We start from the raw sequence: 56,691 nt of genomic DNA on the forward strand, positions 1-56,691 counted from the left end.
CTCCGACTCCGCCCGCGAGAGCGACCGCGAGCAGCAGGCCGGGCGTCACGCCGCCGCCCCCGCGCTGACGCGGATCTCCGCGCGACGACCCCCGGTCGAGGGACGCCTGGACCTCCGGAGCATGGGTGAAGATGGGCGGATGACATCCGCGGGGGGCGTTCCGGAGCTCAGGCTGGCCGTCGTCGACGACCAGCCCCTCTACCGGCACATGCTGTCGTCGCTGCTGCGCGCGGCGCCGGGCGTGCGGAGCGTCGTGGAGGCCGGATCCGCCACGGAGGCGCGGTCGGTGCTGCGGCCCGCGGAGCTCGACGTGGCGATCCTCGACATCGAGCTCGGCGACGGGGACGGCATCGAGCTCGGGCGCCGGCTGCGGTCCACCGCGCCCGGGCTGGGCATCGTCCTGCTCTCGGCCGTCGACGCGATGCACCGCTTCCTCCGCCTCGACCGCGCCGAGGCCCGCGGCTGGAGCTACCTCTCGAAGACCTCCTCTCTCTCCGCCCCCGCGCTGCTCGCCTCCGTCCGCGCGACGGCGGACGGCCGCACCGTGCTCGACCCGGCGCTGGTCGCCGCCCGCGCGGCCCGCCGCGACGCCCCGGTCGCCGCACTGAGCCCGCGCCAGTACGAGGTGCTCTCCGGCCTCGCATCGGGGCTGACCAACGCCGCGATCGGCGAGCGCCTCGGCATCGCGGTCCGCTCGGTCGACAACCACGTCAACGCCGTCTACGCGGCCCTCGGCGTCCGCTCGGACGGCGAGCGCAACCCGAGGGTCGACGCGACGCTCCTCTTCCTCGAGCACACCGGATGAGCGCCGGCCCGCGCGACGCGCGCGAGGACAACCGCATCGTCCTCGGAGCGATGGCCCTCCTGGGCGGCGTGCTCTCGCTGCTGGCCGCGCTCCAGGCCGTCTTCGCGCTCGGGATGCTGTCGCGGACGCTGCGGGGCGTCGATCCGGGGCCGCTGCTCGACGTGACGACGCGCGTCCTGGTCAACGTGGCGACGATCGGGCTCGCGATCGCCCTGGTCGCGGTGCTGCGTCCCGAGCGCTCGACCGGCGGCGCCCGCGTGGCTCGAACGGCGGTCATCGCCATGGGGATGGGCCTGGTCCGCTGCTGCCTCCAGGTGCTGACCGGCGTCTACCCGCTCTCGGCACTCCCCGCTCTCGCGGTCGAGCTGGTCGTCGGAGCCACGGTGATCGCGCTGATCACCGCCTACGGCTACCTGCTCGTGCGCGCGGCACGGCGCGTGCGCGAGAAGGAGCGGGAGCATGCCCGCGCTTCCGTGCAGGCGCTCGAGGCGGTGCAGGCCCTGCAGCGGGAGGAGCTGCGGGTGCGGCGCGACGTCGCGCAGAGCCTGCACGGCGGCCTCCAGAACGGACTCGTGGTGCTGACCGCCGAGCTGCACGCGGTCGCGAGCGCATCCGACGAGGCGGCCTCGGAGCGGCTGCTCGCCATCGCCGCCCGGCTCGACCGGCTCCGCGAGAACGAGGTGCGCGCGGTCGGCCACGCCCTCTACCCGGTCGAGATCGACCACGGCCTGGTCCCCGCCGTCCGCGACCTCGTCGCGCGCCTCCCTCCCGAGATCGCCGTCGACCTCGACCTCGGCCGCATCCCGGCGCTCGCCGCCGAGGGTGCCGAGCCGCCGCTCGACCAGCGGATGCTCCTGGTCCGGTTCCTGGAGGAGGCGGTCACCAACGCGCTGAAGCACGGCGGCGCCTCCTCGCTGCGGGTGCGCGGCGACGAGGAGGCGGGCGTCGTGGTGCTCACCCTCGACGACGACGGCCGCGGACTCGTCGAGGGGTCGACGCGCTCGGGGCTGGCGCGGCTGGAGCGGCAGCTCGCGGTCTACGGGGGCTCGTTGGAGCTCTCGGACTCGCCCGTGCTGGCGGGGGCGCGGCTGAGGGCGCGGCTCCCGCTGTCCGACGCGGACGGCGGCGGGGCGGAGTAACGGGACGGGCGCTCCCGCCGTCCCTCGCGTCGAGCACAGGGCGGTCCGAGGGACGGATTCACGCCGGATGGCGAGCCGTCTCCTCGTGCGCGCCCCTCACGCCGGGTAGACCAGCAGGTGCTCCGGAGCGACGGTGAAGCCTGCCTCGCGGCCGGGCGCGAGGTCGAGGCGCGCCGCGTCGGCCGCCGGGACGTCGGCGGTCAGGAGCGCGCTGCGCACCCGCACCGCGTCTCCCCGCTGCTCCACATCGGTGATCACGGCGCGGAGGCCTCCCTCTCCGACGGAGACGGCGGAGGGGCGGACCGCGGCGAGCACCGCGGCGCCGACCGCGACCGGCTCGGCCGCGACTCCGGACAGCTCGTGCCCGCCGGCGGTGCGCAGACCCGTCGCGGTGCGGACGCCCTCGAGCAGCTCGAGCCCGGCGAGCTCGGCGGTGAACGCGGTGCGCGGGCGCGTGAGGACCCGGGCGGTCGGCCCCTCCTCGACCACCCGGCCGCCGTGCAGCACCAGAACCCGGTCGGCGAGGGTCCAGGCGTCGAGCACGTCGTGGGTGACCACGATCGCCGAGCGGTCGGCGAGCACCTCGCGGAGCATCCGGCGGAGGACCGGGGCGGTCCGGGCGTCGACCGCGGCCAGCGGCTCGTCGAGCAGCAGGAGGCGCGGGTCGGTCGCGAGGGCCCGGGCGAGGGCGACCCGCTGCGCCTGTCCGCCGGAGAGGCTCCCCGGGCGCCGGTCGGCCAGTTCGGCCACGCCCGCGGCGGCCAGCTCGCGCTCGGCCCGCTCGCGGGACCGCGCCCGTCCGGTGCCGGCGCTGCGCGGACCGAACGCCGCGTTCTCGCGCACGCTGAGGTGCGGGAACAGCAGCGGGTCCTGCGCCAGCAGGGCGACGGGGCGGCGGTGCGGAGGAGTCCACCGGCGGTCGTCGAAGAGCAGGTCGCCGCCGGCGGTCGCCCGCCCGGAGTCGGCGCGGACGAGGCCGGCGATCAGCTCGAGCACGGTCGACTTGCCCGCGCCGTTGGGCCCGAGCAGCGCGATCGTCTCGCCCTCGGCCACGTCGATCCGCACGTCGATCCCGCGCGCCGCGAGCCGCGCCTCCAGCCGCAGGCTCACCGCGGCACCCCCCGGGCGGAGCGGCCGTGCGCGAGACCGATCACGAGCACCGCGACCACCACGAGCACCAGCGCGAGGGCGACCGCCGCGTCCGGATCGCTCTCCCGCTGCAGGTAGATCTCGAGCGGGAGGGTGCGCGTCGTGCCCTCGAGGCTGCCGGCGAAGGTCAGCGTCGCCCCGAACTCGCCGAGCGCCCGCGCGAACGAGAGGATCGCGCCCGAGGCGAGGCCCGGCAGGATCAGCGGCAGCGTGATCCGCCGGAGCACCGTCCCGGGGGACGCGCCGAGCGTCGCGGCGACCGACTCGTACCGCGCGCCGGCGCTGCGCAGCGCGCCCTCGAGCGTCAGCACCAGGAACGGCAGGGCCACGAAGGTCTGCGCGATCACGACGGCGGTGGTCGAGAACGCGATGCGGACGCCGAGGGCCTGCAGCGCGCCGCCGAGGAGGCCCATCCGCCCGAAGGTGAAGAGCAGCGCCAGCCCGCCGACCACCGGCGGCAGCACCAGCGGCAGCAGCACCAGCGAGCGGAGCAGGCGCTGGCCGGGGAAGGCCGTGCGGGCGAGCACGAGGGCCATCGGGGTGCCGAGCAGCAGGCACAGCAGGGTCGCGACGGCGGAGGTGCGCAGGCTCAGCAGGAGCGCGGCGACGGAGGAGTCGGAGGTGATCAGCGGCAGGAACTGCGGCCAGTCGACGCGGGCGAGGATCGCGGCGAGCGGGAGCAGCACCAGCAGGGCGCCGAGCGCGGCGACGGCCACGACCCAGCGCGGCAGGCCGGACCCGGTGCGCATCAGCCGCGGGCGAGCGGCGTCTCGACGATGACCGTGGTCGCCTTGACCACCGCCACCGCGGGAGACCCGGGCTCGAGCCCGAGCTCGCGGACCGCCTCGCTGCTCATCAGCGAGACCACGCGGTGCGGACCGCACTGCAGCTCGACCTGCGCCATCACGGTGTCCATCACGATGCCGGTGACGATCCCGACGAAGCGGTTGCGGGCCGAGCGCGCGACCGGGGACGGATCCTCCGGCAGCACGGCGTTCGCGCGGGCGAGCCGGGCGACCTCGAGGCCGTCGACGACGCGTCTCCCGGACGCGTCCTTCGCGCTCTCGAGCGTCCCGTTCTCGATCCAGCGCCGCAGCGTGTCGTCGCTCACGCCGAGCGCGGCGGCGGCGTCCCTGATCCGTATCTGCGGCATGGAGTCGATCCTACGTCCGCGGCTGAGCCTGTGCCGTGCCCGTCTCCTCTCCACGAGATACCGCTCCGGTGCGCTTCCTGCGGCGTGCCGCGCATCCGGGTGGCATCTCGCGGAGAGGGAGGAGCGGAACGCGGAGGGACGGACGCTGGGGATCCCGGGCCGCGCGCGCAACCCCCTGGAGGACCGGCGGGAGCACGACGCACGCTGAAGGGACGACGACACAGGATGCGGCATGCGCGCGATGGTCTACCGGGGCCCCTACAAGGTCCGCGTGGAGGAGAAGGACCGGCCGAGGATCGAGCGCCCGAACGACGCGATCGTCCGGGTGACGATGGCGGCGATCTACGGATCCGATCTGCACCTCTACCACGGGCTGCTCCCGGACACCCGGATCGGCCACACCTTCGGCCACGAGTTCATCGGCGTGGTCGACGAGGTCGGCTCGTCGGTGGAGAACCTCAGCGTCGGCGACACGGTGATGGTCCCCTTCACCATCTACTGCGGCTCCTGCTGGTTCTGCTCCCGCGGCCTCTACTCCAACTGCCACAACGTGAATCCGAACGCCACCGCGATCGGCGGCATCTACGGCTACTCGCACTCGGCGGGCGGCTACGACGGCGGGCAGGCGGAGTACGTGCGCGTCCCGTTCGCCGACGTGGGTCCGACGAAGATCCCCGAGTGGCTGCCGCACGAGGACGCCCTGATGCTCACCGACGCCTTCTCGACCGGCTACTTCGGCGCGCAGCTCGGCGACATCGTCGAGGGCGACACGGTCGTGGTGCTCGGAGCCGGACCGGTCGGCCTGGCCGCCGCGCGGTCCGCCTGGCTGATGGGCGCCGGCCGCGTCATCGTCGTCGACCAGATCGACTACCGCCTCGCCAAGGCCCGCGACTTCGCCTTCGCCGAGACCATCGACTACACCGAGGAGGACGACCTCGTCGTCACCCTCAAGAAGACCACCGGCGGGCTCGGCGCCGACGTCGTGATCGACGCGGTCGGCGCGGAGGCCGACGGCAACCTCCTCCAGCACGTCACCGGCGCCAAGCTCAAGCTGCAGGGCGGCTCGCCGATCGCGCTCAACTGGGCGATCGACGGCGTCCGCAAGGGCGGCACCGTCTCGGTGATGGGCGCCTACGGTCCGCTCGCGAGCGCCGTCAAGTTCGGCGACGCCGTCAACAAGGGCCTCACGCTGCGGATGAACCAGGCCCCCGTCACCCGGCAGTGGCCGCGCCTGTTCGAGCACATCCGGGCCGGGCACATCACGCCCAGCGACCTGATCACGCACCGCATCCCGCTCGAGCACATCGCCGAGGGGTACCACCTGTTCTCGTCCAAGCTCGACGGCTGCATCAAGACCGTCGTCGTCCCGTAGGAGGATCCCGTGCCGTACACCGCCGACCGCCCCGTCCGCGTGCCGACCGCCGAGGAGCTGCGCGCCCGCATCCCGGGCTGGGGCGCCGACCTCGATCCCGCCGACCGGCCCGCCTTCCCCCGCGAGCGCAGCGACCTCGTGTCGGGCGCGCACTGGGAGCGCCCGGAGAGGATGCGGACGCACGGCCGTCGCGAGAAGAGCATCGAGCACCTCGAGCTGCCCGCCGTCTTCGGCACGGCGCAGCCCCTCCACGGGATCTCGGGCGCGATCCGCCGCTACGCCTACGACCGGTTCAGCGAGGGGCGCCACGCGCACTGGCTGCTGCTCGTGCTGGGTGACCGGGTGGAGTCGACCGGGGCGCACCTCCGCTCGCTGCTCACGACACGGCCGGACGATCCGATCACCGAGACCGGCGTGCTCGCCGAGGTGCACGCGCACCCGATCGCCTCTCGCCGCGGCCGGACCGACGTGCGCCACCAGATCCTCGACCCGCTGCTCGTCGGCGGCCCCTGGGTCCTCGCCGCCCTCGGCGCCGTGGCCGTCGCCCGCCGCCTCCTGCGCTGACGCCCGTTCCCCTCTCGCGAGAGGCCGCTCCGGTACGCCTCCGTCGGCGTGTCGCGGACCGGAGCGGCGTTGCGCGGAGGAGGACGGGGGTCAGCGGCTGCGGGGCGCGGCGCCCGCGGTCGGCGCGGTGCGGGTGTCGACGCTCGCCGTGAGTGCCGCGGAGTAGCCGGACGCCGGGCTGCCGGACATCGTCGCGAGCTGCAGGGCTCCGCCGTCGTCGCCGAAGACGGAGTCGGTGTCCAGGCCGACCCGGGCGAGGTTCGCGGCCGAGCCCGCGTACGCGTCGAGGGCGTAGACAGCGGTGCACGCCTCCTCCTGCAGGGCGACCTGCGAGGTCGCGATCGCGTTCGACGCGTCGGTGATCGAGTCCACTCCCGGGTACACCTCGAAGTGGATGTGCGGCCAGCGGCCGGAGTAGCAGGCCGGGACGATCGAGGCGAAGGAGACGACGCCCGACGCGTCGGCGACCTGCACGCCGCGGAGGTACGTCTCGTCCTCGACGCCGCTGGAGTACATCGAGTAGTCCCCGTGCGCGTCGCAGTGCCAGACGTACACGGCGGCTCCGGCGAACGGCACGCCCCCGCTCGCCGCGTCGAGGATCGTCAGAGTGAGCGCCAGGGGGACCCCGTCGGCCGTCGCGCCGCCGCCGATGCTGGTGCGCAGGTCGCTGCGGACGATCCCGGAGCGCTCGAGGACGTCGACCCCGTTCGAGCCGTCGCCCGGGTAGGGGCCGGCCGTCTCGTCGGGGATCTCGCCGGCGACCGCGGTGCCGGCCCCGGCCGTGGCGGTCGCGGTGGGAGTCGCGGTGGCGGTCGCGGCGGATCCCGATCCTCCGGTGGCGCACGCCGCGAGCCCGAGGGTCGCCGCCCCCGCGCCGACCAGAGTCAGCACGCCGCGCCGCGAGAAGAGGGTCCCCACGTCGAACGGGAGGCCCTGGTCGACCACCTCCTCCTCGGGGCGGTCGAGCCGGCGGCCCTCGTAGGCTGGTCCGTCGGGCGTGCTGCGGGGCTCCGGGATGCGGGTCATGGTCGTGCTCCTCGTCGATCGTGGTGTCCGTCGCGAGCAACCCTGGCGGCCAGGGCTCTGCGCCTCCGATGACCGTCCTACGACCCTCCTATGACCGACCTGCCGACCGCCCTGCAGGCCTCCTCCGACGCCGCGACGCCTCTCACGGTGCTCCGAACCCGGCCGCCGCGAGCACCGCGCGCCCGGCGTCGGAGGCGACGTACGCGACGAAGGCCGCCGCCGTGGCCGGGTCGCCCGCTCCGGTCAGCGCCGCGATCGGGTACGTGTTCACCGCCTGCGAGGCCTCGGCGAAGGGGATGCCGGTGACCGAGCCCGCGGCCCCGCGGACGTCGGTCGCGTAGACGAGCCCGGCGTCCGCCTCGCCCGAGGACACCTTGCCGAGCACGTCGGTGACCGACGACTCCTCGCTCACGGGGGAGATGTCGACCCCGGCGGCCTGCTCGACCGCGACGGCCGCTGCTCCGCACGGCACCTGCGGCGCGCAGACGACGGTGGCGGTCCCGGGCCGGGCGAGGTCGGCGAGCGAGGCGACCTGCGCCGGGTTGCCGGGAGGCACGGCGATCTCGAGCGTGTTCGTGGCGATGTCGACCGGGTTCCCGTCGACGAGCCCGGCCTCGGCGACGGTGGACATGGTGCGCTCATCGGCGGAGGCGAAGACGTCGGCCGGGGCGCCGTTGACGATCTGCGTCGCGAGGTCGGAGGAGCCGGCGAAGGAGAGCTCGACCTGCGCGCCGGGCTCGGCGGCCTCGAACCCCGTGGCGAGCTCGGTGAACGCGCCCTTCAGCGAGGCGGCGGCGAAGACCGTGAGGGAGCCGCCGGACGAGGACGTCGCGCCGCCGGTGGCCGCGTCGCCGGTGGCCGCGTCGCCGGCGGGGGTCGACGGAGCGGAGCAGCCCGCGAGCAGGAGGAGCGCGGCAGCGGCCGGGACGAGGGAGAGCAGGCGACGATACACGGGGACCTCCGGATCTGAAGTCCGCAGATACGGCGGACAGCTGATCCTAGGACCTCAGGTGCGGAGGCGGGCTGGGAGGAGGGCCTCACGTGCGGCGGAGAGACGATCCGAGGATCGGACCGGCCGGGCGACGCGCCTGCGCGAGGACCGACGGGCCGCGCGACGCACAGCGGCGGGTGGACCGCAGCCCTCCGGCTCCGGCCCGCCCGCCGCTCGTCGCGGCCGCCTCGACGGCGGTCCTCCGCTCAGCCCTGCGGCGGCGAGTAGAACTGGAGGTCGTTGCCCTCCGAGTCCTTGAAGGGGAGGATGCGGCCCCACTCGTGGTCGCTGATCTCGCCCTCGATCGACGCGCCCCGCGCCGTGAGGCGCTCCAGCTCGTCCTCGATCGAGCCCTCGGGCTGGAACGAGATGACCGCCCCGCCCTGCTCCGCGACCGTGGCCGACTCGCGGGCGTTCAGGCCGATCATCAGCCCGCCGGCGTCCAGCTCCGACCAGTCGTCCGAGGTGTCCTTGACCTCGAGGCCGAGCGTGTCGCGGTAGAACGCGACCGCCCGCTCCATGTCCGTGACGGGGACCCAGACCGTTGCGACTCCTGATGCCATGTCGTGCTCCTTCGCTCGATGATGCCGTTCCTCCGACGCTAGGTCGGGGACGCCCGGAGCGGGGGCCCTTGCGCCGACGCGCGGAGGCTGCTCTCGCGCGGGCGCCTCTCCGCCGAGACACCGCCCCTCGCCGGCGTCTCGGCGCGCAGCGGGACGTCTCCGCCCGGCCTCCTCGCGAACGCTCCCCGCCTCAGCGCTCGGCGACGAAGCGGTGCACCACCGCGAGGTCCTCGTCGCCGAGGCCGGCGTCGACCAGGTCGCGGAACACGGTGCGGAGCGTGCCGAGCAGCGGAGCGGAGGTGCCCGTCGCCTCCGCCTCGTCGGCCGCGGCCCGCAGATCCTTGTCCATGAAGGAGGCGACGCCGGTCGGCGTGTAGTCGCGGGCGACCAGGGCGGCGCGCTTGGTCTCGAGCACGCGGCTGTCCGCGTAGCCGCCCTGCAGCAGGGCGAGCAGCGTGTCGAGGTCGAGGCCGGAGCGCTCGGCGATGACGGCGGCCTCCGCGATCGCGGTCATGGTCGCGGCGACGACGAGCTGGTTGCAGGCCTTCGCCACCTCGCCGGCGCCGAGCGGCCCGAGGCGGACGGCGGTCCCGCAGGCGGACAGCACGGGCAGCACGCGGGCGACGTCCTCCTCCGCTCCGCCGGCCATGATCGAGAGGGTCCCCGCCTCGGCGCCCTCGGTGCCGCCGCTGACGGGGGCGTCGACGAGGCGGAGCCGCGGGTGGCGTCCCGCCAGCTCGCGCAGGCCGGTGGCGGACACGCTGGAGCAGACGACGAGCACGAGGTCCGCCCCCGCGGCGAGCACTCCCTCTTCTCCCTCGAGCACCTCCTCGAGCTGCGGCAGGTCCGGCACCATCACGATCAGCACGTCCGAGGCGGCGGCGAGCGAGCGGGCGGAGTCGTGCCACTGCGCCTCGGGGACGGCGCGGCGGGCGCGGTCGGCGGAGCCGGGGCGCGCGGTGATCCCGAGCGGGACGCCGGCGGCGACGAGGCGCCGGGCCATCGGGGCGCCCATGCTCCCGAGCCCGACGAAGCCGGTGCGCGCGGGCGGGAGGGCGGCGGTCGTGGTGTCCGGCATGCGCCCAGCATATCGAACACGGTTCACAGGAGTGAAGTAGGGTGGGCGCGGGCCGATCCGGGGGAGAGCCTCCCGCACCGTCCCGCGAAGGGACACCCGTGACCGATCGCCTCCGCGTCGTCATCGCCTCGCCGCTCAGCCCCGAGCTGATCGCCCGCATCGTCGAGCTCGAGCCGCGCCTCGACGTCGTCGCCGACCAGAGCCTCCTCCCTCCGATGCGCCACCCCGGCGACCACGGCGGAGACCCCTCCTTCCGGCGCACCCCGGAGCAGCAGCGCGCCTTCGACGAGCTCGTCGACTCCGCCGACGTGCTCTACGGCGTGCCGGACGAGACCCCCGCCGCCCTCGCGCGCACGGCGGCCGCGAATCCGCGCCTCCGCTGGGTGCAGACGATGCCCGCGGGCGGAGGCGCGCAGGTGCGGGCCGCGGGGCTCGACGACGCGCAGCTCGAGCGCATCGCGTTCTCCACCTCGGCGGGAGTCCACTCCGAGCCGCTCGCCGAGTTCGGGGTCTTCGGACTCCTGGCCGGCGCCAAGTCCCTCCCGCGCCTCCAGTCCCTCCAGCGCGAGCGCGTCTGGGGCGGCCGGTGGACGATGGGGCTGATCTCGGAGCAGACGGTCCTGATCGTGGGGCTCGGCACGATCGGGCGCGCGACGGCCCGCAAGCTCCAGCAGCTCGGCGCCCGCGTGATCGGCACGAGCCGCCACGAGACCGAGGTGGAGCACGTCGACGAGATCGTCGCCCCCGACGCGATCGCGGAGGTGGCGGGCCGGATCGACGGGGTCGTCGTCACGCTCCCCGGCACCGCCGCCACCGAGAAGCTGGTCGGCTCAGAGTTCTTCGCCGCACTGCGCCCCGGCGCCTCGTTCGTCAGCGTCGGCCGCGGGACGGTCGTCGACGAGGAGGCGCTGCTCGCCGCCCTCGACGACGGCCGCGTCGGCTTCGCCGCGCTCGACGTGGTGGCGGAGGAGCCGCTCGAGCAGAGCAGCCCGCTCTGGAGCCACCCGAGCGTCCTGATCAGCCCCCACACCGCGGCGCTGAACGTCGCGGAGGACCGCCTGATCGCCGAGCTCTTCGCGCGCAACACCACCCGCTTCCTCGACGGGGAGCCCCTGATCAACCGAGTCGATACGGTGGAGTTCTACTGATCCCGCCCCCGGAAGAGGACGCCATGGCCCGCCCCGATGCGCCCCCGACGACGGTCGACTCCGACAGGGGCTCGGGCGCCCCCGCCGTGTCGCGCGCCATGCGGATCCTCGACCTCCTGGCCGACGCGGGCGGCCCGCGCACGCTGACGGACATCGCCCGCGAGCTCGGGATCGCCAAGTCGTCGACCTCGAACCTCTGCGCCGCACTCGAGGAGGGCCGGCTCATCCGCCGCGTCGGCTCCGGCTTCCTCCTCGGTCGGCGCACCGTCGAGCTCGGCAGCCACTACCTCGCCGGCTTCGACCCGGTGCGCGAGTTCTACCGGCTCTGCGAGGAGTCGCCGGTGCTCTCGCGTCAGCTGGTGCAGATCGCGCTGCTCGACGGCACGCGGGTCCTCTACCTGGCGGTGCACGAGGGGCGGGAGCGGTTCGCGCTGTCCGCGAGCGTCGGCGACCGTTACCCCGCCTCCGCCACGGCCGTCGGAACGGCGCTTCTGGCCGAGCTCGACGACAGCGAGATCGCCGAGCGCTTCGCCGACGACCGAGACATCGTCGTCTTCACCGACCGGTCCACGTCCTCGACCCGCGAGCTGCTCCGCAAGGTCGCCGCGGCGCGCGTGCGCGGCTACGCGATCGACGACGGCGAGCTGCACCCCAGCGTCCTGGGCGTCGCCGTCGCGGTCCCGGCCGCCACCCGCTCCGATCTCTCGGTCGCGGTCGGCGTCTCGCTGGTCCGGCCGGTCGGCGACGATCAGGAGGAGGTCGTCGCGGCCCTCCGCGAGGCAGCCGCGGCGCTCGGCCGCCCGCCCCTCGTCGCCGGAGCGCCCGCCTGACGCCTCGCCGTCCATTCTGTTGAATGCCGTTCACTGGGCTGTTACGCTCGGCCCATCCCGCCTCTGCGGGCCGGAGTGAGCGAGGCACCGTGGCGACCAGCAGAACGAGCAGCACGAGCAGCCGCACCGGCGTCGAGCCGAGGGGCGTCCGCTGATGCGCCTCGCGCGGATCCGGGCCGAGGACGGACCGGCCGTCGTCCTCCAGGTCGCGGGGGAGTGGCGCGAGATCGAGGACGCCTTCGCCGCGGAGCCGGTCGAGACGGGCCGCCGCTGGCCCGTCGAGGGCGCGCAGCTGCTGGCACCGGTGGAGCCCCGCGTCATCCTCGGCATGGCGCACAACGGCTCCGCGGCCGACCGGCTGCTGCCCCCGCAGGCCTTCCACAAGACCGCGCACACGCTGGCCGGGCCCGGCGATCCGATCGTCCTCGACGAGGGCATCGGCCCGGTGGTCGTCGAGGGCGAGCTCGCCCTGGTCATCGGCCGCACCGCGCGGCACCTCACGCCCGAGGACGCGCTCGCGCACGTGCTCGGAGCGACGGTCGCGAACGACGTCACCGCTCCGGGGATGATCGCCGCCGACGGCCTCTTCCTCCAGGGCAAGAACGGCGACGGCTGGACGCCGCTCGGACCGTGGATCGAGACCGGAGTCGACGTCGACGCGGTCGGCATCACGGTGAGCGTCGACGGGGAGGTGCGGGCCGTCTCCTCGACCGACCGCCTCGGCTGGCGCGCCGCCGAGATCCTGGTGCACCTCACCTCCCACCTCACGCTCCACCCGGGAGACGTCGTCCTCACCGGCTCGCCCGGCACGGCCGTCGAGGTCGGGCCCGGCCAGGAGGTGCTGATCGCCCTCGACGGGATCGGCGCGCTCGCGAGCCGCACCGTCGCGGGCCCTCCGCGCGCGGCGCCTCCGCAGCCCTGACACCCGCTCCGACCCTCTGGAGGAACCGTGCTCTTCGACCTGACCGACCGCGTGGCGCTCGTCACCGGATCCAGCCGCGGCATCGGCCGCGCCGTCGCCACCGGCCTCGCCGAGGCGGGCGCCACCGTCGTCCTGAACGGCCTCGACCCCGAGCACCTCGAGGCCGCCCGCGCCGAGCTCGCGGAGCGGTTCCCCGGCACCGACGACCGCCCGCGGATCCACGCCCGCGCCTTCGACGTCACCGACGACGCGGCCGCCGAGGCGGGCGTCGCCTGGATCGAGGAGGCGGTGGGCCCGCTGCGCATCCTGGTCAACAACGCCGGCGTCCAGCACCGCGTGCCCCTGCTCGAGCTCGAGGTCGCCGACTGGGAGCGGGTGCTGCGCACGAACCTCACCAGCGCCTTCGTGGTCGGCCGGGCGGCGGCGAAGCGGATGATCCCGCGCGGCGCCGGGAAGATCGTCAACGTCGCCTCGGTGCAGGCCGATCTCGCGCGGCCGACGATCGCGCCCTACACCGCCTCGAAGGGCGGGATCCGCAACCTCACCCGCGCGATGACGGCGGAGTGGGCGCAGCACGGCATCCAGGTCAATGCGATCGCTCCGGGGTACATCCACACCGAGATGACGCAGGGCCTCGTCGACGACGAGGAGTTCAACAGCTGGATCCTCGGGCGCACGCCCGCCGCGCGCTGGGGCCGCGTCGAGGACCTGATCGGCCCCGCCGTCTGGCTCGCCTCCGACGGCTCGGACTACGTCAACGGGCAGGTCGTCTTCATCGACGGCGGCATGACCGTCGTCGTCTGAGCCACCCCTCGACCCACGAACGGAACCCGCATGACCGCGCTCGTCCCCGCCTCCACCACCCGCGTCGTCGTCCACGCCGCCGGCGACCTCCGCGTCGAGGAGGCGCCGCTCGCGCCGCGCGGTCCCCGCGAGGCCCTCGTCGCCGTCGCGTACGGCGGGATCTGCGGCTCCGATCTGCACTACTGGACGCACGGCGCCGCGGGCGAGTCGATCCTCCGCGAGCCGCTGACGCTCGGCCACGAGGTGGTCGGCACGGTCGTCGAGGCAGCGGCGGACGGCTCGGGACCCCCGGTCGGCGCGGCCGTCGCCGTGCACCCCGCGACCGCGCGCGGCGAGTGGCCCGACGGGCGCCCCAACCTCGCGACCGAGGGCACCTATCTGGGCAGCGCCGCGCGGATGCCGCACACCCAGGGCGCGTTCGCCCGCCACGCGGTGCTGCCGACGCGCATGCTCCGCGAGCTGCCCGCCGGTCTCGGGCTCCGGGAGGCGGCGCTCGCGGAGCCGGCGAGCGTCGCCTGGCACGCGGTCTCGCGCGCGGGGGAGGTGGCGGGACGGCGCGCGCTGGTGATCGGCAGCGGCCCGATCGGGGCGCTGATCGTCGCCGTGCTGAAGCGGGCGGGGGCGGCCGAGATCGTCGCCGTCGACCTGGCCGAGGAGCCGCTCGCGATCGCCCGCGCGGTCGGCGCGACCCGGACGATCCGCGCGACCGACTCAGCCGCGATCGCCGAGGTCGCCGCCGACGCCGTCTTCGAGTCCTCGGGCAGCCCGCGTGGCCTCGGCTCGGCCGTCCGGGGCGCCGCCCGCGGCGGCACCGTCGTGATGGTGGGACTCCTCCCCTCGGGCGAGCAGCCGGCCCTGATCTCGCTCGCGATCACCCGGGAGCTGCGCCTGATCGGCTCCTTCCGCTTCGTCGACGAGATCGACGAGGTGCTGGCGGCGCTCGCCGACGGGAGCCTCGCGGTGGCGCCGGTGGTCACGCAGGTGGTGCCGCTGGAGCGCGCGCTCGAGGCCTTCGAGCTCGCCCGCGACGCCTCGCGCTCGAGCAAGGTGCTGCTCGACTTCACCCCGTGACGGGCGCTCGAGGCGCCTCCGGAGGGTCGGGATCGCCCGAGCGTTCGGGGTTCCCTCGGACGGCGGCGCCGCCGGAGCACTACCGTTGCACCATGGCGTCCACCGATACCCCCGATTCCGCCCCCGAAGCCGACACCGCTTCCGAGAGCGCCCCCACGCTCACCTTCTCCGACCTCGGTCTCTCCGACCCGGTCCTCAAGGCCCTCAAGGAGGTCGGCTACGAGACGCCCTCGGCCATCCAGGCCGCGACGATCCCGTCCCTCCTCTCCGGCCGCGACGTCCTCGGCGTCGCCCAGACCGGCACCGGCAAGACCGCGGCGTTCGCGCTGCCGATCCTCTCGCGCCTCGACGTCTCGCAGAAGACGCCGCAGGCCCTCGTGCTGGCCCCGACCCGCGAGCTCGCGCTGCAGGTGTGCGAGGCGTTCGAGCGCTACGCGTCCGGCCTCCGCGGCGTCCACGTCCTCCCCGTCTACGGCGGCCAGGGCTACGGCACCCAGCTCTCCGCGCTCCGCCGCGGCGTCCACGTCGTCGTCGGCACGCCCGGACGCATCATGGACCACCTCGAGAAGGGCACCCTCGACCTCTCGCAGCTGAAGTTCCTGGTTCTCGACGAGGCCGACGAGATGCTCAAGATGGGCTTCGCGGAGGACGTCGAGACGATCCTCGCCGACACCCCCGTCGAGAAGCAGATCGCGCTGTTCTCGGCGACGATGCCCGCGCAGATCCGCCGCATCTCCGGCAAGTACCTGAAGGAGCCGGAGGAGATCACGGTCAAGAACAAGACCACGACCTCCGTCAACACCACCCAGCGCTACCTGATGGTGTCGTACCCGCAGAAGGTCGACGCCCTCACCCGCATCCTCGAGGTCGAGAACTTCGAGGGCATGATCGTGTTCGTCCGCACGAAGAGCGAGACGGAGACGCTGGCCGAGAAGCTGCGCGCCCGCGGCTACACCGCGGCGGCGATCAGCGGAGACGTGGCCCAGGCCCAGCGCGAGCGCACGGTCGAGCAGCTGAAGTCGGGCAAGCTCGACATCCTCGTCGCGACCGACGTCGCCGCCCGCGGCCTCGACGTCGAGCGCATCAGCCACGTCGTCAACTACGACATCCCGATCGACACCGAGTCGTACGTCCACCGCATCGGCCGCACCGGTCGCGCGGGGCGCAGCGGAGCGGCGATCAGCTTCGTCACGCCGCGCGAGCGCCGCCTCCTCGCCGCCATCGAGAAGGCCACCCGCCAGCCGCTGACCGAGATGCGGATGCCGAGCGTCGAGGACGTCAACGTCACCCGCCTCTCGCGCTTCGACGACGCGATCACCGCGGCGCTCGCCGACACCGAGCGCCTGCAGCGCTTCCGCGACATCATCGGCCACTACGTCGAGCACCACGACGTGGTCGAGTCGGACGTCGCCGCCGCGCTGGCCATCGTCGCGCAGGGCGAGGAGCCGCTGCTGCTCTCGCCCGACGACCCCCGCTTCGCCCGTCGCGAGCGCGAGGACCGCGACTCCCGGCCCGACCGCGGCGACCGCCCCGAGCGCGGCGACCGCTTCGACCGCGGCGGCGACCGGGGCGAGCGTCCCGAGCGCCGTCAGCGCCCGGCGAACAGCAACCTCGCCTCGTACCGGATCGAGGTCGGCCGCCGCCAGCGCGTCGAGCCCCGCCAGATCGTGGGCGCGCTCGCGAACGAGGGCGGCCTCAACCGGGGCGACTTCGGGCACATCGACATCCGCCCGGACTTCTCGATCGTGGAGCTGCCGGCCGACCTGCCCCAGGACGTGCTCGACCGCCTCGCCGACACCCGCATCAGCGGGCAGCTGATCGAGCTGAAGCCGGACCGCCGTCCGAGCCGCGCCGGCGCCGACCGCGGCGCACGCCCCAGCGGCCCGAGCCGCTCGAGCGAGCGCCCGGAGCGCAAGCCGCGCTACTGACGGCTCCCGCCTCTGCGGACGGGCTTCCACGAGACGCCACTCCGGTACAGCGACCCTTGCGTGTCGCGAACCGGAGTGGCGTCTCGCGTTGGTGCGGGGGGCGGCCTCAGCGGCGCAGGACGCGCCGGGCCAGCACGTTGCCGAGCAGCTGCACCAGCTGCACGATCACGATGATCACGAGCACCGCGGCCCAGGTGACGACCGGCTCGAACTGCCGGTAGCCGTACTGGATCGCGAAGTTGCCGAGCCCGCCGGCGCCGATGTATCCGGCGACCGCCGACATGTCGATCACGGCGACGAACACGAACGTGTAGCCGAGGATCAGCGGACCGAGCGCCTCCGGCAGCAGCACCGTGCGGACGATCCGGAACCGGCTCGCTCCGACCGACCGCGCCGCCTCGATCACGCCGGGCTGCACGGTCAGCAGGTTCTGCTCCACGATCCGCCCGATGCCGAAGGCGGCGCCGAGCGAGAGGGTGAAGACGATGGCGTCCGTGCCGATGCCGGAGCCGACCACCAGCCGGGCCAGCGGCTGGGCCGCGGCGATGAAGATGATGAACGGGATCGGCCGGAACACGTTCACGATCACGTTGAGCAGTCCGTGGACCACCCGGTTCGCGTAGAGGGCGCCGCCGCGGGTGAGCGCGAGGCCCAGCCCGATCAGCAGTCCGCCGAGCCCGCCGAAGAGGAGGCTCAGCGCGACGATGTAGAGCGTCTCGCCGGTCGCCTGGACGAGCTTGGGCAGGAGCGGGATCAGCTCGTTCATCGGGGCACCTCCGTGAGGGCGACGCGTCCGCCGAGGCGGGCGAGGAGGGGGTCGACGACGCCGTCCGGCGCGTCGAGAGCGACCGTGAGGTGGCCGAAGGCGCGCCCGCGGACGTCGGTGATGCCGCCGTAGACGAGCTCGAGCGGCACGCCGGCGGCCGCGACCTCGGCGAAGACGTCGCCCTGGGAGGCGGAGTCGTCCGAGAACGAGAGCGTGACCAGCCGACCGCGGTGGCGCGCGCGCAGGACGGCCGCCTCCGCGGGCGAGGGCACCGAGCGGACGACCGTGGAGACGAAGCGGCGGGTGACCGGCTCGCGCGGGGCCGAGAACACGTCGAAGACGGGCCCGCGCTCCACGATGCGGCCCGACTCCATCACCGCGACCTTCGTCGCGAGCTGCTGGACCACGTCCATCTCGTGGGTGATCACGACGATGGTGACGCCCAGCTCCTCGTTGATGCGGCGGAGGAGGGCGAGCACCTCGCCTGTGGTGTCCGGGTCGAGCGCGCTGGTGGCCTCGTCGGCCAGCAGGATGCGCGGGGAGGCGGCGAGGGCGCGGGCGATGCCGACGCGCTGCTTCTGCCCGCCCGAGAGCTGCTCCGGGTGGCTGCGCGCCTTGTCGCTCAGGCCGACGAAGCGGAGCATCTCGTCGACGCGGGCGCGCTGCTCCGCGCGCGGGACGCCCGCGACCTGCAGCGGGTAGGCGACGTTCTGCCACACGGTCTTCGAGCCGAACAGGTTGAACTGCTGGAAGATCATCCCGATGCCCAGGCGCAGCCGGCGCAGCTCGCGCTCGGGCAGGCCAACGGTCTCGCGGCCGTCGATCTCGATGCTGCCGCTGGTCGCGGGCTCGAGGGCGTTGACGAGGCGCGCGAGCGTGCTCTTGCCGGCGCCGGAGTAGCCGATCACGCCGTAGACGTCGCCCGCCTCGATCTCGAGGCTCACGCCGTCGACGGCCGCGGTCGGGGCGGCGCCGCGCCCTGCGCCGGGGTACACCTTGCGCACGTCGGTCATGCGGATGAGCGGCACGGGGCGCCCTTTCTGTTGCGGGGGAGGCACGGGACCGCGCCGGAGGGGAGCTCCGCGAGCGGAGGACCCGACCGGCGCGGTGCCGCGGGTGCCGGAGTCAGGAGGCGGCGGAGATGTCGGTCTCGGCGGACTCGAGCGAGGTCTCCAGCTCGGAGGCGGGGGTCTTCAGGAAGACCGCGGTGCCGCCGGACTGCTCCGAGACGCCGTCGAGCACGTCCTGGCTGTCCTGGTAGACCGAGACGAGCTTCGTGTAGGTCTCGTTCTCGGCGTCGTCGGCCCGGGCGGCGAAGATGTTCGTGTAGAGCAGGGAGGCGGGGTCGCTCGGGTCGTCCTGGGCGATCGCGTCCGAGGCCTTCAGGCCCGCGTTCTCGATGAAGTCGTTGTTGATGATCGCGGCGGCCACGTCCGGGAGCGACGTCGGGGTGAGGGAGGCCTCCAGTGCCGTGACCTCCACCTTCGAGGAGGATTCGACGTCGTCGACGTTCGAGAGCACTCCGCCGCCGTCCTTCAGCTCGACGAGCCCGGCCGACTGCAGCACCAGCAGCGCGCGCGCCTGATTCGTCTCGTCGTTGGGGATCGCGACGGTGGAGCCGGCGGGGATGTCCGCGACGTCGTCGTACTGCGAGGAGTAGAGGCCGAGCGGGTAGATCGCGGTCGCGCCGATCGGCACGAGGTCGGCGTCGGCCGAGGTGTTGTACTGCGCCAGGTAGGCGATGTGCTGGAACTGGTTGAGGTCGATCTCGCCCTCGGTGAGGGCGGGGTTGGGCTGGTTGTAGTCGCTGAAGTCGACGATCTCGACGTCGATCCCGGCGTCGGCGGCGGCCTTCTCGTAGGTGGCCCAGTAGGGGTCGCTCGCGCCGACCACGCCGATGCGGACGGTGTCGTCGCCGCCGCCCGCGCCGGAGCAGCCGGCGAGGAGGAGGGCGGCGGAGGCGGCGATCGCGGAGGTCGCGAGGAGTCGGGTGCGCAGGGTCATGGCTGTGGGGATCCTTCCGTGGAGAGGATCCGGGCACTCGGCGCCGACCGAGCGGTGCTGGTCACCGCCGGCGCTGCGACCGGCCTCCGGTCGCTCGGCGCCGCGACTGCGCGGATCCCGGGGATCACCTTACGAAGGCGGTCGGACCCGCGCGGAACCCGCGCGTAACACGGCGACTCGGAGGCAGAGGAGGCGCGCGCTCACCGCGGGATCGCGCTGTGACGGCTGCTCAGCGCCTGACCGCGCCGCGCCGGACGCTCAGCTCGCGAGCGCGCCGTCCTCGCCCGCCGACGCCTCGTGCTTGGCGATCCGCTTCGCGATCGCGTCGCGCTCGGCCCGGAGCGACGCGATGGTCGGCTTGTCCAGGCGGGGGTCGGCCAGGTCGGCGAAGGGGCTCGCGGCGCCGGTGCGCGCGGACACGAGCGCGGCGTACGCCTTCGTCGCGGCGCGGAGCTCGGCTCCCGCCCGTTCGACCTTCCGCGGCTTCGACTCCTTGTCCGAGACGAGTCGGGCGTGCTTGTCGAGGGCGTCTACCAGCGCGCGATGCGCGGCGTCAATCTTCTTGCTCATAGGCGCATTATGGCGCAGGATCGGCGCATGGCGCCGAACGCGTCCCCGCACCAGCCCTCCGTCCCCCTTCGCGAGATGCCGCTCGGGTATGCAACACGCAGGGGAGGTGTACCGGGGCGGCATCTCGCGGGGAGGGGTCGGGTCAGCGGGCGACCGGCGTGGAGACGGACGACGCGCCCGCGCTGGTGGCGACCGCGTCGAGGACGCGCTGCACGTCGAGGGCGTCGGCGAAGGTGGGCGTCACCGCCGTGCCGCCGGCGATCGCCTCGACGAGGTCGACGACCTGGTGCGTGAAGAGGTGCTCGTAGCCGATGCCGTGCCCGGTCGGCCACCAGGCGGACATGTACGGGTGCGCCGGCTCGGTGACCTGGATGCGCCGGAAGCCCTGCGCCTCCTCGGGGTCGCGGGCGTCGTAGTACTCGAGCTCGTTCATCCGCTCGAAGTCGAACGCGATCGAGCCGAGCTCGCCGTTCACCTCGATCCGGTTGGCGTTGCGGCGGCCGGTCGCGACGCGGGTCGCCTCGAAGACGCCCAGGGCGCCGCCCTCGAAGGAGGCGGTGAAGGCCGCGGCGTCGTCGACGGTCACGGCGCCGCGCGGGGCGTCGGCACCGGCGCGGCCGCCGAGGCCGACCTGCTCGCTGAGCACGGGGCGCTCGGTGGTGAAGGTGCGCAGCGTCGCCGAGACCGAAGTGATGCCGCGGCCGGTCAGCCACTGGGCGGTGTCGATGCTGTGCGCGCCGATGTCGCCGAGGGCGCCCGAGCCGGCGCGCTCCTTCTGCAGGCGCCAGGTCAGCGGCGCCTCGGAGTCGGACAGCCAGTCCTGCAGGTACTGGGCGCGCACGTGGCGGATGTCGCCGAGGCGGCCCTCCTCGATGAAGCGCTTCGCGAGGGCGAGGGCCGGGGTGCGGCGGTAGCTGAAGCCGCACATCGCCACCTTCCCGGAGGCGGCGGCCGCGGCGACCATCCGCTCCGCCTCCTCGACGGAGTTGGCGAGGGGCTTCTCGCACAGCACGTGCTTGCCGGCCTCGAGGGCCGCGATGGCGATCTCGGCGTGGGTGTCGCCCGGGGTGCAGATGTCGACGAGGTCGATGTCGTCGCGGGCGATGACGGCCCGCCAGTCGGTGGAGGCCTCGCTCCAGCCCAGCCGCTCGGCGCGCTCGGCGGTCGAGTCGGGGTTGCTCCCCACGAGCACGGCGAGCTCGGGGCGGAGGGGGAGGGGGAAGAAGCGGGAGGCGGTGCGCCAGGCGTGCGAGTGGGTGCGGCCCATGAAGGCGGTCCCCACCATCGCGACGCGCAGGGCTCGGTCGTTCGACATCGTCGTCCTTTCGTCGGCCGTACGACCCTGCCACGGGTCGGGGCGCGGGCGCTACCGCGCTCGGCGAGGCCGCCTCTGGGGCGACGCGCCCGGGCTGCACGGACGTGAGCGCGTTCATAGAGTTCGGAGAGCGCTCTATCACGGACGGAATGTCTCAACCGCCGCCGTCAGATGTCGCGTAATCCCGCGGATCCCAGCCCTGACGCGGTAGCAGGAAGCCCTCGGGGCGACTGGGCGATCACCCGAACCGCCTTCGAATCGGTTCAGAACTTTTGCTTGACCCGCGACGTAAGTGGAAGTAGCTTCATCCGCATGGTCACCGCAGACCCCCGCAGCACTGCTGCACAGCCTCTTCCCCGCACCTCCGACGAGTCTCAGCAGCTGCTTCTGCAGATGCGCGGCATCGTGAAGGTCTTCCCCGGCGCCCGTGCTCTCGACGGCGTCGACCTCGATGTCCGACCCGGTGAGGTGCACTGCCTCCTCGGCCAGAACGGCGCCGGCAAGTCCACCCTCATCAAGACCCTCGCCGGGGCCCACCAGCCCACCGAGGGCGAGATCCTCGTCGACGGGAACGTCGTCACGATCCCGTCCCCGACGGCGGCCCTCGCCCTGGGCATCGCGACGATGTACCAGGAGCTCGACGTCGTCGACGGCCTCTCCGTCGCCGAGAACATCTTCCTCGGCCACGAGCTCTCCCGCGGCGGCTTCACCGCCCGGGCGAAGGCCACGAGGATCACCCGCGAGCTGATGGAGCGCCTCGGCCACTCCGAGATCTCGCCGAACCGCGAGGTCGGCACGCTCTCCGCCGCCGGCAAGCAGATCGTGCAGATGGCCCGCGCCCTCTCGCACGACGCGCGGGTCATCATCATGGACGAGCCCTCCGCGGTGCTCGACTCCGAGGAGGTGGAGAACCTCTTCCACGTGGTGCGCCAGCTCACCGCCTCCGGCGTCGCCATCGTCTACATCTCGCACCGCCTCGACGAGATCCGCGCCATCGGCGACCGGATCACCGTGATCAAGGACGGCGCGACCGTCGCGCAGAACCTCGCGGTCGCCGACACCCCCACCTCGAAGCTCATCACCCTGATGACCGGCCGCGCCGTCGAGTACGTCTTCCCGGACCGCCAGGAGCTCGACGTCGAGGCCGAGACGCTGCTGAAGGTCGAGAAGCTGGGCCTGCAGGGCTCCTTCTCGGACGTCTCCCTCGAGATCCGCGCCGGCGAGGTCGTCGGCCTCGCGGGGCTGGTCGGCTCCGGCCGCTCCGAGATCCTCGAGACCATCTACGGGGCGCGCCGCGCCAGCACCGGGACGGTCAGCGTGGCGGGCAAGCGCCTGCGCGCCGGATCCGTCACCTCGGCGGTCGACGCCGGCATCGGCCTCTGCCCGGAGGAGCGCAAGAGCCAGGGCCTGCTCCTGGACGAGCCGGTCTACCGCAACATCACCCTCTCGACCTTCGACCGCTTCGCCAAGCGCGGCTTCCTCGACGAGCGCTCCGAGCGCGCGGCGGCGGCCGAGCAGGCGGTCTCCCTCGACCTGCGGCCCTCCGGGGTCGACCGCGACGCCCGCACCCTCTCCGGAGGCAACCAGCAGAAGGCGCTCCTCGCCCGCTGGCTCGTGCGCGGCTGCCGCGTCCTGCTGCTCGACGAGCCGACCCGCGGGGTCGACGTCGGCGCACGGGCCGAGATCTACACCCTGATCAGGGACCTCGCGACCAACGGCGCCGCCGTGCTCGTGGTCTCCAGCGAGATCGGCGAGGTCCTCGGACTCTCCGACCGAGTGCTCGTGATCTCCGACGGCGCCGTGGTCCACGAGGGCCCGGCCGATTCGATCGACGAGCACCGCGTGCTCGATCTCGTCATGGAAGGAAGTGCAGCGTGAGCGGACAGCTCGACACCGCGTCGCCGTCGATCGGCGGTCCGCAGGAGGACGCCGCCCGTCACGCGTCGGCCGCGACGGGAGGCTCCTCCGGGGGCGTGCCCTCGAAGGACTCCCGCTCCGGGATGGCCCGCCTCATGCAGGGCTCCCTCGGCCGCAACGTCGGGCTGCTGCTCGCGCTGGTGATCCTCTGCATCGTCGGATTCGCCACCGCGGGGGAGCGCTTCGCCAGCGTCGACAACGTGCTCACGATCCTCCGCCTCGCCGCCGTCATCGGCGTGCTGAGCATCGGCATGACCTTCGTCATCACCTCCGGCGGCATCGACCTCTCGGTCGGCTCCGTGATGGGGCTCGCGACGGTCTGGGCGAGCACGGTCTCGACCCAGTACTACGCGGCCAACACCTCCTGGCTGGTGATCGTGCTCACCGCGGTCGTCGTCGGCCTCGTCTGCGGCCTGATCAACGGCGCGCTGATCGCCTACGGCCGGGTCGTCGCCTTCATGGCGACCCTGGCGATGCTCGTCGCCGCCCGCGGCTTCGCCGAGCTGATCTCGAACCGCCAGACGCAGGTCGTCACGGTCACGCCGTTCCTCGACTTCTTCCGCGCCGACGTGCTCGGCATCCCGGTGCTCGTGCTGATCTTCGTGGTCGTCGCCGTCGCCGGCTGGATCCTGCTCAACCGCACCACCTTCGGCCGCCGCACCATCGCGGTCGGCGGCAACCCCGAGGCGGCCCGCCTCGCCGGCATCAAGGTCCGCCGCCACACCATGTACGTCTACGGCCTCGCCGGGCTCACCGCCGGCATCGCCGCCGTCATGATGCTCGCCCGCACCACCGCCGGCAGCTCGACCAACGGCCTCCTCTACGAGCTCGACGCCATCGCGGCGGTCGTCGTCGGAGGCACGCTGCTGGCCGGCGGCCGCGGCACCATCGTCGGCACCGTGTTCGGCGTCCTCATCTTCACGACCCTGACCAACGTGTTCACGCAGAACAACATGTCGACCTCGACTCAGGCCGTCGCGAAGGGCGCGATCATCGTCGCCGCCGTCCTGCTGCAGCAGCGGTTCGCCGCCCGCGGCAGGAAGTCCTGACCCCGGGGCTCCGGCCCCGCTCCTCCACACACAGCAACCCACCCGACCACTCAGGTCACCTCTCCGCAGGACACGTGTGCCCTCGGACCCCTCGGATCGATCGAAGGAGATCACTTCCATGCCCGCACGCCCCTTCACCCGCAGCCGCATCTCCCGCACCGCCCGACTCGGCTCGGCCGGCGTCGCCTTCGGCGCCGTCGCGCTGATGCTCACCGGATGCATCTCGAACGCCCCGGTCGAGACCGGCAACGCCGCCTCCGGCGGGACCGCCGCCGCCGTGGCCGCCTCGGACAACGACGCCTCCGGCGACAACGTCGTCATCGGCTTCACCGCTCCCGCCGCCGACCACGGCTGGATGGGCGCGGTCAGCCGCGCCGCCATCGCCGAGGCCGAGAAGTACGACGACGTGGAGCTCCGCACCGCGGAGGGCACCAACGACGTCAACCTCCAGATCAGCCAGGTCGAGACCTTCATCAACGACGGCGTCGACGCGATCGTGCTCCTGCCGATCGACGGAGCGGCGCTCACGCAGGTCGCCACCCAGGCGATGGAGGCGGGCATCACCGTCATCAACGTGGACCGCGAGTTCTCCAGCCCCTTCGCCGCCCGGTCGACCATCCTCGGCGACAACTACGGCATGGGCGTCAGCGCCGGCACCTACATCTGCGAGGAGCTCGGCGACAACCCCGACGCCGTCGTCGCCGAGATCGCCGGCATCGACTCCCTCCCGCTGACCCAGGAGCGCAGCCAGGGCTTCTCGGACGCGCTCGAGGGCTGCGGACTCGACGTGGACAACCGCGTCGCCGCCGACTTCACCGTCCAGGGCGGAGAGCAGGCCGCGGCCAACCTCCTCCAGGCCGCGCCGAAGATCGACGCCATCTGGAACCACGACGACGACCAGGGCGTCGGCGTCCTCGCGGCGATCGACACCGCCGGACGCGACGAGTTCCTCTTCGTCGGCGGCGCCGGCTCGGCCAACGTGATGCGCGCGATCGAGGCCGACGACTCCGTCGTCAAGGCCACGGTCGTCTACCCCTCGACCCAGGCCGCGGACGGCATCAAGCTCGCCCGCCTCGTCGAGCAGAACAAGTCGATGGCCGACACCAGCTCGCTCGGCGTCCCGCGCCAGATCCAGCTCTTCGCGCCGGTCGTCACCAAGGACAACGTCTCCGAGTACCTGCCCTCGGCCTTCGAGTCCTGATCGGCCCCACCAGCCCGGGTCGGCGCGGGAACCATCCCGCGCCGACCCCCACCTCGGCGCCGCCCCGGGATCACTGACGACCCGCAGCGCAACGCCACCGGCATCCGCGAGAGGAGGAGGAGTGCAAGACACCGGCCACAGGGCCGGACAGGAGGAGACCGGATCCGCTCAGTCGTGCGGACAGCGACGGACCCGGCCTCTGCGATGAACACCTCATTGAAGGAATCACATCACGCATGAATGGTAAGCGATCCTCGAGAAGAAGCATCAGGCGTCTTCTCGCACTCGGCATCGCCGGGATGGTGACGGTCTCCGGACTCACCGCCCTCGGCCTGCCCGCCTCGGCCCACGACGGAGTGGACCACGGTTCCGAGGGCGGAGCATCCGCTCTCGACTGGAGCAACTACGAGAAGGTCCTGCTGACGAAGAACGTCGGCGAGCCCCTCGACCTGGCCGTCCTCCCGGACAAGTCGGTCCTCCACACCGCTCGGAACGGCGAGATCCGCCACACCGACCCCAAGACCGGCACCACCCGTGTCGTCAACACGATCCCCGTGTACCAGAACTCGGAGGACGGACTGCAGTCCGTCGGCATCGACCCCGACTTCGCCGAGAACAAGTGGGTCTACCTCGTCTACGCGCCCCCCGGGAACACCCCGACCGGCGCGGCCCCGAACATGCTGCCCGAGGGCGCGACCGACAGCTACTGGGACCAGTGGAAGGGCATCAACCGCCTCTCCCGGTTCAAGTGGACCGGCTCGGGCCTCGACCTCGCGAGCGAGCAGAAGATCATCGACATCGAGACCCAGCGCGGGCAGTGCTGCCACGTGGGTGCCGACTTCGACTGGGACGCCGACGGCAACCTGTACCTCTCCACCGGCGACAACACGCCGGCGAGCGCTCCGGGTGCCGCGGGCTTCGCGCCGAACAACGACGCGCCCCGCATGAACCCGGGCTTCGACTCGCGTCGCGGCGCCGGCAACACGAACGACCTCCGCGGCAAGATCCTCCGGATCACCGTGCAGGAGGACGGCTCGTACACGATCCCCGACGGCAACCTCTTCCCGGTGGGAACCGAGAAGACCCGCCCCGAGATCTTCGTGATGGGCGTCCGCAACCCGTTCAAGATCGACGTCGACGCCGAGACGAACACCCTCTCCTGGGGCGACTACGGCCCCGACGCCACGAAGGCCGCTGCGGCCGACGGCGTCCGCGGCCCGATGGGCCTCGTCGAGTGGAACGCGACCGGACTGGACGAGCCGCACAACTCCGGCTGGCCCTACGTCCACGGACCCAACGCGCCGTACAACGAGTGGAACTTCGAGACGTCGACGCCCCGCGGCTTCTTCGACCCGGAGAACCTGAAGAACAACTCGCGCTGGAACACCGGCCTCGTCGACATCCCGGACGCCAAGGCGGCGACCGTCTACTACGGCGACAACCCCGGCGACCAGCCGTTCGACGAGCTCGTCAACTTCGGGACCAGCACCGGCCAGGGCCCCATGGGCGGACCGGTGTACCACTTCGACGCGGACAACACCTCGACGTCGAAGTTCCCGGAGTACTGGGACAAGAAGACCTTCTTCGGCGAGTTCTCGCAGGACTACATCGCGGCGTTCACGCTCGATGAGGACCGCGCGGTCACGCACATCGAGGACTTCCTCCCCAACGCGGCGCTCAGCCAGGCCGCGCAGCCGATCCACGACAACCCGATGGACATGGAGTTCGGCCCCGACGGGTCGATGTACGTGATCGAGTACGGCGACGGATTCTTCCGCGCCAACCCCGACGCGGGCCTGTACCGGATCGACTACGCCGAGGGCAACAAGGCGCCGCAGGCCCGCTTCACCGCGACCCCCCTGTCCGCCTCGCAGACCCCGCTCGAGGTCACGTTCGACGCCAAGGGATCGACCGACCCCGAGGGCGACGCGCTCACCTACGACTGGGACTTCGACGGCGACGGCACCTTCGACGCCACCGGAGTGACCGTCAAGAAGACCTACACCGAGCTCGGACAGTTCACGGCCCGTCTGCGCGTCACCGACGCCAAGGGCAAGTTCAGCCTGACCTCGCGGGTCATCTCGGTCGGCAACCAGGCGCCGCAGATCCAGATCCAGACGCCCGGCAACGGCTCGTTCTTCAGCTGGGGCGACGCGATCCCCTACCAGGTGACCGGCAAGGACGCTGAGGACGGCGACCAGATCGTCAGCAGCCGCGTGGGCTGGACCTACGGCCTCGGCCACGACGAGCACGCCCACCCCGAGGTCACCGGCACCGGTGCCAAGGGAGCGTTCCCGACGTCCAAGGACTCGCCCGAGCACGGCCCCGGCGCGCTGCTGTACGGCACCGTCGTCGTGACCTACACGGACGGCGGCTTCAACGGCCTGCCCCCGGCTGCGGCCGAGGCGACGCTGCGGCTGAACCCGAAGACGCAGGAGGCGGAGCACGCCGCCCGTGAGGGCGTCCTGCCCTACGCGGACACCACCGCCAGCGGCGGCAACGCCGTCAGCGGACTCGGTGCGGGATCCTTCCTGCGCTGGGACCCGGTGAACTTCGCCAACCTGACCGGCGTCGTGGTCCGCGCCACCGGTGAGGGCACCGTCGACCTCCGCTGGAACGCTGCCGACGCAGCGCCCTTCGGAACGGCGACCATCCCCGCGGGAGCCGGCTGGAAGGACGTCCTCGTCCCCTTCGGCACCAACGTCCCCCGCGGCACCGGCTCGCTCTACGTGACCTCGCCCAGCGGCCTGTCGCTCGACTCCCTCACCTTCCAGGGTGCCGGCGCCGGTGACAAGACGGCTCCGACCGTCGCGGCGACCCTCGACCCGGCAGCGCCTGCGGGCGTCGGCGGCGTCTACAACAAGCCCGTGACCCTCGGCCTCACCGCCACGGACAACGGAGCGCTCTCCACCGTCCAGTACTCCGCCGACAACGGCACGACGTGGACCACGATCCGCGCCGTCAACGGCGCGTACACGGTTCCGTTCACCACGAACGGCGCCCGGACGATCCAGTACCGCGCCACCGACACCGGCGGCAACGTCTCGGCGGTCGGCACGGTGAAGTTCACGATCGACCTGGCCGCGGCGAACGCCCCGACCGCCGCGTCGACCACCACCGTGGCGCTCTCGGCTCCCCGCGTGACCTTCGGGGCACCCGGCGAGGCGACCGTCACGGTCACCGGACAGGGTGGGAACCCCGGCGGAGAGGTCGTCCTCTACGAGGGCGCCACCGAGCTGGGCCGCGCGACGCTGAAGGACGGCAAGGCGACCTTCGCCCTGCCGAAGACCCTCGGCGCCGGCACCCACACCCTCCGTGCGGCGTACGGCTCGGACGCCACCTTCAAGGCCTCGGAGGGCACCGCCCGCCTGATCGTCTCGAAGGCCGCCTCGGAGCTCACCGCGACCGTCTCGCCCAACCCGGTCAAGCCGGGCGCCAGCGCGCAGGTCACGGTCGACGCGAAGTCCTCGACCGGTGTCGCCGGCACCGGTCAGGTGAGCGTGATGGTGAAGAGGAACCTCTCCACCGTCGCGATGCTCACCGGGACCCTCGACGAGAACGGGCACGTCGTGGTGACGCTCCCGAAGCTCGCGGCGGGCAGCTACAAGCTGACCGTCACCCACACCGCCACGGCGGACACCAACGCCGCGTCGGCGCTGCTGAACCTCACCGTCCAGCAGTAGCCCCCGCGCAGGGGCCGGCCGGCTCGACCGGGCCGGCCGGCCCCCCACCCCCTGCACCATCTGCCATTTCGAAGGAGAAATGATGCACCACCACCACGCATCCATCACGGCCAAGCCGATGAGCCGGCGCTCGCTGATGACGGCCCTGGCCGCATCGACCGTCGCGGTCGGCGTCGGAGCGGGAGCCCTCGCGGCGCCCGCCACGGCCGCCCCCGCGCCCTCGTCCGGATCCACGCGCCTGGTCCCGATCAACCGCATCGGCATCCAGCTCTTCAGCGTCCGCGACAAGGTCTCGTCGCTCGGCTTCCGGGCCGTCTTCGAGGAGCTCGGCCGCATCGGCTACAGCGAGATCGAGTTCGCCGGGTACACCCAGGGCAACGTCGGAGCGATCACCCCGCAGCAGATCCGCCAGCTGCTCGACGACAACGGCCTCCGCGCCGTCGGCTCGCACGTCGGCACCAACCTCCTCCGCTCGGAGCTGGGCAAGCAGATCGAGATCGCGCAGATCCTCGGCACGCCGCACCTCGGCACCGGCAACGCGCCCACCAACGTCAACACCAAGGCGGGCTACCTCGCCGCGGCAGAGGAGTGGAACAAGTGGGGCCAGCAGGTCTCGGCCGCGGGGATGAAGCTCTACCAGCACAACCACGCCGGTGAGTTCGGGTTCGCCACGGACGACCCCAAGACCCGCCTGTACGACCTCTTCTACGACAACACCGACCCGCGTCACGTGTACCTCGAGATGGACGTCTACTGGGCGTACGTCGGCAAGAAGCTCTACCCGGGCTTCGAGCCGCTCGACTACATCAAGCGCAACCCGCGCCGCTACCCGATCCTGCACCTCAAGGACGGCAAGACGAACAACGCCAACACCAACGGCTACGACATCGTCGAGTTCGGCGCGGGCAACCTGCCCTACCAGGCGTTCCTCTCGGAGCTGCGCGACCGCGGCCAGCGCTTCGGCGTCTGGGAGCAGGACACCGCTCCCACGCTGGCGACGCCGCCGAGCACGGGGAACTCCCTCGAGGCCGCTTCCCGCAGCTACTCCGCGATCGCTGCGCTCCGTGGCTGAGCGCACCTCGCGCCGCGCGCGCCGCACCGACAGCACCACCACCAGCACGACGCGCACGAGCGCACCGAGGAGAACCCCCATGAAGTGGAAGACGCCCACGGCGGTCCTCGCGGCCGCCTCCCTCGCGATGGTCGCCGCACCGTCCGCCTTCGCGGCGACGACGGACTGCACCACCGAGCTCGGGAACCAGACGATCACCGGAGACCTCAACGTCGGCGCGGGCCAGACCTGCGTGCTCGGCAACGTGACCGTCACCGGCAACGTCATCGTCGGCGACGACGCCTGGCTGGACGCCACCTCGGCGACCATCGGCGGCGACGTCATCGGCACCGACGCGTACGGCATCTCGATCGACGGCACCAGCGTCGGCGGAGACGTCGTGTCGTTCTCGGACGGCAGCCGCAACGGCTTCCTCTACCTGCGCGACCTCACGGTCGGCGGCATGGTCGAGGCCGGCGGGATCGACGTCGAGTTCAGCGACCTCTCGGTCGACGGCTCGGTCAGCACCGACGCGGCGAACTACGTCGACGTCGATCGCACCAGCGTCGGCGGCGACGCCACCTTCGCCGGCAGCGACTTCGGCGTGAACGTGCAGGGCGCCATCGTCGGCGGCTCGCTCGCCGTCACCGGCTCCTCGCGCGGCGTCCTCCTGGGCGCGAACGAGGACGGCTCGGCCTCGGCCCTCGGCAACACGGTGGGCGGGAACCTCACGCTCTCGGGCAACTCCGGCAACGTCCAGCTCGCGGGCTCGACGGTCGGCGGGCGCATCGCGCTCGCCGACAACGCGCCGGCGGTCAACTTCGGCGCGGGCAACACCGCCGCCGGAGTCGACGGCACCTTCACGGGAACGGCGGCGGGCGCTGCGGCGGCCGGCGACCAGGCCGTGGCCGTCATCGTCCCCGAGGCCAACAAGGGCGAGCTGACCTGGACGCTCGAGGGCACCAGCAACCTGGTGAACCTCGGCGTCGCCGAGGAGCAGGGCGACCACTTCGCCGCCTCCGGTGAGCTCGTGCCGGTCCGCGTGACCGACACCCGCCTCAACGGCCCGGCCTGGTCGGTCACCGGCCAGCTGAGCGACTTCCGCTCCGGCGAGAAGACGTTCTCGGGCAAGCACCTCGGCTGGACCCCCGAGGTCCTGGAGAACACGGGCGGTGCCGTCGCCGGCGCAGCCGTCCCCTCCGGGTTCGACTCGGGCAACGGCCTCGCCACGCCCCGCGTCCTCGGCTCCGCCGCGGCGCAGCACCCGACCGGATCCTCGGTCCTGGGCGCCGACCTCGACCTGAAGCTCCCGCTCTCGGTCGGAACCGGCACCTACACCGCGACGCTGACGCTCACCGCGCTCGGCTAGCCCCGGTGGGGCGGCCTCCGGGCCGCCCCACCCTCCCCCCGTCTCCCCGCGAGACGCCACTCCGGTCCGCCCCGCTCGGCGTGCCGCGTACCGGAGCGGCGTCCCGCGGGGAGGCATCCCCCCTTGCAACGGAAGCCTGATCGATGCCGCTCATGCCACGCACCTCCCGCACCACCGCCGCCCTGCTGCTGATGACGCTCCTCGCAGCCGGCGGCCTCTCGGCTCAGGCGGGTGCCCAGGAGGCGGACCCCGCCTCCACGCCGGTCACCTGGGGGGTGCGCCCCGCCGACACCGAGCAGGGCAGCGAGCGGCCGAACTACGCGTACGCCCTCGATCCCGGCGGCCGCCTCAGCGATGCCCTGATCGTCTCCAACTACGACGACGAGGAGCAGACGTTCCGCGTCTACGGCTCCGACGGCTTCATCACCGAGGCCGGCCAGCTCGACCTGCTCCCCGCCGCGGAGCCCTCGACGCAGCTGGGCAGCTGGATCGCGTTCCCCGAGCCCGAGGTCACCGTGCCCGCCGGCGAGAGCGTGCAGGTCCCGTTCGAGGTCGCCGTCCCCGAGGACGTGACCCCGGGCGACTACGCCGCGGGCGTCGTCTCCTCGATCCTGGTGCAGGGCGAGACCGGAGTCTCGGTCGACCGGCGCCTGGGCTCGCGGATGTACCTCCGCGTCGGCGGCGAGCTCGCCCCGCGCCTGTCGATCGACGGCCTCGCCGTCTCGTACCAGGGCGGCTGGAACCCCTTCGCCCCCGGCTCCGCGACCGTCGACTACACCGTGACCAACGCGGGCAACACCCGCATCGCGCCGGGCGCCGAGATCAGCGTCGCCGGCCTCTTCGGCCTCGCGCCGGTGTCCGCGACCGACCCGGAGCCGCTGCCCGAGCTCCTCCCCGGAACCTCCGTCTCGCGCACCGTGACCGTCGCCGGAGTCTGGCCGCTCTTCGTCGCGACCGCCCGCGCCGCGCTCTCGGGCACCGTCGTCACCGCCGACCAGGCCGCGCAGGCCGACTCCGCCGTCGTCGTCCCCGACGTGCCGGTCGCCACCGCCGAGACCTCGGCCGCGGCCGTGCCGTGGAGCGCCGTGCTCCTCCTCGCCCTGCTCATCGGGCTCATCGTGCTGACCGTCGTCCGCCGCCGCCGCCGGGCCGCGGGGGAGCAGGCGCGCATCGACGCCGCCGTCGCCGCCGCTCTCGGCGCCCAGCCGGAGGACGCCGACCGCGCGGAGGTCCGCTCCTGACCGGGTGCGGCCGACGCGGTCCGCGGGGGATCGCGCCGGCGCGGCCCGCCGCCTCCGGGCGCGCGGCCGCCGCTCTAGCGGACCGCCCGCCCCTCGGCGCGCAGCTGCTCGAGGAAGCCGTCCACCACGGCGGGGCTGAGCAGGTGCCCGCGCAACATCAGCGCGGCACCGCGCACGCCCCCGCTGCCGCCCAGCTCGGCGGTCACCACGTCGAGCCGCTGCGTCGCGAGGGGGAGGGAGCGCTCGTCGATCACCGAGCGCACGGCCGTCAGGATCTCCGGGCTGGCGAGGGCGACCGCGCCGCCCAGCACGATGACGGAGGGGTTCAGCAGGCTCACGCAGGTGGCCAGCACCTCGCCGAGCTGCAGTCCCGCGATCCGCGCCGCCTCGACGGCCTCGGGATCGCGCGCCTTCAGCAGGTCGATCAGCTCGCGCACCGACTGCACGTCGCGGCCCGCCCGGGCGAGCCCGGCGGCCAGAGCGGAGCCGCCCGCGACCGCCTCGAGGTCCCCCTCCTGACCTCCCGCCGCGGCCGGGGCCGTGCGCGGCACCTGGACGTGGCCGAGATCACCGGCGGAGCCGAGGGCTCCGCGCTGGAGCAGCCCGGACGAGACGATGCCCGCGCCGATGCCGGTGCCGACCTTCACGAACATCAGGTCGAGGGCGTGCGGGAAGCGCGAGGCCCGCTCGCCGAGCGCCAGCAGGTTCACGTCGTTGTCGACGAGCACCGTGGTGTCGTAGCGCCGGCGCACGAAGGCGGGGATGTCGAAGCCGTCCCAGCCGGGCATGATCGGCGGGCGCACCGGGCGGCCGCTCGCGTGCTCCACCGGGCCGGGCACGCCGACCCCGATGCCCGCGAGGGCGGAGCGGTCGACCCCGGCCGCGGCGAGGATCCCGTCGCAGACGTCGAGCGCGTGCCCGAGCACCGCCACGGGGCCCTGCGCGATGTCGAGCTCCTCGCGGCGCTCGGCGATGATGCGGCCGTCGAAGTCGGTCAGCGCGATGGTCGAGTGCGCCGCGCCCAGGTCGATGGCCAGGAGCGATCGGACGGCCGGGTCGAAGACGAGACGCGCGGACGGACGGCCGCCGGTCGACGGAGCGCGGTCGAGGTGCGCGATCAGTCCGAGCTCGAAGAACTGCTCCAGGCGCGTCATCACCGCGGTCCGCGCGAGACCCGTCTCCTCGACCAGCTCGGCGCGGGTGCGCGGTCGACCGTCGGCGAACAGCCTCAGCATGTCGCCGGTCGCGGTACCGGCGCGCTCGGCCACGCTCAGCTCCTTCTCTCGGCCCGGAGGACGGGTTCGGGGGACAGCACACCTGAGGAAACCAGTCGACGCACGGTTGCGCAATCTCGGCGGGCCCTGCGTGCGGGTCCTGCGCAACACGGCCGGCCGGAGGCGCGTCGCGCGCCCGGCCGCGGCCCCTCCCCACTCCGATCGCCCGGGTGCGCCCCGACGATCGCCGCTCAGCCAGCCCTTCCAGACAGGAGAGAACGATGACCTCGTCCGACACCACCACAGGCGCCCCCCGATCGAGTGGGCGCATCGGCCTCTGGCTGATCGGGGCCCGGGGCAGCGTCGCCACCACGGCCGCCGTGGGCCTGCACGCCATCGCCGCCGGAGCCGCGCCCAGCTCGGGCTGCGCCACCGCGACCCCCGCCTTCGAGGACGTCCCGCTCGCCGGGTTCGCCGACATCGTCATCGGCGGCCACGACGTCTCGCCGACCCCGCTGCTCGAGAAGGCCACGGGCCTCGCGGCCGGCGGCATGTTCCCGACCTCGGTCGTCGCCGAGGTGGCCGACCGGATCGACGCGACCGACGCCGAGATCCGCCTCGCCCCCGCCGACGCCGCGTCGCAGCAGGAGGAGATCGACCGCCGGGCCGCCGACATCGTCGCCTTCCGCGAGCGCCACGGCCTCGCCCGGGTCGTCGTGATCGACGTCGCCTCGACCGAGGTGCTGCCGGCCGACCGTCCCGAGTTCCACGACCTCGCCGCTCTGCGCGCCGCCCTGGCGCGTCCGGGCGAGCGCCTCCTGCCGCCGAGCTCGATCGCCGCCCTCTCGGCCGTCGTCGCGGGCGCGGCCTACGCCTGCTTCACTCCCTCGACCGCGCTGGCTCTGCCGGCCCTGGAGGAGTGGGCCGCCGAGGCCGGGATCCCGATCGCCGGCCAGGACGGCAAGACGGGGGAGACCCTGCTCCGCAGCGTGCTCGCGCCGATGTTCACGGCGCGCGGGATGCGCGTGCTCTCCTGGGCGGGGGCGAACCTCCTCGGCGGCGGCGACGGGCAGACCCTCGCCGACCCGGAGGCGGTGCGCTCGAAGCTCGTCTCGAAGAACCGCGGACTCCGCAGCCTCCTCGGCGACGACGTCGTCACTCCGCTCCACATCGACAACGTCCCGGACCTCGGCGACGTCAAGACCGCCTGGGACCACGTGCACGCGGAGGGCTTCCTCGGCTCGCGGATCACGGTGCAGACGATCTGGTCGGCGTACGACTCGGCCCTCGCGGCGCCGCTGATCCTCGACCTCGCCCGCCTGCTGGCGCTCGCGGACGAGGCCGGCGTCTCGGGCCCGGTCGGCGAGCTCGGCTTCTTCTTCAAGGACCCGTGGGGCAGCGACGTGCACGGCTTCGCCGAGCAGACGGCAGAGCTGGTGGCCTGGTCCGCCCGCACCGGCGCCCTCGTCGCCGAGCGCCGCACCCCGGTGACGAGCGGGACGCGGAGCGATGGCTGAGCTGCGCGACTACCTCGAGCTCGTCCGCGCGAAGGCCGCGCTGACCGTGATCGGCGACACCGTCGCGGGCGGAGCGTGGGCGGGCCGCGGAGTGGGAGCGCGCACGGTCGCGCTCCCGCTGTCCTCGGCGCTGCTCTACTCGGCGGGCATGGCGCTCAACGACTACGCGGACGCCGAGCTCGACGCCCGGGAGCGGCCCGAGCGGCCGATCCCCTCGGGGCGCATCCGGCGCTCGGCGGCGCTGGGCACGGCGGCGGCGCTGACCGCGGCGGGGATCGCCGTGGCGGCCGTCGTGGACGGGCGGCGCTCGCTCGCGCTCTCGCTGCCGCTCGCGGCCGGGATCTGGTCGTACGACCTGCTCGCGAAGCCGACTCCGCTGGGCCCGGTCGTGATGGCGGCCTGCCGCGGTCTCGACGTGCTGCTCGGCGCGGGCGTCGACGGCGTGCGCGCGGCGGCCCCCGCCTCCGCCGCTGTGGCCGCGCACACGCTCGGCGTCACCGTGCTCTCGCGCGGCGAGGTGCACGGCACCACCCCGGTCGCGGCGGGAGCGGTCTCGGCCGGCACCGCGGCGATCGCGTTGTCCACCGCGGCCGGCGCTCTGGCCGAGCGCCGGGCCGCCCCCGCCGCGGTCGTCGCCGCGGGCCTCGGGCGCTGGCTCCTGCTCGTGCTCACCGCGCAGCTGCAGTCCGTGCGGACGCCGACGGCCGCGGCCGCGCGGACGGCGACCCGCGCGGGCATCACCGGGATGATCCCGCTGCAGGCCGCGCTCGCCGGTCTGAAGCGTCCCGAGCTGGGGGCGGCGCTGCTCGCGCTCGACGCGCTCGGCTCCCTCCTGCTCCGCCGCCCGCGGACGGCGGACATCACATGAGCGCCACCGGACCCGTCCTCGGCTACGGCACCAACGGCTTCGCCGACCACACCCTCGACGACGCGCTCACGGTGATCCACGCCGCGGGGTACCGCGCCGTCGCGCTCACCCTCGGGCACCCGCACCTCGATCCCTTCGCGGCCGACTGGCGCGAGCGGACGCTGGCGCTCCGGTCGCGGCTCGACGAGCTGGGCCTGCGCGTGGTCGTCGAGACGGGCGCGCGGTACCTGCTCGACCCGTTCGCGAAGCACCGCCCCACGCTGGTCGACGAGGAGGCCGGCCCCCGCGTCCGCTTCCTCGAGCGCGCGATCGAGATCGCCGCGCTGCTGGACGCCGACGCCGTCTCCCTCTGGTCGGGGGTCGTGCCGGCGGGCGCCGATGCGGCCGCTGCCTGGCGGCTGCTCGTCGAGCGCATGCGCGGCGTCGTCGCGACGGCCGAGCGCCACGGCGTGCGGCTGGCCGTCGAGCCCGAGCCGGGGATGCTGGTGGAGACGGTCGCCGACGCGCTGCTGCTGCGCCGCGAGCTCGGCGACCCGGAGTCGGTCGGGCTGACGGTCGACCTCGGCCATTGCGTCGTGGTGGAGCCGGACGGCGTGGTCGGAGCCCTCCGCAGCGCCGGGGACCTGCTGCTGAACGTGCAGGTCGACGACATGCTCCCGGAGCGGCACGAGCACCTCGAGCTCGGCACCGGATCGCTCGACCTCGCGGCCGCCTTCGCGACCCTCGCCGAGATCGGCTACCGCGGGATCGCCGCCGTCGAGCTGCCCCGGCACTCGCACGACGCGCCCCGCCTGGCCGTGGCGAGCCTCGCGGCGATGGAGGAGGCGCTCGGCGGCGCCTCCTCGCACGCCGAGCACCCGTGGACCGCGGCCGCCCGTTCCGCCGTCCTCGAGCGCCCGTCGCGGATCGAGCGCTTCTTCCCCGCCGCCGGCCGCGAGGCCGGACGCGAGCCGCTCCGGCCCGCCGAGGACCCGCACGGCCTCGTCCACGGCACGCACGACGACGCGGCCCGCGCCGCCCTGGTGCAGGCCGCCGCGCAGGCGCTCGGCGACGACGACCTGGCCGCTCTCCTCCTCCGCCTCTACCGGGGCGGGGACGGCGCCGAGCGCCGCGGAGTGCTGGCCGGGCTGAACGCCCTCGGCGACCCGGGACCGGCGACGACCCTCGCCGGCCTCGAGCTGACCGCCGACGCCCTGCGCGCCAACGACACCCGGCTCGTCGCCGTGGCGATGGGCTCCTTCGCCCGCAGCCACCTCGATGCGCACGCCTGGCGGCACGGGGTGCTCAAGCTCGTCTTCCTCGGCGTCCCGCTCGCGGCGGTCGCCGGGCTGGAGGAGCGCAGCGACGCCGAGCTGCGCGCGATGGCAGGCCGCTTCGCCGACGAGCGCCGCGCGGCCGGGCGCCCGCTCCCGGACGATCTGGCGGTGCTCCTGCCGAGCTGACCGCCCCCGAACGCCGCCCCGACCGCGGGGCACCACCACCGATGAGAAAGGCGCGACGATGCGCATCTTCGACCCGCACATCCACATGACCTCCCGCACCACCGACGACTACCAGGCGATGTTCGACGCCGGCGTCCGCGCGGTCGTCGAACCCTCCTTCTGGCTCGGCCAGCCGCGCACGAACGTCGGCTCGTTCACGGACTACTTCGACGCCCTGATCGGCTGGGAGCGCTTCCGCGCCGCGCAGTTCGGCATCCGCCACCACTGCACCATCGGGCTCAACCCGAAGGAGGCGAACGACCCGCGCTGCCGGGCCGTCCTGCCCGAGCTCGACCGCTACCTCGCCAAGGACGGCGTCGTCGCGGTCGGCGAGACCGGCTACGACTCGCTCACCCCCGAGGAGGACCAGGTCTTCCGCCAGCAGCTCGAGCTCGCCGGCGAGCACGGCCTCCCCGCGATGGTGCACACCCCGCACCGCGACAAGGAGTCGGGCACCCGCCGCACCCTCGAGGTCGTCGCCGACTCGGGGCTCGAGCCCGGGCGGGTCCTCGTCGACCACCTCAACGAGGTCACCGTCGACGCGGTCCGCGACTCCGGCTGCTGGATGGGCTTCTCGATCTACCCCGACACGAAGATGGACGAGACCCGCCTGGTGACGCTGGTCGAGCGGATCGGGCTGGACCGCGTGCTGGTCAACTCCGCCGCCGACTGGGGCCGCTCCGACCCGCTCACGACCGCGAAGACCGGCCGCCTCCTCCTCGTCGCCGGATTCAGCGCGGGAGACGTGGACCGGCTGCTCTGGCAGAACCCGGTCGAGTTCTACGGGCAGAGCGGACGCCTGGACCTCTCGCCCGTCGCGGGCTTCGACGTGCAGGAGTCGGCCGGCCGCACCTTCGAGGGCAACTCCGTGCTCCGGGGCGCGCCGCGCGTGGCGGAGGTCGTGTGATGCACCTCTCCTACTGCACCAACGTCCATCCCGCCGAGGACCTGGCCGGAGTCGTCCGCCAGCTCGACGTCTACGCCGGACCCGCGCGCGTGGCCGCCGGGCTCGCCCTGGTCGGAGTCGGCCTGTGGATCCCGCGCGACCTCGCGGCCCGCCTGGTCGCCAGCGCCGAGGACCGCGCCGTCCTCCGCGCGGCCCTGCAGCGCAACGGCCTGGAGGTGCGCACGCTCAACGCCTTCCCGTACGCCGCGTTCCACGCCGAGGTCGTGAAGCTCGACGTCTACCGCCCCGACTGGACCACGCCGGAGCGCCTGCAGTACACCATCGACTGCGCGCGGATCCTGGCCGACCTGCTGCCCGCCGGCGCCGACGGCAGCATCTCGACGCTGCCTCTGGGCTGGCGCGAGGGCTGGGGACGGGAGCAGGACGAGGCCGCCTGCCGCAACCTCGCCCGGCTCGTCGAGGAGCTGCGCGACCTGCGCCGCTCCACCGGCCACGCGATCCGCCTGGCGATCGAGCCCGAGCCCGGCTGCATCCTCGACACCGTGGACGACGTCGTCGACTGGCTGCACCCGCGGATCGGAGTGGTCGACCCGGCGTACGTGGGCGTGTGCCTCGACACCTGCCACCTCGCCGTCTCCTTCGCCGATCCGGTCTCGGCCGTGCGCCGCATCCGCGACGCGGGCCTGCGCGTGGTCAAGGTGCAGGCCTCGGCCGCGCTCCACCTGGAGGACCCCTCGGGCCGCGCCGCGCTCACCCCGTTCGTCGAGAAGCGCTACCTGCACCAGACCCGCGAGAACGGGATCGACGGCGTGCTCCGCGTCGACGACCTGCCCGAGGCGCTGGACACGCTCCCCGGCACCGGCCCGTGGCGCGTGCACTTCCACGTGCCGCTGCACCACCGGCCGGAGGCGCCGCTCTCGGCCACCACGGCGGTCCTGGCGGAGGCGGTCTCGGCGGTCGACGCCGCCTGGCCGTACGACGAGATCCACCTCGACGTCGAGACCTACACCTGGTCGGTGCTCGCCGACGCCCCGAGCGACCTCTCGACGGGCATCGGCGCCGAGCTCGCCTGGGCGGCCGCTCACCTGCTCACGCCCGCCTCCCGAGAGGCGCTGCTGGCGCCCCTCCTCCCGCAGGCGGCGGCGCTGTGAGGCCCGTGCTGCTGCTCGACGTGGTCGGGCTGACCTCGACGGCGCTCGCCGACATGCCCCGCCTCTCGCGGCTGGCCCGCGGGGGCGGGCGCCTGCCGCTGGACACGGTCCTGCCCGCGGTCACCTGCAGCGTGCAGTCGACCATGCTCACCGGCTCGATGCCCGCGCAGCACGGGATCGTCGGCAACGGCTGGTACTTCCGCGACCTCGGCGAGGTGCACCTGTGGCGCCAGCACAACCGCCTGGTCACGGGGGAGAAGGTCTGGGAGACCGCACGCCGGCTGAGCGGGGAGCCGTACCGCGCGGCCAACATCGGCTGGTGGTACGCGATGGGGGCGACGACCGACGTCACCGTCACTCCGCGCCCGATCTACCACGCCGACGGCCGCAAGTCGCCGGACGCGTACGTGCGCCCGCCGGCGCTGCACGACGAGCTGGTCTCGCGCTTCGGCGCCTTCCCGCTGTTCCAGTACTGGGGGCCGACCGCGTCGCTCCGCTCGACCCAGTGGATGGTCGACGCGACCCGGCACGTGCTGGCGGGCGACGGCTCCGGACCGCCCGAGCTGACCACGGCGTACCTGCCGCACCTCGACTACGACCTCCAGCGCTTCGGACCGGACTCGCCCGAGGCGCGCCGGGCCGCGTCGGAGCTCGACGTGGTGCTCGCTCCGCTGCTCGACGACGCGGAGGCGCTGGGCGCGTCGGTGATCGTGGTCGCCGAGTACGGGATCGCCGACGCCGACACCCCGGTCGACGTGAACCGGGCGCTCCGCCGCGAGGGCCTGCTCGAGGTCTACGTGCAGGACGGCCGGGAGCAGCTGGACCCGTGGACGTCGCGCGCGTTCGCCGTCGCCGACCACCAGGTCGCGCACGTCTACGTGCAGGACGCGGCGGACCTGCCGCGGGTGCGCTCGATCCTCGAGGGGCTCGACGGCGTCGACGAGGTGCTCGACCGGGAGGCGCAGGCCCGCTACGGCCTCGACCACGAGCGCTCGGGCGAGTTCGTCGTGGTCGCCCGGCCGGGGGCGTGGTTCACCTACTACTACTGGCTCGACGACGACCGCGCGCCCGACTTCGCCCGCGGCGTCGACATCCACCGCAAGCCCGGCTACGACCCGGCCGAGCTCTTCTTCGATCCGGCCGACCCGCTGGTGAAGGCGAAGGCGGCGGGCAACCTGGCCAAGAAGGCACTGGGGCTGCGCTACGCGATGAACCTGGTGCCCCTGGACGCGTCGCTCGTGCGCGGCACGCACGGGAGGCTGCCGTCCTCGTCGGCGGACACTCCGCTCGTGCTGGCCTCGGACGCGGACCTGCTGCCGGCCGGAGCCGCGTCGCTCCCGGCCACCGCGGTGCGCGACCTGGTGCTCGCGGCGCACGGCCCGGCCCTCGCGAAGGAGGCGTCGGCGCTCGCGCGCTGAGGGAGGGGACGCCCGGCGGCCTGCGCCCGTGTGCGGGCCGTCGGGCGTCGGGGGCTCAGCCGAGGTCGCCGCGGCCCGACGCGAGCTCAGGCGAGCTCGCCGGGGACCGCAGCGGGCTCAGGTCCTCGCCGCGGACCCAGCCGGGCGGCCGGGCGGCTCAGCGCGGCACGAGCCCGGTGAGCCGCGCCGTCAGCCGCTCGACGGGGCCGGCACCGAGGAACCGCCACCACAGCACGGCGGCCGTGCACAAACCGAGCACGAGGGCGAGAGCGGCGAGCGGAGTGTCGGCGGAGTAGCCGAGGCCCGCCCGCGCGAGCGCTGCGACGAGCGCCACCTGCAGCACGTAGACCGAGAGCGCGAGCGTGCCGATCGCCCGGAGCGGCACCAGCAGCCGCTGGACAGCGGTGGAGCGCGACGTGGTCAGCAGCACCACCGCGACGTAGGCCAGGAGCACGAGCCCGAGGTCGTGCAGAGTGTCCGGGAGGCTGCCGGAGGGCGACTCCACGCCGAGCAGGAGCGCGACCAGCGGCCGCACCGGGTACGCGACGACCGCGACCGCCGCGAGCACCGGCAGCAGCCGGTCGCGCTGCGCGCCGTGCCGCAGCAGCAGGGCTCCGAGGAGGAAGAAGGGGAGCAGGTTGGTCGCGCGGTAGCTCGGCCCGGTGAAGAGCCAGAGGGCGAGCGGAGAGCCGGGTGCGGCGGCGGCGACCGCGGCGTTCACGGGCCCGGCGGTGAGCGCGAGCACGGCTGCCAGCGCGGCGATGATCCGGGAGCGGAGGAGCAGCAGCGGCGTGCCGAGCACGAGCACGACGCCGAGGTACTGCAGCACGATCGCGATCCAGCTGCCCCAGGTCTCGAGCCAGACGCCGAGCGCCACGAGCACTGCGCCGCGGATCGCGTTCCGCAGCAGCACCCGCCCGGGCGAGGCACCGGGCCGAGCGAGCACCAGGGCCGCCGACATCCCCATCACCAGCGCGAACAGCGGCGACGCGAGATCGTTGACGTTCCACGCCAGGAACCCGACGACCCCCGTGCGCGCGCTCGGCACGAGCGGCATCGCGTGCGCGACGAGCATGGCAGCCACCGCCACTCCGCGCAGCACGTCGGGGGCGACCAGTCGGTCGTGCCGGAGTCGCGGAGCCGTCGCAGTCATCCCGCGAGAGTAGGCGCGCCTCCGCCGCCGCGCCCGGCGCGAGCGCACCTCGCGCCACCGGCCGTCCGCTGGGCCGTCCGCCGGGCCGTCGGCCGCGGCGCCGCCCGCTCCGCCGACGTGCGCTGCTGTCCGCTCCGCTCCGCCGGCCGCGGCGCCGCCCGCCCCGCCCGCGGGCGCCGGGCTGTCGGCCGCGGCGCCGCCCGCTCCGCCGACGTGCGCTGCTGTCCGCTCCGCTCCGTCGGCCCGGGCCTCCGGCCGCTCGCTCCCAGCCGTCGCTGACCGGCCGCGGCGCCGCCCGCTCCGCCGACGGGCGCTGCTGTCCGCTCCGCTCCGTCGGCCCGGGCCTCCGGCCGCCCGCTCCGATCCGTCGCTGACGGCCCGTTCCGTCCTCCCGCACGGGCCGTTCGTGACGGATCGACGCCCGACGCCGTCCGGCAGGCCCGCGCTCGCTCCGCATGCGGCGCCCAGCCGCGTCCAGCCCGCTCCGATCCGTCGCGGACGGCCCGTCCTGCGCTCCTCCGCGGGCCGTGAGCGACGGATCAGCGCCCGCGCGCGCCGCCGCCTCGCGCGGATCCCCGCCGCGATGCCCCATCCGTGCTCCCGGCCTGCTCCGATGCGTCACGAACGGCTCCTTCCGCCCTCCCGAAGCGACCGTTCGTGACCCCTCGGCGCCCGTTCGTCCGTACGCGCGCCCGTGCCGCCGGCTCGCGCGGATCCCCGCCGCGACGTCCCGGTCCCGCCTCGGCCTGCTCCGATGCGTCACGAACGGCTCCTTCCGCCCTTCCGAAGCGACCGTTCGTGACCCCTCGGCGCCCGTTCGTCCGTACGCGCGCCCGCGCCGCCGGCTCGCGCGGATCCCCGCCGCGACGTCACGGTCCCGCCGCGGCCTGCTCCGATGCGTCACGAACGGCTCCTTCCGTCCTCCCGAAGCGACCGTTCGTGACCCCTCGGCGCCCGCTCGTCCGCACGCGCGCCCGCACCGCCGCCTCGCGCTCGGCGCCGCCGCGACGTCCCGGCCGTGCCTCCGGCCTGCTCCGATGCGTCACGAACGGTCCCTTCCTCCCTCCCGAAGCGACCGTTCGTGCCCCCTCGGCGCCCGCCCGCCCGCGGGCGCCTGCACTCGGCCCGCACCGAGCACGACCGGGCATGCTGGACGGATGACCGACGCCGCCCCGTCCCCCGACCGCCCGCGCCGCGCCCGCAGCCAGCACGTGCTCACCGTGCTGCGGACCGAGCGCCTCACCGGCCACCTGGTCCGCGTGCACCTCGGCGGCGACGGGCTCGACGCGTTCCTCGCCGAGTCCGACCCCGAGCGCCTCGCCGCGACCGACCGCTACGTGAAGCTCCTGCTCCCGCCGCGCGGCTCCGACCTCCAGCCGCCCTTCGACCTCGACGCGCTCCGGGCGAGCGTCGCCCCCGAGCAGCTGCCCGTGCGCCGCACCTACACCGTCCGCTCGGTCGACCTCGAGCGGCGCTCGATCGCCGTCGACTTCGTCGTGCACGGCGACGAAGGGGTGGCGGGACCGTGGGCGCTCGCCGCGGCTCCCGGCGACCGGATCGCGCTCTCCGCGCCCGGCGGCGCCTGGTCGCCGAGCGCCGACCCCGAGGTCGTGCACCTGCTGCTCGGCGACGACTCCGCTCTGCCGGCGATCGCCTCCGCCCTCGAGGGGATGCCCGCGCACGCCCGCGGCCTGGTCCTGATCGAGGTCGACTCGGCCGCCGACGAGCTCGATCTTCCCGCCCCGGCCGGAGTGGAGGTCCGCTGGCTGCACCGCGGCGGTCTCGAGGCCGGCCGGGCGCTGGTCGCTGCCGTGCGGGCCGAGCCGAGGCCCGAGGGCGTGCTCGAGGTCTTCGCGCACGGCGAGCGCACCGCGATGAAGCAGCTGCGCGCCCTCCTGCAGGACGAGTGGGGGGTGGAGCGCCGGGCGCTCTCGCTCTCGGCCTACTGGGCTCTCGGCCGCGCCGAGGACCGCTTCCAGGCCGAGAAGCGCGAGCCGGTCGGCGCCATCTTCGCCGACTGACGCGGGAGCGCACTCCGTCCGCACACCTCCGGGAAGGGACTAGGTCACGATCACCACCCGGGACGGCTCGAGCCGCGAGGTCCCCGTCGACGCCCTCTACCGCCCGTGAGCGGGCCGCGGCACTCCCGTTCGGACGGGCCGGAGCAGGAGGGGACGGGTGCGCGCGTCCTGTCCACGCGCTTCACCGACGTCCACTACCTCGACGAGGGCCCGGCGGACGGCACTCCGCTCGTGCTCGTGCACGGCTTCCCCGACGTCCCCGCCACCTGGGACGGCGTCCTGGAGCTGCTTCCCCCCGGGCTCCGGGTGGTGCGCCCCTTCCTGCGCGGGGTCGGGCGGACCCGGGTCGTCGACCCCGGGGCGCGGTCCGGGCAGGTGGCCGCGCTGGCCACCGACCTGCTCGATCTCCTCAAGGCGCTCGACCTCGGGCCTGTCGTGCTCGTCGGCCACGACTGGGGAGCACGGAGCGCTCACGCCGTCGCGGCGCTCGCGCCCGAGCGGGTCGGCGCACTGGTCACCCTCGCCACCGCGTACGGACCGTCGAGCGAGCTGAGCGGCGGCGAGGTCCTCGACGACGCCGCCGCGGCCTGGTACCGCTACTGGCTCTGCACGGCCGCGGGAGCGGAGGCGTTCCGGGGCGACCCGGCGCAGCTCGTCCGCTGGGCCTGGCGGGAGTGGTCGCCTCCGGGCTCCCTCCCGTCGGAGGCCCTGGAGGAGGTCCTCGCGGCGACGGCGACCAGCGGCTTCGCCGACACGGTCGTCGACTACTACCGGCACGGCGCCGGGGAGGCGCCCGGCCGGGCCGTGTACCGCGCCGCGCAGGAGGCCCTCGACGCCTGGCCGCGCATCGACGCGCCGACGACATTCCTCCTCGGGACGGCCGACGGCTGCGAGACGCCCGCCCTCGCACGGGCGAACGGCCGGTACTTCTCCGCAGGCCGGGAGCTGATCGAGCTCGACGGCGTCGGCCACTTCGTGCAGCGCGAGGCCCCCGGGGCGGTCGCGGCCGCGATCCTCCGGCACCTCCGACCGCTCGCCCCCTCACCCGCACCTCCCGAGACGTGTTAGAGCGTCTCCGGCCGCGGACGGTCCGTGCCCACCCCGCGGACGCTCCTGCTGGAGGCCGCGAGGAGCGAGGCGACAAGGACGAGCGCGGCGCAGCCGAGCAGGGTGCGGTCGAGCCCGACGAGGTCGGCGAGCGGGCCCACGAGCGCCTCCCCGAGCGGCACGGCGAGGAAGGAGCCGACCATGTCGTAGGAGTAGACCCGGGCGAGCGCCTCGCGGGGGACGTGGGTCTGCAGCGACTGGTCCCAGGCGATGGCGAAGATCTCGAGCGCGACTCCGCCGAGGGCGAAGGCGAGGAGGAGGGCGGGGAGCGCCGGGAGGATCCCGAGGGCGGCGACCGGGACGGCCGTCACCGCCATGAGGGCGACGCCCGCCCCCAACGCCCGGCGGGGCCGCCAGCGCAGCGCGATCACGGCCCCGATCACCAGACCGACGGTCTGTGCGGCGATCACGAGTCCCCATGCCGCTCGGCCGAAGGACCGGTCGGCGACGACCGGGCCGAGGACCGTGGTCGCGCCGACGAACGCGGCGTTGACGGCGGTGAACTGCGCCACGACGATCCACACCCAGCGCCGGCTCGCGAACTCCCGCCACCCCTCGCGGAGGTCGGCGAGGACGGAGGCGCCCGGGCCCGAGCGGACCGTCCGCGGCAGCCGCACACGGGAGTAGAGGACCGCGGCCAGGGCGAAGCCCGCGGCGTCGACCGCCAGCCCCCACCCGGGACCCACCAGTGCGACGAGCGCGGCCCCGCCCGAGGCGCCGACGATGCTCCCGGCGTTCAGGCCCAGGCGGAGCAGGGCGTTGGCCGGGCGGAGCTCGCCGACCGGCACCGTCTCGGGGACGAGGGCGGCCGCGGCGGGCAGGCTCATCGCCGCGACGGCGCCGTTGAGCACGCTGAGCACGACCAGGGCCGCGACGGTCGCTGTCCCCGTGATCACCGTCACGGCGACCGCGGCCTGAGTGGCCGCCGCCGCGAGCGAGGTGCCGACGAGGATCACGGAGCGGGGGAGCCGGTCGGCGAGGACGCCGCCGAGCAGCAGGACGGCGACGTTGGCGAGGGAGCGCACGGCGACGACGAGTCCGAGGTCCGTCGGCGAGCCCGTCAGGTCCAGCACGGCGAAGGCCAGGGCGATCGGAGCGACGGCGTTGCCGAGGACCCCGGTCGTGCGGGCGGCGAGGAGCCAGCGGAAGGGGCCGTGCGCGAGAGGACCGTGCGCCAGCGGCCCGCGCCCGTCGCGGGTCACGGCCGGCGGAGCGGGAACATCGCGGTCGTCATCGACACCGGCGCGGTCCCGGGGGTCCTCGGCGGCCGGGCCGCCGCGTGCAGCAGCGCGGACGCCTCCCCGACGTGCCGCACGACCCGCCGCCAGACCTCGGGGTCGACCCAGAGCTCCGCGTCCGTCGAGAGCCGAGGACCGTCCGCCCGGCTCGACGAGCGCCGCCGGAGCTCCTCGATCAGGGCCTCGAGGTGCAGGTCCCGCTCCTCCTCCGGCCCGGCGTCCACGGACACCGTCACGTCGAAGGGCCTTCCGGAGGCCTCGTGCCGGTACCTCTTCGCCTCGCCGCCCCGCAGGCGCACGGTCTCGACGACGGCCACGAGCCCGGCGCGCTCCAGCACGCGGAAGTGGTAGCTCGCCGTCGCCTGCGACAGCTGCAGCTCGCGGGCGGCCTCCGCGGCGCTCATCGCCGCTCCCGTGACCAAAGACAGCAGGCGGAGGCGGATCGGATGCGCGGTGGCGCGCAGCTCGTCGAGAGTGGACATGCGGCCATCGTGTCTGGGGCTCCCGCACCGTCAAACAGGGCTTTGGGGGTGGGGCGGCGCTCGCCGGGCCGCTCCAATGCATGTCGGGCGGCGCTCACCGGGCCGCTCTCGCGAGCGATCCTGAGGCTCCACCGGCGCTTCCGGGCTGCTCGCTCTCCCCGGCGATCAGGGATCGGGGCCCGGAGTCGTCCTCCGGGCCCCGTCGCTCAGACCTGGGCGGTGCCGCTGTCCTCGACCGGGCCGGTCGCGTCCGACTCCTCGGTGATCTCGGTGTCGGTCTCGTCGGCGCGGTCGCGGAGCGCGTCGGCCATCGCGCCGGCGCCCTCGGCTCCGTGGTCGTGCTCGACCTGGTCGATCAGGCCGCCGAGCTTCTCGTCGTTGCTGGCGTCCTCGGCTCCGTCCATCACGGGGCTGTTCTGCTCGTTGTCGCTCATGGCGCTCCTCCTGGGTCGACCGGCCTCTGCGCCGGTGGTCCGACGCTACGCGCGCGGCCCGTGCGGTGCAGGTGATCGACGGGAATCGGCCAGTCCGGTATCGAGCGCTCGATGGGCGTTCCCGGTCATCCCCGAATCGAGCGGATATCCCTTCCACAGCTCTGGAGAAGTGAGCGGATATCGCCTGTCGAATGAGCCCCTATCGCTTTCCGGTGAGGTGAACAGTTCTCTCAGAGAAGTGCCCCTCGGAGACCCTCCCTGCTATGATCGGGCGACTTCTGCACCAGGGACCGGGGGGTCGTTCTCGGCGGACGATCGATCATCCACACGCCTGTTATCTCGATCATCACCAGTGAAGGCGCGTATGGCTTCGTATCTCTTCGTCTGCTCCGGCGGCGGGCATCTCAAGGAGATGTTCGCCCTCTCGGGGCTCCTCGGAGTCGACCCGGAGGAGCAGCACTGGGCGACCGTCGACAGCGCCCTCAGCCGCACCCTCCTCGCAGACCGGCGCGTGACCCACCTCGCCGATCCGCCGCCCCGCGCCGTGGTGCCGGTGCTCCGCAACGCGATGATCGGCCGCTCCCTGCTGGCCCGCGGGTCCTTCGACGCCGTCTTCAGCACCGGCGCCAGCCCCGCCCTCTCCTTCCTGCCGCTCGCGGCCTCGCGCGGCATCCCCGCGCACTACATCGAGAGCGCCGCCCGCGTGCTCGGCCCGTCGATGACCGGTCGGATCCTCGCCCGGGTCCCCGCCGTCTCGACCTACACCCAGTACCGCTCCTGGGCCGACGACCGCTGGAGCTTCGGCGGCTCGATCTTCGACACCTACCGCGTCGAGGACGTCGTCCCGCAGCCGATCCGCCGCGCCGTGGTCTCGGTCGGCACGCAGGACGGCTACCCGTTCCCCCGCTTCTTCGCCGCGCTCGCGCCGCTGCTCGAGGGCGTGGAGGTGCTCTGGCAGACCGGAGCGAACGACGTCTCCGGGCTCGGGATCGACGGCCGCCACTCCGTGCCGCACGACGAGCTCAACGCCGCGATGAAGGCGGCCGACGTCGTCATCGCGCACGGGGGAGTGGGCACCGCGCTCAGCGCCATCGAGCAGGGCCGGGTGCCGATCCTGGTTCCGCGCCGCGCCTCGTTCGGCGAGCACGTCGACGACCACCAGGTGCAGATCGCCACCCGCCTGGCTGACTCCGGCCTCGCGGTCACCGTCGACATCGAGGGCCTCTCCCGCGAGACGCTCGAACTCGCCGCGGCGAGGCGGGTCGTCTCCGCCGATTCCGCCGTGCCCTTCGTGGTGCACGAGACGGCCGAGAAGTCCTCGAGCCTCTCCCGCCGACTCTTCCCCTCCTCCCGCTGATCCCCGCCCGAGCGACCAGACGTGATGAGAACGACATCCACGCGTCATCCGCGGCCCGTACACTCTCGAATGGGTTGGGGGGCCGGACGTCACTTCATGTGCGTCGAATTCGGAATGGTCGGCCGACTCGACACTGATGGCGAAAGCTCCGAAGGATTCTCGATATGACTGACACCCCGCGCGGCCTCTCGCGCCGCCTCCTGCTCGCCGCCTCCGCTGTCGGAGCCGCCGCGACCGCCTCCGCTCTCGTAGCGACCCCGGCGCTCGCCGCGCCGAACTACAGCGTGATCCCGAAGCTTCCGGGCGAGGTCTCGCGCCTCGACACCGCGTTCTCGAAGAACGGCAGGAAGCCTTACGAGATCATCGATGTGAAGATCGGCGGCGACTCCACCCGCCTCTTCGTCCCGCACTCGGCGAAGCCGAAATCAGGCTCCTCGGTGCCGGTCGCCTGGTTCTACCACGCCAGCGGCAGCGACTACACGTCGCTCTACTTCGCCTACAGGTACTCGGCCGATCCACTCGTCGACCTGGGCTTCGTCAGCATCTGTCCGGACTTCGGCGGTCCGAGCAACTACACCAACCCCACGGCGCTTGCCGTGCAGACGGCCGCCACAGCCTGGGTGCAGAACCTCTGGGACGTCCGCGCGAGCTTCCTCCGCTCGAACTCCGGCGGCGGAGCGATGATGTGCTGGGCCTACGCGAAGAAGATGGTGCCGAACATCTACGGGGCGTACCACGCCAGCAGCGTCTTCGACGTCGAGGACCTCGCGGCGCGCGATACCAGTCCGTCGAACCGCGTTCTCGCCGTGTACGGGGGAGACCGGGCGCTGATGCGCGCGACCAACCCCGCCCGGCTGCCGCAGGACGCGTGGAAGGGCATGCGTCTGCGCGTCAGCGCCGGCACGGCCGACAAGCTCGCTCCCGCCGAGCTCCACGGCGGACGCCTGCGTCGCCTGGCGCTCCCCGTCGCCAGGGAGGCGACGATCGCCTACCACAGCGGCGCCGAATTCGATAATGGTCACGTCGTACCGGAGTTCACCAACAAGGACTCGGTCGGGACCTTCCGCCGCTGGCTCCAGGAGGGCCCCGCCTGATCCGCGGCAGGACCGACGCGACCCCTCCTCCCCGGGGGTCGGCGCCAGGGTCGAGCAGTGGAGGAGGAGGGCACGGCATCGCAGGCGTCCCAGCCGCCGAGAGGCGGCTCGCGAGGGCATCGCGATCCTCATCGAGGCCGACGGGACCACTCCCGTGAGTGCCGCACCGCCCGCCCCCTCCTCCACCACTCCGCTCCGACGCCAGAAGGACTCCCTGACGTGATCGACATCCTCCCGCGACGACTCCTCGTCGGCGCGCTCTTCTCGGTCGCCCTGGTGATCGTCCTCGGGATGGGGTACATCTTCTCGACCCGGGAGCCGGCCACCGGCCTCCTGGTGATCGCCGCCGGAGTCGGCGGCATCGTCGGCGCCTACGTGCTGCTGCGGGTCCCCGCGCACTGGCTGCCGGCGATGGCGCTCGCGTTCTTCGCGCTCGTCCCGACGCCGCTCACCCCCTCGACCCTGACGTTCCGCATGACGCTCTGGGCGGTCATCCTCGTGATCTGGGCGATCCGGCGCGGGCTCGCTCCCGAGCTGTGGCGCGCCCCCGTCAAGGCGTGGACCCGCGAGCTCGTGCTCTCCCCGTGGCGGGCCGTGGTGATCCTCGCGTTCATCGCCCTCATGCTCTGGTCGGCCGTGGCGACGGTGCGCAGCTCCTATGCGACCGAGGGCGTCTCGTGGATGTTCAGCTTCGCGATCTGCGTGGGCGTGCCGATGCTCGTCTTCGACGCCCAGCGCGAGGCCGTGCTGCTGCGCAAGACGTGGGTGATCCTCTCGGGGGTGCTCGCCCTCTACGCCGCCCTCGAGCTGGTCGCGCAGAGCTCCCCGATCCTCGGTGCCGTCTACGGCGCCCTCGGCTACGAGCAGGACCAGCACTGGTCGCTCTACCGCGCCGAGATCACCTTCGGCCACCCGCTGCTCGCCGGCACCTTCCTCACGGTGGGCGCCGGTCTCGCGTTCGGCTCCTGGCTCCAGGGCTCCCGCAAGTCGGACCTGCTGCTGGGCATCCTGGCCTCGGGCGGCGTCGTCGCGACCGTCTCGCGCGGACCGATGGCGGCCATCGCCGTCGCGGTCGTCGTCGCGCTCGTCGCCGTGGGCTTCCTCAACCCGAACCGCTCGCTGCTCCGGCCCGGCTCGATCCTGATCGCCGGGCTCGTCGCGGGTGTCGGAGTCCTGAACTTCGAGCCCGTCACCGCCCGCAACAACAACCTCGACGCCTCCATCTCGGCCGGCGCCCGCGACCTCGCGGTGACCGTGTCGCTGAAGGCGGCCGAGCTCACGCACTGGCTCGGCTCCGGAGCGGCGACGTCCGGCATCAGCGGCAGGCGGTTCTCGGACGTCGTCATCGAGAACTCGTTCCTGCAGCTGCTGATCAGCGTCGGCATCCCCGGCCTGCTGCTCTTCGTGATCATGGTGGCCGCGATGTTCGGCGCCACGCTCAGCCGTCGCGACGTCGGTCCTGCGGCGGGCCTGCTCGGCTTCATGGTCTGCCTCGCCGGCTACAACGCCATCGACGCGGTCCGCCCCAGCCACCTGCTCCTGGGCTTCCTCGTCATCATCTGCCTCAACCCGGTGCACGTCCCCGACTTCTCGAAGGGCATCCGGATGCGCCAGCCCCTCGGGGCGAGGATCTTCGACGCGCCGATGGCCGTCGGGATGCGGGGCGAGCGATGAGCCGCCTCGCCCGCAGGAACGACTCGTCGCCGGCCGCGCTCGTCGTCCAGCAGTCGCTCGCGCCGCCGGACTCGACCACGCAGTACGTCGACTCGATCGTCGACGGCCTGGCGCCCGGCGTCGAGCTGCTGTTCTTCTCCTGGCGCAGCGCCCTGCTCGCCGACTACGACGTGCTGCACGTGCACTGGCCCGAGCTGATGATCCGCGGCCGCAGCCCGCTGCACCGCTTCCTCCGCCGCCGCGCCCTCGACGTGCTGCTGGTGCGCCTCGCGCTCCAGCGCATCCCGCTCGTGCGGACGGTGCACAACCTGCACCCGCACGAGCTCGGTCCCGCCGCCGAGCGCCGCTCGCTGGCCCGGGTCGACCGCGCGACCGACCTGTTCGTCCGCCTGAACCCGACGACCGTCGCTCCCGGCCGGGCGCCCGCCGTCACCGTGCTGCACGGCCACTACCGCGACCAGTTCGCGCAGCACCCGCTGCCCGAGCGCGAGCACGGCCGCGTCCTCTACTTCGGCATCATCCGCCCGTACAAGGGCGTCGTCGAGCTGATGGACGTGTTCCGCGGCGTGGAGGACGACTCCCTCTCCCTGCACGTGGTCGGCAGCCCCAGCACGGGCCAGCGCGAGCTGGTCGAGGAGCGGGCCGCCCGCGACACCCGGGTGCGCACCACGCTCCGCCGGGTCGACGACGCCGAGATGGTCGACGAGATCGGCCGGGCCGAGCTGATCGTCCTTCCCTACCGCGAGATGCACAACTCCGGCTCGATCCTGGTCGCCCTCTCGCTCGGCCGGCCGATCCTGGTGCCGCGCACGCCCACCAACACGGCCCTGGCCGAGGAGGTCGGCAGCGACTGGGTGATCGAGTACGACGGCGATCTCACGCCCGAGCTGATCACCTCCGCGCTCGAGCGCACGCGCACCCGCCCGCCGGAGGGGCTCCCCGCCCTCTCCGGCCGCGACTGGGACGTCCTCGGACTCCAGCTCAAGAAGGCCTACGAGGGCGCGATCGCCACCAAGAAGGGCTCGACCCGATGACCGGGACCACGCAGAAGCCGTCCCCGAGCCTCGGCCGCTCCGCGAGCCGCGGCGCCGCCGTCACCATCGGCGGGCAGGCGATCCGCATCGCCGTCCAGCTGGGCAGCATCGTCGTCCTCGCGCGCCTGCTCGCGCCGGCCGACTACGGCCTGCTCGCGATGGTCACGGCGATCATCGGCATCGGCGAGATCTTCCGCGACTTCGGCCTCTCCTCCGCCGCCATCCAGGCGAAGGAGATCACGCCGGGCCAGAAGAGCAACCTGTTCTGGATGAACGCGGGCATCGGCCTCACCCTCACCCTGCTGGTCATCGCGGCCTCGTGGCCGATCGCCGCCCTCTACGGCGACGACCGGCTCCAGCTGCTGACCGTCGTGCTCTCCTCGACGTTCCTCCTCAACGGGATCTCGACGCAGTTCCGCGCCGACCTCGCCCGGCACCTCCGCTTCGTGAAGCTCACCCTGGTCGACATCGTCGGCCAGGTGCTGGGCCTCCTGGTCGGCGTGCTGATGGCGCTCGGCGGCGCCGGCTACTGGGCGCTGGCCGCGAGCCAGGTCGTGCAGCCGCTCATCGGCGTGCTGATGCTGGTCTTCATCACGGGCTGGCGTCCCGGCCGCTACCGCCGCGGCGAGGCGATGGGCCACTTCCTCCGCTACGGAGGCGGCGTCTTCGCGACCCAGGCGCTGACCTACGCGAGCAAGAACGTCGACTCCGTCATCATCGGCGCGCGCTTCGGCCCGGTCGACCTGGGCCTCTACAACCGCGCGTTCCAGCTGATGATGCTGCCGCTGCAGCAGCTCAACGCCCCGGCGCAGCGCGTCGCCCTGCCCGTGCTCTCCAAGCTGCAGGACGAGCGCGAGCGGTTCCGCACGTTCATCCTCTTCGGCCAGTCGGCGATGCTGACGGTGATGGGCCTCGTGCTCGCCGTCCTCGGCTCCCAGTCCGACTCGGTCATCCGGATCCTGCTGGGGGAGCGGTGGCTCGCCTCGGTCCCGATCTTCCAGATCCTGCTCGTGGCCGGGTTCTTCCAGGCCACGGCCTACTGCTCCTGGTGGGTGTTCCTCTCCAAGGGCCTCGTGCGCCAGAGCGTCTGGTACAGCCTGGCGACCCGCCCGCTGATGGTCGTCCTGATCCTGCTCGGCTCCAACTGGGGAGTGACGGGCGTCGCGGTCGCGTACGCCGGCTCGCTCGCCCTCACCTGGCCGATCGCGCTGATCTGGATCGGCCGCACCTCCGACGCCCCCGCCCGCGAGATGTTCACCAACGGCCTCCGCAGCGGCATCACGTTCGGATCGATCACGGTGGGCGCCTACTTCTCCACCGTCTGGATCGCCGCCGACCAGCCCGTCCTCCGCCTCCTCGTGGGCGGTGCCGCCGTCCTGGTCGGGGTCGGGCTCTGGATGCTGATCCTCCCCGCGTTCCGCCGCCAGATCCTCGGCCTCGCCGACCTGCGCCGCCACTTCCGCCGCAGCCGCCCGGCCGCCGCTCCCGCCCCGGCCACGGTCGACGCCACCAGCCCCACCGGTGACAGCGCGCTGGTCGACGGAGCCGTCACGGCCGGCACCCCCGACTCCGAGCGGCCTCCCGCCGCCGTTCCCCCCACCGAAAGAGATCGATGAAACTCAAGCTCGGCGTCGTCAAGTCCTGGAAGAAGGACTTCGTCACGACGACCCGCCTGCCCGCCCGCCGCGACGCGGCGGTGCTCCGTGCCGCCCTCGTGGACCTCCGACCCGAGCCCGAGTCGCACCTCGTGATCGCCGCTCCCGGCAGCGGCAACATCGGCGACCAGGCGATGCTGGAGGCGTTCCTCGAGAACACCACCGGTCCCGTCGTGGTCGTCCAGCGCTACGCCGGCGACGTCGTGATCCCCGAGGAGCAGGCCGACCGGGTCGAGGTCGTCGAGCTCCCGCACCTGGTCTACGGAGTGGGCGACGCGCACGCCGCCGACCTCCGCGCCTACGCCGCGCTGATCCGCCGCGCCCGCTCGGTCTCGGTCGTCGGCGCCGACATGATGGACGGCAAGTACAGCCTCCGCGGCTCGGTCCGCCGCTCCCTGCTCGCGCAGGCGGCCGCCGAGGCTGGGGTGCCCACGCGCATCCTCGGCTTCTCCTGGAACGCGGCGGCGCGCCTCGCCGCCCGCCGCTCCCTGATCGCCGCCTCCCGCGCCGGCGTCGTCCCGATGCTCCGCGACCCGCTCTCGGCGGAGCGCGCCCGGAGCATCGGCGTGCAGCGCGTCGAGGAGGTCACGGACATCGTCTTCTCGGCGCGCACCCGCGACCGCAGCTTCCGCGAGGGGCTGGGGCTGCCCGAGGGCGTCCCCTTCGCGCTCGTGAACGCGAGCGCCCTCGTCGCCGGCATGGTCGACCAGGTGCCGGAGTACGAGCGCATCGTCGACCGCCTGCGCGCCGCCGGCGTGCACGTCGTGCTCCTCCCGCACGTCTCCCGCCCCATCGGCGACGACAAGGTGGCCGTCCGCGCGGTCGCCGAGCGCGTGGGATCCGAGGGCGTCACCGTCGTCGACCGCGTGCTCATGCCCGCCGAGATCCGCGGCCTCGCCGAGGACGCCCTGCTGACCGTCACCGGCCGCATGCACCTCGCGATCATGTCGCTCTCGCTCGGCGTCCCCGCGATCACCCTCGCCACCCAGGGCAAGGTCGAGGGCATCATGCGCCTCATCGGCCTGCCGCAGCTGTGCGTCGAGCCGGTCCCCGGCTTCGCCGACCGCGTCCTCCCGGTGATCGACCGCATCCTCGCGGAGCCGGGCGACGGCGGCGTGCGCGCCACCATCGACGCGGCCATGCCCGAGGTGCGCCGCCTCTCGGCGCTCAACACCCGCGGCCTCGGCGCGGAGGTCGTGCGATGAGCGCGGCGCAGGAGAAGGGACCGCGCATGCGGATCATGTTCGTCGTCACGTCGCTGCACGGCGGCGGGGCCGAGTTCGTCGCCCGCACCTGGATGGGCTGGCTCCTCGAGCAGGGCCACCACGTCGACGTCGTCACCACCTCGGTGAAGGGCACGGACGAGTACCTCCCCGAGGGCGCCGTGCTGCACCGCATCGGCGAGGGCAAGGGCCACGTCGGCAAGGCGCGGATGCTCAAGGAGCTGTTCCGCCGCCGCACCCCCGACGTCGCGGTCGCCCTGCAGGGCTACCCGAACATCGTGCTCCTGGCCTCGGCCGAGATGACCGCGAAGGCGGACCGCCCGAAGACCATCGTGAGCGAGCGCAACCTCGTCTCGCTCGGCATCCCGGGCTTCTCGAGGACCCAGAAGGTGCAGCTCGGGCTCGCCAAGACGCTCTACCGCCGCGCCGACCACGTCATCGCGATCTCGCACCCCGTCGCGGGCGAGCTCGTCGCCGGCTTCGGCGTCTCGGGCGAGCGCTGCACCGTCGTGCCGAACCCGGCGACCGCCAAGGTCGACCGCTCCCGCCAGGTCTCGCGCACCCCCGGCACTGCGGCGGGCCTGCAGATCGTGCTGCCCTGCCGCCTCGTCGTCCAGAAGCGCCCCGAGCTCGCGATCCTCGCGGCCGAGGAGCTGGAGCGCCGCGGCATCCCCGCGAAGGTCGTCTCCTTCGGTGGCGGCCCGCTGCTCGGCAGCATGAAGGCGGAGGCGACCGCGCGCGGCGTGGACTTCCAGGACATGGGCTGGGTCGAGGACTGGTTCCACCACTTCGACGAGAACGCCGTCGTGCTGCTCCCGTCGCTGCGCGAGGGCTTCGGCAACGTGCTGGTCGAGGCGGCCGCCGCCGGCGTCCCCTCGGTCGCCGTGTCCGGGGCGCTCGGAGTCGCGGACGCTATCGTCCCCGGCCTGACCGGCGAGCTCGCGCTCACCCCCT

General features: G+C 73.6%; 49 protein-coding genes (1 of these 49 only partly in view). 32 read left to right on the forward strand and 17 right to left on the reverse strand.

The window, feature by feature from the left end:
• Both C5D36_RS12980 and C5D36_RS12985 read left to right on the forward strand, forming a co-directional pair.
• Positions 1-805, forward strand: an 805-nt coding sequence (locus tag C5D36_RS12980; RefSeq protein WP_258062942.1) for a response regulator transcription factor, incomplete at its 5' end; no start/stop codon positions are given.
• Entirely contained in the window at positions 802-1,944 is a 1,143-nt protein-coding gene (locus tag C5D36_RS12985) for a sensor histidine kinase (protein WP_104296002.1), read from the forward strand. The genes C5D36_RS12980 and C5D36_RS12985, both read left to right, overlap by 4 nt.
• 96 nt (positions 1,945-2,040) lie before the next feature.
• Here the strand turns inward: C5D36_RS12985 and C5D36_RS12990 are convergent, their stop codons facing one another.
• Genes C5D36_RS12990 through C5D36_RS13000 form a run of 3 tightly spaced genes read right to left on the reverse strand, consistent with a single transcriptional unit; the run spans position 2,041 to position 4,246 of the window.
• Entirely contained in the window at positions 2,041-3,054 is a 1,014-nt protein-coding gene (locus tag C5D36_RS12990) for a sulfate/molybdate ABC transporter ATP-binding protein (RefSeq protein ID WP_104257869.1), read from the reverse strand.
• The gene (locus tag C5D36_RS12995) at positions 3,051-3,842 is read right to left on the reverse strand and encodes an ABC transporter permease (RefSeq protein ID WP_104257868.1); all 792 of its coding nucleotides are present in this window, start codon (positions 3,840-3,842) and stop codon (positions 3,051-3,053) included. The genes C5D36_RS12990 and C5D36_RS12995 overlap by 4 nt, the downstream gene beginning before the upstream one ends.
• A complete protein-coding gene (locus C5D36_RS13000; RefSeq protein ID WP_104222447.1) occupies positions 3,842-4,246 on the reverse strand; it encodes a molybdopterin-binding protein in 405 nt (134 codons plus the stop codon). Before C5D36_RS13000 ends, C5D36_RS12995 begins: the two co-directional genes overlap by 1 nt.
• 232 nt (positions 4,247-4,478) lie before the next feature.
• Between C5D36_RS13000 and C5D36_RS13005 the strand changes: the two genes are divergently transcribed.
• Both C5D36_RS13005 and C5D36_RS13010 read left to right on the forward strand, forming a co-directional pair.
• Positions 4,479-5,618, forward strand: a complete 1,140-nt coding sequence (locus tag C5D36_RS13005; protein WP_104257867.1) for a zinc-dependent alcohol dehydrogenase — start codon at positions 4,479-4,481, stop codon at positions 5,616-5,618.
• Positions 5,619-5,627: 9 nt separating this feature from the next.
• Complete coding sequence (locus C5D36_RS13010) at positions 5,628-6,182, forward strand: hypothetical protein (RefSeq protein ID WP_104226589.1); 555 nt, start codon at positions 5,628-5,630, stop codon at positions 6,180-6,182.
• 90 nt (positions 6,183-6,272) lie between these two features.
• Here the strand turns inward: C5D36_RS13010 and C5D36_RS13015 are convergent, their stop codons facing one another.
• The 4 genes from C5D36_RS13015 to C5D36_RS13030 form a co-directional block, all read right to left on the reverse strand.
• Positions 6,273-7,208, reverse strand: coding sequence for an intradiol ring-cleavage dioxygenase (locus C5D36_RS13015; protein WP_104296003.1), 936 nt, complete (start codon positions 7,206-7,208; stop codon positions 6,273-6,275).
• A gap of 142 nt (positions 7,209-7,350) precedes the next feature.
• The gene (modA, locus tag C5D36_RS13020; protein ID WP_258062943.1) at positions 7,351-8,160 is read right to left on the reverse strand and encodes a molybdate ABC transporter substrate-binding protein; all 810 of its coding nucleotides are present in this window, start codon (positions 8,158-8,160) and stop codon (positions 7,351-7,353) included.
• Positions 8,161-8,405: 245 nt separating this feature from the next.
• Positions 8,406-8,762: a VOC family protein gene (locus tag C5D36_RS13025; RefSeq protein WP_104233520.1), complete on the reverse strand. Its 357-nt coding sequence runs from the start codon at positions 8,760-8,762 to the stop codon at positions 8,406-8,408.
• A 190-nt stretch (positions 8,763-8,952) separates the two neighbouring features.
• Positions 8,953-9,840 (reverse strand): NAD(P)-dependent oxidoreductase, encoded by an 888-nt coding sequence (locus tag C5D36_RS13030; RefSeq protein ID WP_104296004.1) that lies wholly within the window; start codon positions 9,838-9,840, stop codon positions 8,953-8,955.
• A gap of 98 nt (positions 9,841-9,938) precedes the next feature.
• Between C5D36_RS13030 and C5D36_RS13035 the strand changes: the two genes are divergently transcribed.
• From C5D36_RS13035 to C5D36_RS13060, 6 genes are all read left to right on the forward strand, one after another.
• A complete protein-coding gene (locus C5D36_RS13035; RefSeq protein WP_258062944.1) occupies positions 9,939-10,988 on the forward strand; it encodes a D-2-hydroxyacid dehydrogenase in 1,050 nt (349 codons plus the stop codon).
• A gap of 23 nt (positions 10,989-11,011) precedes the next feature.
• Positions 11,012-11,818, forward strand: a complete 807-nt coding sequence (locus C5D36_RS13040; RefSeq protein WP_104233523.1) for an IclR family transcriptional regulator — start codon at positions 11,012-11,014, stop codon at positions 11,816-11,818.
• Between the two features lie 154 nt (positions 11,819-11,972).
• Entirely contained in the window at positions 11,973-12,740 is a 768-nt protein-coding gene (locus tag C5D36_RS13045) for a fumarylacetoacetate hydrolase family protein (protein WP_104296006.1), read from the forward strand.
• 27 nt (positions 12,741-12,767) lie between these two features.
• The gene (locus tag C5D36_RS13050; RefSeq protein ID WP_104296007.1) at positions 12,768-13,544 is read left to right on the forward strand and encodes an SDR family oxidoreductase; all 777 of its coding nucleotides are present in this window, start codon (positions 12,768-12,770) and stop codon (positions 13,542-13,544) included.
• Between the two features lie 30 nt (positions 13,545-13,574).
• Entirely contained in the window at positions 13,575-14,615 is a 1,041-nt protein-coding gene (locus C5D36_RS13055) for an L-idonate 5-dehydrogenase (protein WP_104296008.1), read from the forward strand.
• A gap of 92 nt (positions 14,616-14,707) precedes the next feature.
• Positions 14,708-16,543, forward strand: a complete 1,836-nt coding sequence (locus tag C5D36_RS13060) for a DEAD/DEAH box helicase (protein WP_104237941.1) — start codon at positions 14,708-14,710, stop codon at positions 16,541-16,543.
• A gap of 106 nt (positions 16,544-16,649) precedes the next feature.
• On the opposite strand, the gene C5D36_RS13065 is transcribed toward C5D36_RS13060, so the two are convergent.
• The 5 genes from C5D36_RS13065 to C5D36_RS13085 form a co-directional block, all read right to left on the reverse strand.
• Entirely contained in the window at positions 16,650-17,309 is a 660-nt protein-coding gene (locus C5D36_RS13065; protein ID WP_104233527.1) for a methionine ABC transporter permease, read from the reverse strand.
• Complete coding sequence (locus C5D36_RS13070; RefSeq protein ID WP_258062945.1) at positions 17,306-18,337, reverse strand: methionine ABC transporter ATP-binding protein; 1,032 nt, start codon at positions 18,335-18,337, stop codon at positions 17,306-17,308. The genes C5D36_RS13065 and C5D36_RS13070 overlap by 4 nt, the downstream gene beginning before the upstream one ends.
• 97 nt (positions 18,338-18,434) lie before the next feature.
• Complete coding sequence (locus C5D36_RS13075) at positions 18,435-19,313, reverse strand: MetQ/NlpA family ABC transporter substrate-binding protein (protein WP_104296009.1); 879 nt, start codon at positions 19,311-19,313, stop codon at positions 18,435-18,437.
• A gap of 258 nt (positions 19,314-19,571) precedes the next feature.
• On the reverse strand, positions 19,572-19,883 hold the full coding sequence (locus C5D36_RS13080; RefSeq protein ID WP_104233529.1) for a hypothetical protein: 312 nt from the start codon (positions 19,881-19,883) through the stop codon (positions 19,572-19,574).
• Between the two features lie 142 nt (positions 19,884-20,025).
• The gene (locus C5D36_RS13085; RefSeq protein ID WP_104233530.1) at positions 20,026-21,198 is read right to left on the reverse strand and encodes a Gfo/Idh/MocA family protein; all 1,173 of its coding nucleotides are present in this window, start codon (positions 21,196-21,198) and stop codon (positions 20,026-20,028) included.
• A 393-nt stretch (positions 21,199-21,591) separates the two neighbouring features.
• On the opposite strand from C5D36_RS13085, the gene C5D36_RS13090 reads away from it, so the two are divergent.
• From C5D36_RS13090 to C5D36_RS13120, 7 genes are all read left to right on the forward strand, one after another.
• Complete coding sequence (locus C5D36_RS13090; RefSeq protein WP_208543410.1) at positions 21,592-23,076, forward strand: sugar ABC transporter ATP-binding protein; 1,485 nt, start codon at positions 21,592-21,594, stop codon at positions 23,074-23,076.
• A 122-nt stretch (positions 23,077-23,198) separates the two neighbouring features.
• Complete coding sequence (locus C5D36_RS13095) at positions 23,199-24,164, forward strand: ABC transporter permease (protein WP_104222491.1); 966 nt, start codon at positions 23,199-23,201, stop codon at positions 24,162-24,164.
• Between the two features lie 118 nt (positions 24,165-24,282).
• On the forward strand, positions 24,283-25,365 hold the full coding sequence (locus C5D36_RS13100; protein WP_104296010.1) for a substrate-binding domain-containing protein: 1,083 nt from the start codon (positions 24,283-24,285) through the stop codon (positions 25,363-25,365).
• Positions 25,366-25,601: 236 nt separating this feature from the next.
• Positions 25,602-29,048 (forward strand): PQQ-dependent sugar dehydrogenase, encoded by a 3,447-nt coding sequence (locus C5D36_RS13105; RefSeq protein WP_146078491.1) that lies wholly within the window; start codon positions 25,602-25,604, stop codon positions 29,046-29,048.
• 82 nt (positions 29,049-29,130) lie between these two features.
• Entirely contained in the window at positions 29,131-30,120 is a 990-nt protein-coding gene (locus C5D36_RS13110) for a sugar phosphate isomerase/epimerase (protein ID WP_219813837.1), read from the forward strand.
• A 79-nt stretch (positions 30,121-30,199) separates the two neighbouring features.
• Positions 30,200-31,468: a hypothetical protein gene (locus C5D36_RS13115; RefSeq protein ID WP_104226600.1), complete on the forward strand. Its 1,269-nt coding sequence runs from the start codon at positions 30,200-30,202 to the stop codon at positions 31,466-31,468.
• Between the two features lie 152 nt (positions 31,469-31,620).
• The gene (locus C5D36_RS13120; protein WP_181072896.1) at positions 31,621-32,709 is read left to right on the forward strand and encodes a WxL protein peptidoglycan domain-containing protein; all 1,089 of its coding nucleotides are present in this window, start codon (positions 31,621-31,623) and stop codon (positions 32,707-32,709) included.
• Between the two features lie 74 nt (positions 32,710-32,783).
• Here C5D36_RS13120 and C5D36_RS13125 read toward each other — a convergent pair whose 3' ends face one another.
• Positions 32,784-33,977, reverse strand: a complete 1,194-nt coding sequence (locus C5D36_RS13125; protein WP_244229502.1) for an ROK family protein — start codon at positions 33,975-33,977, stop codon at positions 32,784-32,786.
• Positions 33,978-34,204: 227 nt separating this feature from the next.
• Between C5D36_RS13125 and C5D36_RS13130 the strand changes: the two genes are divergently transcribed.
• The 6 genes from C5D36_RS13130 to C5D36_RS13155 are packed head-to-tail and all read left to right on the forward strand — an operon-like array spanning position 34,205 to position 41,265.
• The gene (locus C5D36_RS13130) at positions 34,205-35,440 is read left to right on the forward strand and encodes an inositol-3-phosphate synthase (protein WP_104292626.1); all 1,236 of its coding nucleotides are present in this window, start codon (positions 34,205-34,207) and stop codon (positions 35,438-35,440) included.
• Positions 35,433-36,308, forward strand: coding sequence for an SCO3242 family prenyltransferase (locus C5D36_RS13135; protein ID WP_219812601.1), 876 nt, complete (start codon positions 35,433-35,435; stop codon positions 36,306-36,308). Before C5D36_RS13130 ends, C5D36_RS13135 begins: the two co-directional genes overlap by 8 nt.
• Positions 36,305-37,750 (forward strand): EboA domain-containing protein, encoded by a 1,446-nt coding sequence (locus C5D36_RS17215; RefSeq protein WP_104296012.1) that lies wholly within the window; start codon positions 36,305-36,307, stop codon positions 37,748-37,750. Before C5D36_RS13135 ends, C5D36_RS17215 begins: the two co-directional genes overlap by 4 nt.
• A gap of 58 nt (positions 37,751-37,808) precedes the next feature.
• Positions 37,809-38,696 carry a TatD family hydrolase gene (locus tag C5D36_RS13145; RefSeq protein WP_104222466.1) on the forward strand — a complete coding sequence of 296 codons (888 nt, stop codon included), beginning with the start codon at positions 37,809-37,811 and terminating at the stop codon, positions 38,694-38,696.
• Positions 38,696-39,847: a metabolite traffic protein EboE gene (gene eboE / locus C5D36_RS13150; protein ID WP_104222467.1), complete on the forward strand. Its 1,152-nt coding sequence runs from the start codon at positions 38,696-38,698 to the stop codon at positions 39,845-39,847. The genes C5D36_RS13145 and eboE overlap by 1 nt, the downstream gene beginning before the upstream one ends.
• Positions 39,844-41,265: an alkaline phosphatase family protein gene (locus C5D36_RS13155; RefSeq protein WP_104233534.1), complete on the forward strand. Its 1,422-nt coding sequence runs from the start codon at positions 39,844-39,846 to the stop codon at positions 41,263-41,265. Before eboE ends, C5D36_RS13155 begins: the two co-directional genes overlap by 4 nt.
• Before the next feature lie 157 nt (positions 41,266-41,422).
• Here C5D36_RS13155 and C5D36_RS13160 read toward each other — a convergent pair whose 3' ends face one another.
• Positions 41,423-42,418: a DUF418 domain-containing protein gene (locus C5D36_RS13160; protein WP_104296013.1), complete on the reverse strand. Its 996-nt coding sequence runs from the start codon at positions 42,416-42,418 to the stop codon at positions 41,423-41,425.
• Positions 42,419-43,575: 1,157 nt separating this feature from the next.
• Between C5D36_RS13160 and C5D36_RS13165 the strand changes: the two genes are divergently transcribed.
• Both C5D36_RS13165 and C5D36_RS13170 read left to right on the forward strand, forming a co-directional pair.
• Positions 43,576-44,439: a siderophore-interacting protein gene (locus tag C5D36_RS13165; RefSeq protein ID WP_104237953.1), complete on the forward strand. Its 864-nt coding sequence runs from the start codon at positions 43,576-43,578 to the stop codon at positions 44,437-44,439.
• A 105-nt stretch (positions 44,440-44,544) separates the two neighbouring features.
• A complete protein-coding gene (locus C5D36_RS13170; RefSeq protein WP_104296014.1) occupies positions 44,545-45,507 on the forward strand; it encodes an alpha/beta fold hydrolase in 963 nt (320 codons plus the stop codon).
• On the opposite strand, the gene C5D36_RS13175 is transcribed toward C5D36_RS13170, so the two are convergent.
• The 3 genes from C5D36_RS13175 to C5D36_RS13185 all read right to left on the reverse strand — a co-directional run bounded on the left by C5D36_RS13175 (position 45,504) and on the right by C5D36_RS13185 (position 47,700).
• On the reverse strand, positions 45,504-46,748 hold the full coding sequence (locus C5D36_RS13175; protein ID WP_258062946.1) for an MFS transporter: 1,245 nt from the start codon (positions 46,746-46,748) through the stop codon (positions 45,504-45,506). The genes C5D36_RS13170 and C5D36_RS13175 overlap by 4 nt on opposite strands.
• Positions 46,745-47,266, reverse strand: a complete 522-nt coding sequence (locus C5D36_RS13180) for a helix-turn-helix domain-containing protein (RefSeq protein ID WP_104296015.1) — start codon at positions 47,264-47,266, stop codon at positions 46,745-46,747. Before C5D36_RS13180 ends, C5D36_RS13175 begins: the two co-directional genes overlap by 4 nt.
• Positions 47,267-47,472: 206 nt before the next feature.
• Complete coding sequence (locus tag C5D36_RS13185) at positions 47,473-47,700, reverse strand: hypothetical protein (protein WP_104296016.1); 228 nt, start codon at positions 47,698-47,700, stop codon at positions 47,473-47,475.
• Between the two features lie 364 nt (positions 47,701-48,064).
• On the opposite strand from C5D36_RS13185, the gene C5D36_RS13190 reads away from it, so the two are divergent.
• The 7 genes from C5D36_RS13190 to C5D36_RS13220 all read left to right on the forward strand — a co-directional run.
• Positions 48,065-49,057 carry a glycosyltransferase gene (locus C5D36_RS13190; RefSeq protein WP_104324895.1) on the forward strand — a complete coding sequence of 331 codons (993 nt, stop codon included), beginning with the start codon at positions 48,065-48,067 and terminating at the stop codon, positions 49,055-49,057.
• A 164-nt stretch (positions 49,058-49,221) separates the two neighbouring features.
• The gene (locus C5D36_RS13195) at positions 49,222-50,151 is read left to right on the forward strand and encodes a S9 family peptidase (RefSeq protein ID WP_104222476.1); all 930 of its coding nucleotides are present in this window, start codon (positions 49,222-49,224) and stop codon (positions 50,149-50,151) included.
• Positions 50,152-50,370: 219 nt separating this feature from the next.
• Positions 50,371-51,825, forward strand: coding sequence for an O-antigen ligase (locus C5D36_RS13200; RefSeq protein ID WP_104296018.1), 1,455 nt, complete (start codon positions 50,371-50,373; stop codon positions 51,823-51,825).
• A complete protein-coding gene (locus C5D36_RS13205; protein WP_104296019.1) occupies positions 51,822-52,859 on the forward strand; it encodes a glycosyltransferase in 1,038 nt (345 codons plus the stop codon). The genes C5D36_RS13200 and C5D36_RS13205 overlap by 4 nt, the downstream gene beginning before the upstream one ends.
• Positions 52,856-54,475 carry a lipopolysaccharide biosynthesis protein gene (locus C5D36_RS13210; RefSeq protein ID WP_104296020.1) on the forward strand — a complete coding sequence of 540 codons (1,620 nt, stop codon included), beginning with the start codon at positions 52,856-52,858 and terminating at the stop codon, positions 54,473-54,475. The genes C5D36_RS13205 and C5D36_RS13210 overlap by 4 nt, the downstream gene beginning before the upstream one ends.
• Positions 54,472-55,719 carry a polysaccharide pyruvyl transferase family protein gene (locus C5D36_RS13215; RefSeq protein WP_104296021.1) on the forward strand — a complete coding sequence of 416 codons (1,248 nt, stop codon included), beginning with the start codon at positions 54,472-54,474 and terminating at the stop codon, positions 55,717-55,719. The genes C5D36_RS13210 and C5D36_RS13215 overlap by 4 nt, the downstream gene beginning before the upstream one ends.
• Positions 55,716-56,691: the 5' portion of a glycosyltransferase gene (locus tag C5D36_RS13220; RefSeq protein ID WP_104222481.1), read on the forward strand. Its footprint extends 143 nt past the window's final position; the window shows 976 of its 1,119 coding nt (coding positions 1-976); the start codon lies at positions 55,716-55,718; the stop codon falls past the right edge of the window. The genes C5D36_RS13215 and C5D36_RS13220 overlap by 4 nt, the downstream gene beginning before the upstream one ends.

Origin of the sequence: Rathayibacter sp. AY1C6 (genome assembly GCF_002931535.1) — a bacterium.
GTDB lineage: Bacteria > Actinomycetota > Actinomycetes > Actinomycetales > Microbacteriaceae > Rathayibacter.

Bases quoted from the DNA above. Each gene is read 5' to 3' on its own strand.
- C5D36_RS13165 (WP_104237953.1), top strand. From the start codon at position 43,576: ATGACCGACGCCGCCCCGTCCCCCGACCGCCCGCGCCGCGCCCGCAGC.
- C5D36_RS13135 (WP_219812601.1), top strand. From the start codon at position 35,433: ATGGCTGAGCTGCGCGACTACCTCGAGCTCGTCCGCGCGAAGGCCGCG.
- C5D36_RS13105 (WP_146078491.1), top strand. From the start codon at position 25,602: ATGAATGGTAAGCGATCCTCGAGAAGAAGCATCAGGCGTCTTCTCGCA.
- C5D36_RS13205 (WP_104296019.1), top strand. From the start codon at position 51,822: ATGAGCCGCCTCGCCCGCAGGAACGACTCGTCGCCGGCCGCGCTCGTC.
- eboE (WP_104222467.1), top strand. From the start codon at position 38,696: ATGCACCTCTCCTACTGCACCAACGTCCATCCCGCCGAGGACCTGGCC.
- C5D36_RS12985 (WP_104296002.1), top strand. From the start codon at position 802: ATGAGCGCCGGCCCGCGCGACGCGCGCGAGGACAACCGCATCGTCCTC.
- C5D36_RS13110 (WP_219813837.1), top strand. From the start codon at position 29,131: ATGCACCACCACCACGCATCCATCACGGCCAAGCCGATGAGCCGGCGC.
- C5D36_RS13000 (WP_104222447.1), bottom strand. From the start codon at position 4,246: ATGCCGCAGATACGGATCAGGGACGCCGCCGCCGCGCTCGGCGTGAGC.
- C5D36_RS13085 (WP_104233530.1), bottom strand. From the start codon at position 21,198: ATGTCGAACGACCGAGCCCTGCGCGTCGCGATGGTGGGGACCGCCTTC.
- C5D36_RS13090 (WP_208543410.1), top strand. From the start codon at position 21,592: ATGCGCGGCATCGTGAAGGTCTTCCCCGGCGCCCGTGCTCTCGACGGC.
- C5D36_RS13060 (WP_104237941.1), top strand. From the start codon at position 14,708: ATGGCGTCCACCGATACCCCCGATTCCGCCCCCGAAGCCGACACCGCT.
- C5D36_RS13040 (WP_104233523.1), top strand. From the start codon at position 11,012: ATGGCCCGCCCCGATGCGCCCCCGACGACGGTCGACTCCGACAGGGGC.
- C5D36_RS12995 (WP_104257868.1), bottom strand. From the start codon at position 3,842: ATGCGCACCGGGTCCGGCCTGCCGCGCTGGGTCGTGGCCGTCGCCGCG.
- C5D36_RS13075 (WP_104296009.1), bottom strand. From the start codon at position 19,313: ATGACCCTGCGCACCCGACTCCTCGCGACCTCCGCGATCGCCGCCTCC.
- C5D36_RS13015 (WP_104296003.1), bottom strand. From the start codon at position 7,208: ATGACCCGCATCCCGGAGCCCCGCAGCACGCCCGACGGACCAGCCTAC.
- C5D36_RS13185 (WP_104296016.1), bottom strand. From the start codon at position 47,700: ATGAGCGACAACGAGCAGAACAGCCCCGTGATGGACGGAGCCGAGGAC.
- C5D36_RS13160 (WP_104296013.1), bottom strand. From the start codon at position 42,418: ATGACTGCGACGGCTCCGCGACTCCGGCACGACCGACTGGTCGCCCCC.
- C5D36_RS13055 (WP_104296008.1), top strand. From the start codon at position 13,575: ATGACCGCGCTCGTCCCCGCCTCCACCACCCGCGTCGTCGTCCACGCC.
- C5D36_RS13190 (WP_104324895.1), top strand. From the start codon at position 48,065: ATGGCTTCGTATCTCTTCGTCTGCTCCGGCGGCGGGCATCTCAAGGAG.
- C5D36_RS13045 (WP_104296006.1), top strand. From the start codon at position 11,973: ATGCGCCTCGCGCGGATCCGGGCCGAGGACGGACCGGCCGTCGTCCTC.
- C5D36_RS13100 (WP_104296010.1), top strand. From the start codon at position 24,283: ATGCCCGCACGCCCCTTCACCCGCAGCCGCATCTCCCGCACCGCCCGA.
- C5D36_RS13145 (WP_104222466.1), top strand. From the start codon at position 37,809: ATGCGCATCTTCGACCCGCACATCCACATGACCTCCCGCACCACCGAC.
- C5D36_RS13195 (WP_104222476.1), top strand. From the start codon at position 49,222: ATGACTGACACCCCGCGCGGCCTCTCGCGCCGCCTCCTGCTCGCCGCC.
- C5D36_RS13120 (WP_181072896.1), top strand. From the start codon at position 31,621: ATGCCACGCACCTCCCGCACCACCGCCGCCCTGCTGCTGATGACGCTC.
- C5D36_RS13115 (WP_104226600.1), top strand. From the start codon at position 30,200: ATGAAGTGGAAGACGCCCACGGCGGTCCTCGCGGCCGCCTCCCTCGCG.
- C5D36_RS13215 (WP_104296021.1), top strand. From the start codon at position 54,472: ATGAAACTCAAGCTCGGCGTCGTCAAGTCCTGGAAGAAGGACTTCGTC.
- C5D36_RS13180 (WP_104296015.1), bottom strand. From the start codon at position 47,266: ATGTCCACTCTCGACGAGCTGCGCGCCACCGCGCATCCGATCCGCCTC.
- C5D36_RS13065 (WP_104233527.1), bottom strand. From the start codon at position 17,309: ATGAACGAGCTGATCCCGCTCCTGCCCAAGCTCGTCCAGGCGACCGGC.
- C5D36_RS13095 (WP_104222491.1), top strand. From the start codon at position 23,199: ATGGCCCGCCTCATGCAGGGCTCCCTCGGCCGCAACGTCGGGCTGCTG.
- C5D36_RS13030 (WP_104296004.1), bottom strand. From the start codon at position 9,840: ATGCCGGACACCACGACCGCCGCCCTCCCGCCCGCGCGCACCGGCTTC.
- C5D36_RS13005 (WP_104257867.1), top strand. From the start codon at position 4,479: ATGCGCGCGATGGTCTACCGGGGCCCCTACAAGGTCCGCGTGGAGGAG.
- C5D36_RS13080 (WP_104233529.1), bottom strand. From the start codon at position 19,883: ATGAGCAAGAAGATTGACGCCGCGCATCGCGCGCTGGTAGACGCCCTC.
- C5D36_RS13130 (WP_104292626.1), top strand. From the start codon at position 34,205: ATGACCTCGTCCGACACCACCACAGGCGCCCCCCGATCGAGTGGGCGC.
- C5D36_RS17215 (WP_104296012.1), top strand. From the start codon at position 36,305: ATGAGCGCCACCGGACCCGTCCTCGGCTACGGCACCAACGGCTTCGCC.
- C5D36_RS13210 (WP_104296020.1), top strand. From the start codon at position 52,856: ATGACCGGGACCACGCAGAAGCCGTCCCCGAGCCTCGGCCGCTCCGCG.
- C5D36_RS13025 (WP_104233520.1), bottom strand. From the start codon at position 8,762: ATGGCATCAGGAGTCGCAACGGTCTGGGTCCCCGTCACGGACATGGAG.